This window comes from Gracilibacillus alcaliphilus (genome assembly GCF_016909015.1).
Taxonomy (GTDB): domain Bacteria; phylum Bacillota; class Bacilli; order Bacillales; family Amphibacillaceae; genus Gracilibacillus; species Gracilibacillus alcaliphilus.
Window position 1 is genome coordinate 1 of the sequence record NZ_JAFBFA010000036.1, and the last position, 55,677, is coordinate 55,677.

43 protein-coding genes are annotated in these 55,677 nt (G+C 40.0%); 6 read left to right on the plus strand and 37 right to left on the minus strand.

Features of this window, described 5'->3' with window-relative positions; all coding sequences use genetic code 11:
• The 9 genes from JOD18_RS19850 to JOD18_RS19890 all read right to left on the minus strand — a co-directional run.
• On the minus strand, window positions 1-228 hold a 228-nt coding region (locus JOD18_RS19850), incomplete at its 3' end, for a hypothetical protein (protein ID WP_204670867.1).
• 97 nt (window positions 229-325) lie between these two features.
• Entirely contained in the window at window positions 326-1,576 is a 1,251-nt protein-coding gene (locus JOD18_RS19855) for an SMI1/KNR4 family protein (protein ID WP_204670868.1), read from the minus strand.
• 397 nt (window positions 1,577-1,973) lie between these two features.
• Entirely contained in the window at window positions 1,974-3,992 is a 2,019-nt protein-coding gene (locus JOD18_RS19860; RefSeq protein ID WP_204670869.1) for a putative bifunctional diguanylate cyclase/phosphodiesterase, read from the minus strand.
• A gap of 300 nt (window positions 3,993-4,292) precedes the next feature.
• Window positions 4,293-6,032, minus strand: a complete 1,740-nt coding sequence (gene uidA / locus JOD18_RS19865; RefSeq protein ID WP_204670870.1) for a beta-glucuronidase — start codon at window positions 6,030-6,032, stop codon at window positions 4,293-4,295.
• A 378-nt stretch (window positions 6,033-6,410) separates the two neighbouring features.
• Window positions 6,411-9,926: a DNRLRE domain-containing protein gene (locus JOD18_RS19870; RefSeq protein ID WP_204670871.1), complete on the minus strand. Its 3,516-nt coding sequence runs from the start codon at window positions 9,924-9,926 to the stop codon at window positions 6,411-6,413.
• Window positions 9,927-10,178: 252 nt separating this feature from the next.
• Window positions 10,179-11,906: a sensor histidine kinase gene (locus JOD18_RS19875; RefSeq protein WP_204670872.1), complete on the minus strand. Its 1,728-nt coding sequence runs from the start codon at window positions 11,904-11,906 to the stop codon at window positions 10,179-10,181.
• A gap of 130 nt (window positions 11,907-12,036) precedes the next feature.
• A complete protein-coding gene (locus tag JOD18_RS19880; protein ID WP_204670873.1) occupies window positions 12,037-13,356 on the minus strand; it encodes an ABC transporter substrate-binding protein in 1,320 nt (439 codons plus the stop codon).
• A gap of 186 nt (window positions 13,357-13,542) precedes the next feature.
• The gene (locus JOD18_RS19885; RefSeq protein ID WP_239588253.1) at window positions 13,543-14,373 is read right to left on the minus strand and encodes a carbohydrate ABC transporter permease; all 831 of its coding nucleotides are present in this window, start codon (window positions 14,371-14,373) and stop codon (window positions 13,543-13,545) included.
• A 15-nt stretch (window positions 14,374-14,388) separates the two neighbouring features.
• The gene (locus JOD18_RS19890) at window positions 14,389-15,318 is read right to left on the minus strand and encodes a carbohydrate ABC transporter permease (RefSeq protein ID WP_239588254.1); all 930 of its coding nucleotides are present in this window, start codon (window positions 15,316-15,318) and stop codon (window positions 14,389-14,391) included.
• A gap of 285 nt (window positions 15,319-15,603) precedes the next feature.
• Between JOD18_RS19890 and JOD18_RS19895 the strand changes: the two genes are divergently transcribed.
• Window positions 15,604-16,272, plus strand: a complete 669-nt coding sequence (locus JOD18_RS19895; RefSeq protein WP_204670875.1) for a YesL family protein — start codon at window positions 15,604-15,606, stop codon at window positions 16,270-16,272.
• Window positions 16,273-16,393: 121 nt separating this feature from the next.
• Here JOD18_RS19895 and JOD18_RS19900 read toward each other — a convergent pair whose 3' ends face one another.
• From JOD18_RS19900 to JOD18_RS19950, 11 genes are all read right to left on the minus strand, one after another.
• Window positions 16,394-17,968, minus strand: coding sequence for a response regulator (locus JOD18_RS19900; protein WP_204670876.1), 1,575 nt, complete (start codon window positions 17,966-17,968; stop codon window positions 16,394-16,396).
• Window positions 17,969-18,792: 824 nt separating this feature from the next.
• Window positions 18,793-20,163 (minus strand): extracellular solute-binding protein, encoded by a 1,371-nt coding sequence (locus tag JOD18_RS19905; protein ID WP_239588255.1) that lies wholly within the window; start codon window positions 20,161-20,163, stop codon window positions 18,793-18,795.
• A 177-nt stretch (window positions 20,164-20,340) separates the two neighbouring features.
• Entirely contained in the window at window positions 20,341-21,720 is a 1,380-nt protein-coding gene (locus tag JOD18_RS19910) for an extracellular solute-binding protein (RefSeq protein WP_204670878.1), read from the minus strand.
• Between the two features lie 58 nt (window positions 21,721-21,778).
• The gene (locus JOD18_RS19915) at window positions 21,779-22,621 is read right to left on the minus strand and encodes a carbohydrate ABC transporter permease (protein WP_204670879.1); all 843 of its coding nucleotides are present in this window, start codon (window positions 22,619-22,621) and stop codon (window positions 21,779-21,781) included.
• A gap of 15 nt (window positions 22,622-22,636) precedes the next feature.
• Window positions 22,637-23,590: a carbohydrate ABC transporter permease gene (locus JOD18_RS19920; RefSeq protein ID WP_239588256.1), complete on the minus strand. Its 954-nt coding sequence runs from the start codon at window positions 23,588-23,590 to the stop codon at window positions 22,637-22,639.
• 47 nt (window positions 23,591-23,637) lie between these two features.
• Window positions 23,638-24,516 carry an AraC family transcriptional regulator gene (locus JOD18_RS24880; protein ID WP_204670880.1) on the minus strand — a complete coding sequence of 293 codons (879 nt, stop codon included), beginning with the start codon at window positions 24,514-24,516 and terminating at the stop codon, window positions 23,638-23,640.
• 30 nt (window positions 24,517-24,546) lie between these two features.
• On the minus strand, window positions 24,547-25,320 hold the full coding sequence (locus JOD18_RS19930) for a sugar phosphate isomerase/epimerase family protein (protein WP_204670881.1): 774 nt from the start codon (window positions 25,318-25,320) through the stop codon (window positions 24,547-24,549).
• Window positions 25,321-25,799: 479 nt separating this feature from the next.
• Window positions 25,800-26,678: an AraC family transcriptional regulator gene (locus JOD18_RS19935; protein ID WP_204670882.1), complete on the minus strand. Its 879-nt coding sequence runs from the start codon at window positions 26,676-26,678 to the stop codon at window positions 25,800-25,802.
• 465 nt (window positions 26,679-27,143) lie between these two features.
• On the minus strand, window positions 27,144-28,217 hold the full coding sequence (locus JOD18_RS19940; RefSeq protein WP_204670883.1) for a Gfo/Idh/MocA family protein: 1,074 nt from the start codon (window positions 28,215-28,217) through the stop codon (window positions 27,144-27,146).
• Window positions 28,214-29,245 (minus strand): Gfo/Idh/MocA family protein, encoded by a 1,032-nt coding sequence (locus JOD18_RS19945; RefSeq protein WP_204670884.1) that lies wholly within the window; start codon window positions 29,243-29,245, stop codon window positions 28,214-28,216. Before JOD18_RS19945 ends, JOD18_RS19940 begins: the two co-directional genes overlap by 4 nt.
• 109 nt (window positions 29,246-29,354) lie before the next feature.
• A complete protein-coding gene (locus JOD18_RS19950; protein WP_204670885.1) occupies window positions 29,355-30,230 on the minus strand; it encodes an AraC family transcriptional regulator in 876 nt (291 codons plus the stop codon).
• A 458-nt stretch (window positions 30,231-30,688) separates the two neighbouring features.
• On the opposite strand from JOD18_RS19950, the gene JOD18_RS19955 reads away from it, so the two are divergent.
• Entirely contained in the window at window positions 30,689-32,083 is a 1,395-nt protein-coding gene (locus JOD18_RS19955) for a processed acidic surface protein (protein WP_204670886.1), read from the plus strand.
• 80 nt (window positions 32,084-32,163) lie between these two features.
• Window positions 32,164-32,646 (plus strand): NUDIX hydrolase, encoded by a 483-nt coding sequence (locus JOD18_RS19960; protein ID WP_204670887.1) that lies wholly within the window; start codon window positions 32,164-32,166, stop codon window positions 32,644-32,646.
• A gap of 57 nt (window positions 32,647-32,703) precedes the next feature.
• Here JOD18_RS19960 and JOD18_RS19965 read toward each other — a convergent pair whose 3' ends face one another.
• From JOD18_RS19965 to JOD18_RS19985, 5 genes are all read right to left on the minus strand, one after another.
• Complete coding sequence (locus tag JOD18_RS19965; RefSeq protein ID WP_204670888.1) at window positions 32,704-33,489, minus strand: HAD-IIA family hydrolase; 786 nt, start codon at window positions 33,487-33,489, stop codon at window positions 32,704-32,706.
• 403 nt (window positions 33,490-33,892) lie between these two features.
• Window positions 33,893-34,615, minus strand: a complete 723-nt coding sequence (locus JOD18_RS19970; RefSeq protein WP_204670889.1) for a glycerophosphodiester phosphodiesterase family protein — start codon at window positions 34,613-34,615, stop codon at window positions 33,893-33,895.
• A gap of 177 nt (window positions 34,616-34,792) precedes the next feature.
• The gene (locus JOD18_RS19975; protein WP_204670890.1) at window positions 34,793-36,403 is read right to left on the minus strand and encodes an extracellular solute-binding protein; all 1,611 of its coding nucleotides are present in this window, start codon (window positions 36,401-36,403) and stop codon (window positions 34,793-34,795) included.
• 21 nt (window positions 36,404-36,424) lie between these two features.
• The gene (locus JOD18_RS19980; RefSeq protein ID WP_204670891.1) at window positions 36,425-37,309 is read right to left on the minus strand and encodes a carbohydrate ABC transporter permease; all 885 of its coding nucleotides are present in this window, start codon (window positions 37,307-37,309) and stop codon (window positions 36,425-36,427) included.
• Window positions 37,310-37,330: 21 nt separating this feature from the next.
• Complete coding sequence (locus tag JOD18_RS19985) at window positions 37,331-38,242, minus strand: ABC transporter permease (RefSeq protein ID WP_239588258.1); 912 nt, start codon at window positions 38,240-38,242, stop codon at window positions 37,331-37,333.
• 1,295 nt (window positions 38,243-39,537) lie between these two features.
• On the opposite strand from JOD18_RS19985, the gene JOD18_RS19990 reads away from it, so the two are divergent.
• The gene (locus tag JOD18_RS19990) at window positions 39,538-40,104 is read left to right on the plus strand and encodes a glycerol-3-phosphate responsive antiterminator (RefSeq protein ID WP_204670892.1); all 567 of its coding nucleotides are present in this window, start codon (window positions 39,538-39,540) and stop codon (window positions 40,102-40,104) included.
• 153 nt (window positions 40,105-40,257) lie between these two features.
• Here JOD18_RS19990 and JOD18_RS19995 read toward each other — a convergent pair whose 3' ends face one another.
• The 12 genes from JOD18_RS19995 to JOD18_RS20050 all read right to left on the minus strand — a co-directional run bounded on the left by JOD18_RS19995 (window position 40,258) and on the right by JOD18_RS20050 (window position 52,553).
• The gene (locus JOD18_RS19995) at window positions 40,258-40,989 is read right to left on the minus strand and encodes a glycerophosphodiester phosphodiesterase (RefSeq protein ID WP_204670893.1); all 732 of its coding nucleotides are present in this window, start codon (window positions 40,987-40,989) and stop codon (window positions 40,258-40,260) included.
• A gap of 663 nt (window positions 40,990-41,652) precedes the next feature.
• Window positions 41,653-42,936 (minus strand): ABC transporter substrate-binding protein, encoded by a 1,284-nt coding sequence (locus JOD18_RS20000; protein WP_204670894.1) that lies wholly within the window; start codon window positions 42,934-42,936, stop codon window positions 41,653-41,655.
• A 140-nt stretch (window positions 42,937-43,076) separates the two neighbouring features.
• Complete coding sequence (locus JOD18_RS20005; RefSeq protein WP_239588259.1) at window positions 43,077-43,883, minus strand: carbohydrate ABC transporter permease; 807 nt, start codon at window positions 43,881-43,883, stop codon at window positions 43,077-43,079.
• Window positions 43,883-44,776 carry a carbohydrate ABC transporter permease gene (locus JOD18_RS20010; protein ID WP_204670896.1) on the minus strand — a complete coding sequence of 298 codons (894 nt, stop codon included), beginning with the start codon at window positions 44,774-44,776 and terminating at the stop codon, window positions 43,883-43,885. The genes JOD18_RS20005 and JOD18_RS20010 overlap by 1 nt, the downstream gene beginning before the upstream one ends.
• Window positions 44,777-44,858: 82 nt before the next feature.
• Entirely contained in the window at window positions 44,859-45,725 is an 867-nt protein-coding gene (locus tag JOD18_RS20015) for a fumarylacetoacetate hydrolase family protein (protein ID WP_204670897.1), read from the minus strand.
• Between the two features lie 17 nt (window positions 45,726-45,742).
• A complete protein-coding gene (locus tag JOD18_RS20020) occupies window positions 45,743-46,501 on the minus strand; it encodes an SDR family NAD(P)-dependent oxidoreductase (protein WP_204670898.1) in 759 nt (252 codons plus the stop codon).
• Between the two features lie 15 nt (window positions 46,502-46,516).
• Window positions 46,517-47,689, minus strand: coding sequence for a M20 family metallopeptidase (locus JOD18_RS20025; RefSeq protein ID WP_204670899.1), 1,173 nt, complete (start codon window positions 47,687-47,689; stop codon window positions 46,517-46,519).
• A gap of 16 nt (window positions 47,690-47,705) precedes the next feature.
• Window positions 47,706-48,803 (minus strand): Gfo/Idh/MocA family protein, encoded by a 1,098-nt coding sequence (locus JOD18_RS20030; RefSeq protein ID WP_204670900.1) that lies wholly within the window; start codon window positions 48,801-48,803, stop codon window positions 47,706-47,708.
• Window positions 48,804-48,824: 21 nt separating this feature from the next.
• The gene (locus tag JOD18_RS20035; RefSeq protein WP_204670901.1) at window positions 48,825-49,985 is read right to left on the minus strand and encodes a mandelate racemase/muconate lactonizing enzyme family protein; all 1,161 of its coding nucleotides are present in this window, start codon (window positions 49,983-49,985) and stop codon (window positions 48,825-48,827) included.
• 13 nt (window positions 49,986-49,998) lie between these two features.
• A complete protein-coding gene (locus JOD18_RS20040) occupies window positions 49,999-51,291 on the minus strand; it encodes an aspartate aminotransferase family protein (RefSeq protein WP_204670902.1) in 1,293 nt (430 codons plus the stop codon).
• A gap of 27 nt (window positions 51,292-51,318) precedes the next feature.
• Entirely contained in the window at window positions 51,319-52,080 is a 762-nt protein-coding gene (locus JOD18_RS20045; RefSeq protein WP_204670903.1) for an IclR family transcriptional regulator, read from the minus strand.
• A gap of 122 nt (window positions 52,081-52,202) precedes the next feature.
• Complete coding sequence (locus JOD18_RS20050; protein ID WP_204670904.1) at window positions 52,203-52,553, minus strand: hypothetical protein; 351 nt, start codon at window positions 52,551-52,553, stop codon at window positions 52,203-52,205.
• Window positions 52,554-53,098: 545 nt separating this feature from the next.
• Between JOD18_RS20050 and JOD18_RS20055 the strand changes: the two genes are divergently transcribed.
• On the plus strand, window positions 53,099-53,755 hold the full coding sequence (locus tag JOD18_RS20055) for a PhoU domain-containing protein (RefSeq protein ID WP_204670905.1): 657 nt from the start codon (window positions 53,099-53,101) through the stop codon (window positions 53,753-53,755).
• Between the two features lie 18 nt (window positions 53,756-53,773).
• Window positions 53,774-55,375 carry a Na/Pi cotransporter family protein gene (locus tag JOD18_RS20060; protein WP_204670906.1) on the plus strand — a complete coding sequence of 534 codons (1,602 nt, stop codon included), beginning with the start codon at window positions 53,774-53,776 and terminating at the stop codon, window positions 55,373-55,375.
• Window positions 55,376-55,677 lie beyond the last annotated feature (302 nt).

Below are 55,677 nucleotides of genomic sequence, written 5' to 3' on the forward strand. Positions count from 1 at the left end.
GATTGCTCTTTTTTTGTCTGTCAGACCGCTGATGACGGACAGCTCTGAGGGGATTGCTCTTTTTTTGTCTGTCAGACCGCTGATGACGGACAGCTCTGAGGGGATTGCTCTTTTTTTGTCTGTCAGACCGCTGATGACGGACAGCTTTTGGGACTTGCTAGTTTTTTGTCCGTCATCTGTTCTTATGGACTCTGGAGCCGCTTTTCCTCTTCTTTTGTCCGTTATCATTGAAATCTTGGCATTCCTTCTCTTCCTATCACACATATTACGAAAGACCGGGCACCCGTGCCCGGTCTGTTGCCAGTAGCCATAGTAATTTCACTATCTATAACCCTCTAATCAAATATTTTCCCCAGTTTCGCATAGCTGACATGTCACCCGCTTCTGCAGCACGTTCCAGCCAATACTCTCCCTCATCGATATTCTGCTCAAGTTCTTCGCCTTTGAGTAAAAACAAGCCCAGTGACCGCATAGCTACAGATTCATTATAGTCTTCAGCCGCTTGGCGCAGCCATTTCTCCCCTTCTGCTACGTTTTTCTGCAAACTATCCCCCTTGATCAGACGATAGCCCAATATCCTTGTCGCTATCGGATCTCGAAGATGAACGGCTTGACGCAGCCACTGCTCACCTGCCTCTGCGTTCTGAGGCAGATCCTCGCCGTCCAGCAATCGAATAGCCAACTCAACAATTGCCCACAGATCATTCTTCTCTGCGGAACGGTGCAGCCATTTCTCTCCCTCACTGATATCTCGCTCCACACCTGTACCGGTCAGAAACTGAAAAGCTAACTCATTCATCGAACCAGTGTCACCCATTTCAGCCGCCTTTTTCAGCCATTTCAGACCTTCTTGCGTTTTATCAAATTCTCTCTTTTTCTGGAGGTCAATAACTTCCGTCTGCTGTACTTCCAGCGAAGTGGTTTCCTCATCTAGCTGTTCTTCCAGTGAAATGGTCTCTTCGTTTATCGGAAAATATTGCTTGGCAGAATCAAAGATAATCTCTTCATCCTGGCCGACATACCATGTTAAATCATTCTCATCATACTCTTTTGGGATAACTGTATAATCCATTGTTTTCAATTGCCGAACCATAAACTGAAGCAGTGCTGTTGTATTGACGGCAATGACATACTTCACATCAATATCCCGGCCGAATCGGATAATTTGACCATTTACGCCTTCTGTATCTGGGTCAAAATCTAAACCAATATTATTACCGCCATAATCTTTACTAATAGGAAGCCAATTTCGATTAATATACATTGTTTTTACCCAGCCAGGCGGATCTGATTCGGTCTCTAATAAGTTGGCATACTCCTCCTCTAAGTCTTTCCATATTTTCCATTCATTCATCATTTCATCGAGCGAAAGGAAGGGCTGCCCAAAAAACAGACCTGGACCAGATTCTTTCTCCCCATTAAAAGTGAGGTATAATTCCCTTAAATCATCAGGGAAAGTAATCTGTATGGTTTCCTCTACCTGTTTGATTTCCTCTTCTGTCGCAGGAGGATTTAAAAAGTCAGGAAATACTTTCGACAACTCTACCTTTAATTCATCTAAAATGGAATGCAACATTCTATTAGCCCCTTTGTCGATAAAGTAAGACTTCCATCAGCGGGGTTCTCAGCCCCATTACTGCTTTGCGAAACTTATCAGGGTGCCCGTTGTTCCCCAAACCTGTCTTCTTAAGCCTAGAGGCGGGACTTACGGACGGTTATCACCGGGATAAAGTAACGCCTCCACCAGCGGACTTGGATTTCCACTGAGGATTTATCAGGCTGCTGATCCATCAGTGCCTGAAACATGATGTTAACGCCTGAATAGTTCCAAGGCTTTATCCTAAATTTGCTTATACTTATAGGATTATTTTATAATACATCTGGCATTTTTACTACAAAAAAGCAGATACAGCCTTAATAATAAAAAGAGGTTGTATCTGCTTCTTATGGGACACTATTTATGTAAAATACTATTACATATAAAACAAACACCTCTTCGTCTGAAGCATATGTTCCATGCTTTCTACCCTTACTGGCTTACTGAAGTAATATCCCTGCACCTCATCAATTTCCAACTGCATTAATGCTTCTAGTTCTTCTTTCTCCTCTACGCCTTCTGCTACCACAGTCATATCCAGACTTTTCCCTAGTTGAACCACAGTGGAGGCAATTTCTTTCTCACTGGATTGTGTTGAAATACCTCTAATAAGAGAACGATCGATTTTCAAAATATCGACTTTGAATTTTCGCAAATAGGCTAAAGATGAATAACCCGTTCCAAAGTCATCTAATGCTACATTAATGCCTTTAGCCCTTAATTTCTCTAATACTTCCCGCACGTTTTTTTCATTTTCAATCAACAATGTTTCAGTTATCTCCACCTGAATCCAAGCTGGGGCAATTTCGAACTCTTGTAAAATATGAAAAAAATGATCTACAAAATGGGCCTGCATAAATTGACTGGCAGATAAATTAACTGAAACCGGAATAGGGTCATAACCTTGAGATCGCCACGCATTGATTTGCTGACAGACCGAGCGAATCACCCATGTTCCGATCGTATTAATCATCCCTGCTTCTTCCGCAATCGGAATAAACTCTGACGGCGGAACGCTTCCAAACTCAGGGTGCTCCCAGCGTATCAACGCTTCAAAGCTTTTGATAGACAAGTTTATTGGGCAGATACGCGGTTGATACACCAGATAGAATTGATCCTCGGTTAATGCCTTGCTCAAATCGTTCTGAATCTGAAAAATCCGCTCATTTAACGCATTCATATCAATGTTAAACATCTGATAGTCATTCTTTTGTTCATTTTTCACACGATACATAGCGATATCTGCATTCTTCATTATTGCTTGCGGATTGGTTCCTGCTTCTGGATAAGTGGCGATTCCAATACTGCCTGTAATATTCAACTCATAATCCTCAATATAGAAAGGCAGTTTAAATCCTTCAATGATTCCTTCAGCAAACTGCTGCATATCTTTATCCTGCGTAATTCGATCGATAAGAATAGCGAACTCATCCCCGCTAAAGCGCGCCACTTTCCCTTTATCTCCTACTAGCTTCCGGAATCTTTCCCCCACTTCGATCAATAGCTTGTCCCCAATGAAATGGCCCAATGTATCATTAATATATTTGAAACTATCGAGATCAATGAACATAATGCCAAATTGGCTCTTATTTGCCTTGGCAGAGATACTGGCCTCTTTTAAATAATTATCAAACATGCGCCGGTTGGCTAGGCCAGTGAGGTGATCATAGTAAGCCATATAGCGGATCTGTTCTTCATTTTTCTTCTTTTCTGTAATATCAAAGCGTATCGATAAATATTGATAAGGCTTACCATTCTCGTCCTTGAAAGGAACAATCGTTGTATCTACCCAATAATACGTGCCGTCCTTCTTTCGATTGCGAATTTCCGCCTTCCATACCTTTCCAGAGGCAATGGTCCGCCATAGATCTTTAAAAAACTCCCGAGAATGATACAAAGAGTTAATCAATCGATGTGTCTGGCCAATAAGCTCCTCTTCTCGATAACCTGATATTTCGCAAAATTGGTCATTTACATATGTAATCTTACCGCGCCGATCCGTGATAGCCACAATAGCAGCCTGATCCAACGCATACTTCATATCGGCTAATTCCTTGAGTGATTTAGTCAGCTGTTCTCCTTTTTGTCTCACATCTGTAATGCACCCAATAATTTTACTTCCTTCTTCATCTGCATGAAATCGATGCCCATACACATCAAGAATAATTACTTCATTTTGTTTGTTATGAACTAATGTTGTAGAGTGAACATCGCTTTTCTTTCCTTGTACCAATTCTGAAAATAATTTCGCAATACCCTCATCCATCCACTCTATTAATACATCATAATAGTGCAGGCCTTTATAGGGATTAACTTCCAAGTCTAGTATTTCCAAGCAGTTTTGATTATTGTAATAAATATGCTCATTAGCAATAACGAAAATACCCTGCTTCAATTGATCACCCCCTGATTTGATGTCTGCTTATCCATTCGATTATACCATATATTTGTACTAACCACTTGCCAAACAAGGGAAAAAGCACCTAGATAACTTGCAGTCAATTTCACTACAAGCGCCTGTTCAAAAAGGGCGCTAAACTGAACCATCTCCAGTTAAATTCGCAGCCTCTATTACAATACTGATATTAAAACAGCCTGTATATTGAAAGTGCAAGTCAACGCAGCAATTCGCCGTGTCATTTTTATTGTTTTTTTAAACAAATCTCTATCACTATCTTACTTGAAAATTCCGCCTCTATCCGTCATGTTTATTCCAAGCTGACTTTATATAATGTGCCGCTAATTTAGGCTGCCTGTCCCTTGTAAAGAGCCCTTTTCGATTCACGATCACTCTGGAAGGGGTTTGGCTTGTTTTGAAGTCAGCAAAGGCCCAAATATGGGCACCAATCGTATACGGTTTATTGGCGATAATTTGATATTGACGCAAGACCATTTGTGCTTGATATTCCTCTGAGAACTGTTCCGGCGGATCTGTATGCAGGCCTGCCACTGCATCGGCCCCAAACTCCGTTATCATAATCGGCTTTTGAAAAACTTCAAAACAGCGATCTAACTTCTTACTCAGCATATCGCAGCCTTCATCCAAACGTCCGGCCTGCTCATACCAGCCATAGTATCGATTTAAGCTAATAAAATCAAAATATTGTAAAACCTGATCTTCCTCAATATCTACGCAGTTGACTGCCGTAATTAACCGTGAAGGATCTAGCGCCTTTGCATGATCATACAACTCTTTATAGAAAGGACCGGCCTCCGCTACAAAGGTATCACCCTCATTGGCCAAACTCCAAGCAATAATGGATGGGTGCTGTCTGTCTCTCACGATCATCTCTTGTATGACCTTCTTTGCCTGTCTTCGGATTCTATCATTCTGGTAATGGCTTCTTACAAAACCGACAAAAGGAGTCTCACCTATGACCAGCATCCCCTGCCGGTCTGCATATTGCAAAAATTCCTCACTATAGGGATAATGCGACGTGCGGAAGGAATTGGCTCCTGTCCATTTTAATAAATTCATATCCTTTGCAATGACAGCATGGTTCATCCCTTTACCTAGCACAGGAAAATCTTCATGAAGACCAAAACCATTCAGGAATAACGGCTGACTATTCAAATAGAGCTGTTCACCTATCAACTCTACTTCTCGTATCCCTATATCTAACCGATAACTGTCCACACATGTTTCTTTCTTAAGCAATTCAACTTGCAGACTATATAAAAAAGGGTCCTCTAACCCCCATAACCGCGGTTGTTCTATCGTTAACTGTCCTTTCACAATCCCCTCATCATCTGCAACGCCCTGATCTGCAATCCCTTCAGCTAATTGCACGTGAACAGAACCAGCAAAAGCCTGATTAAGCTGGACTTGATAGGTCAGGACAGCCTCTTTTTCACGTACATCTGTCTGTACCTGGATTCCTTTTATGTAAGTGTGGGCTGTAGAATATAAATAAACCGGGCGATTAATCCCTCCATAGGGGAAAAAATCATAATAATTATTCGGATATTGGCCTTTAAAACCGATAATCTGTTCATCTTCTACATCACCTGGCGGCAAACGGTCTGACTTGATCCGCGCATCTACCGAGACGATAATCGTATTCTTCTGACCGCACTTCACATACTGAGATATCTCAAACTCAAATGGTAAATGAGCTCCCTCATGTGAACCAATATATTGGCCATTCACCCAAACCTTGCTTATATAATTGGCTGCCCCGACTCGGAGCCAGACAAGTTCTGACTGATAACTAGCTGGAATTTCCACACTCGTCTCATACCATCCCGTCTCAAAAAAATACATTAAATCTTGAAATTGTTCATTCCAGCTTGCCGGGACAGCAATTTCCCTCTCTCTTGGAATACCATATTGCCATTGCTGCTCTTCTCCATTATTATCTTTATCGACTGCAAAATACCAAAAACCGTTTAATTCTGTTAACATCCGTTGTCCATTCAATTGTGGATACAGCATGTAATACATCCCTCCAGCATATTTCTTATTTTCTCTATTGTATCTAGTACATTGCCAAGTTCTCTTGTTTCATTTTGGGCAAATTGTGAACAATTTTTACTTCCTGCACTGCACAAAAACAAGAGGCCTGCACTTTTACGCAAGCCCCATCCTTCTTGTCTTCATATGTTTAAGAAAAACCAAGAAGAGCATTTGGTCCTTTTCCTTTTAGCCAAGATAGATGTCCGCTGCGAGAAGCCACAGCGGCGGCCTTGCTCTTCTTAATTCTAGAGAGGTTATTTCTAAAAGAGCTAATAATAGCTAGCATTGGATATACTTTCTTACTAAAAAGACAGCAGTGAAGCGGGCAAAGCCTTCACTGCTGACCGTACAGCCTGATCACTGCTTATTTTTACCGTTATTAACCAAAACTTTTACAGTGGCCTTTTTATTTCCATCTTCTGTTGTAACGGTAATGGTAGCAGCTCCTGGGTGATGCGTTTGAATAGTTCCATCGGCAGCAACGGTTGCCACTTCTTCCTTATCACTTGACCAGGTAACTTTTTGATTCGTAGCATTCTCCGGTAAAACGGTTGCCTGCAATTGGTAAGAGCTATTGTTCCCCAGCTTGACCTTATCTTCCTCTAATTCCACCCCTGTTACAGCAATCATTTCAGCAAGTTGCAATGCTCCAATGGTAGGATGCTCTGGATCGATTGGATTACCTACCATATCTGTTTCACCCATACCATCAATAACTGTCCCGCTATTAACAGCTGGTGAATCAGGGTGTAATTGGAATGCCTCCATATTTTGCTTCCAAACTTCTTCATCCCATTCATCCATCTGTGTATATTCAATTTCGGCATTCGCAAACATTGGATCTTCTTGAATTAGTCCTGGATATGGATTAGGACTGCCTGGGAGATCCAACAGCTCTGCCGGATAAATAAGATTATGAGACATATTCGTTCCATCAAATGATTGGCCTTGCTGTGAATAGTTTTGTAAATTCCCTTCTACATAGAGAAGATTATTCTTGAAGAACATATTGCTTATATCATTGTCTTTAACCAAATATTGCGTATCAATTTCTTCACCAATATATATCGTATTATTGTAAATCTGTGTACGGTTATTCATTACGTAAAATATCTCAGTTCCCTGTCCATCATTATAGCTGACATTATGACGGAAGACATTATTCTCTCCCGCACTTTTCATGGTTAATAAAAAGCCGCCGCGGTTGTTTCGGCTGTAATTGTACTGAAACACACTATTCTTCGTGCCAATATCAAAGTCAAACGCCTCGCCATCATTATAACCAAATACCCCATCAGATACTTCATTGTATTGGATGACAGCATTATTAGCTTCATATAACCATACCCCTGCATAGTTACGGTTGTTGTTATTACTGCTGTGGCGGCGCACAATATTCTTCTCTACTAATCCGCCTGATTCTACCTCTGCCAACACGATACCGTCTCCAAAGGTGTCCTCAATGAGGTTCTTACGGAAGACCACATCATAGTTGCGGATGGCATTGGTATCTGAACCATTGCGATATGTTTTCGTTCTCAATCCTTCGATTGCTACATGATGAATATGGGAGTTCTCCACCGAAATATCTTTGAATCCTGATTCTATATTTGTCACATTCCCCTTTTCATCACGAGTATCTGCCAGAAAGATAACCCCGCCAGAAAGCTTAAATGCATCAGCACCAGAATTCACATCATGGACATGGACATTATCAATATGCACATCTTCGACATAACCGTCTCCACCTGCTATTACAATAATCCCAGCCCGGCTGGCATTTATTATTTCTTCCCCTTCATTGGTCACTTCCAAATTATTGATGCGCCAATGAGACAGGTTGTACAGATGCACGGCCCCTTCAGAAAAGATGCTGCCTGTATCCAAATTGGAAATACCTTCCCCTTCTATCTTAGGCTTTTCTGCTGCATCACCATAAGCATCTAGTGTAATCGGCTCGTCTTCTGTACCAGACCCATGCGGTCGTAATTGCCCTTGCCACACACTGCCTCTTTTTAACAAAATAGTAGAGCCTGGCTGAAATTGTACGGTATTCAATTTCTCTAGTGACTGCCATGCCGTTTCTTCGGTTAGGCCATCACTGGAATCATCGCCTGCTTGACTGTCAATATAGTAAACAGCGGATGCCGCCTGTTCTAATCTTGTAACCTTATAAGTACTTGTAGTCTGATTTCCTTCTTGGTCAGTGGCGGTAATCTCAATTACATTCTCGCCTAATTGCAGCGGCAGATCATAGAGACTGTCTTCCTTTGCTGTGACCTCATTGCCGTTAACGAATACCTCGGTATCGACTGTTATCGACTCATTGATACTACCGGCAGCAATTGTAACATTTTCGATCGTACCTGTTGTATATACCTTGCCATCCTCTAAGCCTTCCACCTCTAATTGCGGAGCCGGGAGACCCTCTACTAATTGCAGCTGAACAGCCTTATCTTCATCTTGTTCTTTACTCGTCATGAAGACACCTTTTTGATCATGGCCATTCTCGATCGTTAAAACAAAATGGATTCTTTCCATATCTTCAGCGTTTTGTAGTTGTTCGTTAATAAATGACGTAATATCTAACTCGCCATATGTGTCCGATTTGGAGCGGTCATATTCTGCATCCGCTACCTTTTGACCTCGTTCCGGCGCATTATTCCATGTTAATGTCCCTTCATCAAATTCATCTACCTGATAAATCGACACCACCTCTGAAGTACGATCCGTCCCCATTAATTCATCGATATAAAATTGAATCGCAGCCTCTTTTACATACGGTGCATCATATTCCGACAGATCAAAAGATAAATATGTTTCGCGCTGATTAGTTGGTGCACTTGCTGCCTTCTTTACATCTAATCTCTTCGCATTATGATTTTCATCAGGAGACCGTAAATCGGTATACGTATCAGCAATCACTGGGAAGGCAGTAACCGCTTCTAATGTAACCTGATATTGCTGCACCTCAGACTGATTGCCAGCAGCGTCCTCCGCACTGATCTCAATTACATTTTTTCCTTGCTCTAAGTGGATCGTGTTTGTCCCATTTTTGGCACCTTCTACTGCTTCACCATTGACTGTCAAATGGACAGCCGGCTCTTCATCATGGTTATCCTGTGCCTGTATCTCGATATCTAGCCCTGGATTAGTTACCGTAGCACCATCCTCTATTCCCGTTACACTTATCGTCGGAGGCAAGGTATCTTGATATTCTCCTTGAAAAAATTGCAAATACGGTGTATATGCTCCGCTGTCTTGATAAGCCGAATAGAACCTTATACCCCCTTGATCATCTTCTTCCTCGACTCGAATGGCGATACCAAAATCTTTATCGTCGGCTTCCTCTAGATGTTCCTTGATAGCTGTCACATCGATTTCTACCCATTGTGAAGCATCTGATTCTGTAAAAGTCTGCTCCCCGATTACTTCAGCATTATCCAATAAGCTGTTTGTATTATTCCATGTCCAATTCTCTTCACTTAAATCAGACTTATCTGTTAGTAAGACTTGAACGGTATCTTCTTTGCCTGATCCCGTATGTTCGTGTAAAAATAACGTCAGCTTAACCGCTGCTGTGTCTTCCCAATTAATATTATCGGGTATCTCGAACTCTAAGTGACTTCGTCTGCTATAACTTTCATCACCAGCTGTCTTTGCCTCTAAAATTTCTCTTGGAATTGTCGATGAACCTGTTGCTGCAGACAGATCAGCATAGCTTCCGCCTCTAACCGTTGCCCCGTATAAAGCATTTGCTTTCAAAACAGATGAATCCTGAGGAGCAGCCTCTGCCTCTCGATACGTAAAACTAAATAATATAGCAGCTAACATACTGCATATAACCAGTTTCTGTTTGACTGTCTTCACCATATATAGCTATTTTTTCGTTACAGCTTGTAACACGCCCTCCACCATACATAACTTAACAAATCCACCCCCTACCATTGAAACCGCATACAAAATGTTTTTCTGCGGTACATAAATAGCTACCAAAGTGACAGTACACAAGCACTTTGGTAAGTTGGTTTTATTATAACACCGCTTTCAATGAAACAAGACCTATCTTCCAGGATGGTCAAAAGATTACACAGGTTCGTAAAAAACTCACACACATCTAATCAGTTAGGCATGTGTCAAAAGTTCAGCATTGTTGGAAATAATAAACACAAAGGTTGTTCCGCCCCATTTGTTTGTTTCTATATCTATGGTTACATTCTGGTATGTTAGTTTTAGTCTATGATAAACATTCTTCACACCAATATGATCTGCAAGATTATCATGATGATGAATAGTATACAGTACTTCTTCCCGCTTTGATTCATCCATACCTGCACCATTATCGATCACTTTGATTAAAATATCTTCTTCCTGCTTCTTGATATTTACTTCAATGACCGGTGAATCTGGCAGATCGGAAAAACCGTGAATAATAGCATTTTCAACAATTGGCTGCAGCAGTAATCTTGGTACCTTAAAGGAACACAAATCATCATCCATATTTGTTCTTAATTCAATTTGCAGATCGCTTCTCAATTTCATAATTTCAATATAATCATATAGTAACCGGCATTCTTCTTTGACAGTTGTGAGTTCCTCCGCACGCATATTTGCCCTTAATAAGCGCGTTAAAGACTCGATCTTCTTACTATGTACCTCATCATCTTCTAGCAATAAACTGCATTTAATAGAATTTAGTGTATTAATCAAAAAATGCGGCCTGATTTGTGCGAATAATGCACGCAACTCCAGCTTCCGTTTCTCTGCCTCTTCCTGCTTCACCTTGTCTAGTAAATCATTAATCTGATTTAACATATGGTTAAAGGCTCGCCCTAATAAACCAATCTCATCCTTCGTCTCTACTGGAAAACGGACTTGCAGATTGCCTTCACCAAACTCTTCTACTGTACTTTTCAGCCGACGTAAAGGACGGTAAATCGTACTACCAATATAAAAGGAAATAATTAAAAAAATAAGTACACAAACGGCGATTAAGATCGCATAAAAGGAAAAAGTAGAGGTAATCTCTTTCATAATATCCCCTGCAGGCACATAATAAACCAGTTCCCAATCCGTCGATGGCAGTGCAGCACGGCTGACTAAAAGGTCATTATCCTGTGTTAAATCATCAAAACGCGCGGAACGAATAAGCGTTTGTTTCTCTTTGTCCAACAATTGAAAAGCGCCTGTTTCTACATCCTGAAATAATTGTTCAAAATAACTTTCTGGTATGCCTAGGAACAATATCCCCATCATTTCATTACTGACAAAATCCTTATATGATCTCACTGCATAAATCTCAGCAGCATGGTCATTGATATCGTGCAAATCCAGCTCCGAAGCACGCAAAAAATACAATCGATTCGGATTTTTTTGCTCCATCCAGTGTTGGTCGACAATTGTTCTTAAGCTTGACTCTAGCTCTTGATGGGATAAAACATTGTTATTCCCTCTAATAATTAGGTTTTCACTGTTCATAAAGAATGACTCTGCATTGACGCTGGAAACACCTGAAAAAGTAATACTTAAATACTCAGCTATTTCGCGGTAGTCTTGATAAACATCATAGGAAGAAATAGATGTACTAGCTGCAAAATTCTTCATACGATCTAATATGTCGGTTTGCGACCTGCCGTACAGATTAGTCGTGTCAATCATCTCATCCACCATATCATTCATATCAGAGGCCATCATATTCACTACATTTTGGTGTGTATTTTCGACCTTCTCAATTACTAAGTTTCTGATTAAAATAAACGACACCACGGATGCAATAATTAATGGAATAATAATGAAAATAATCATCGTAGATTGGATTTTTTTATAAAACGATGAATAAAACAGGCTTTTCATGATCCAATCACTCCTTATCTTTATCCCGTGTTAAGACCCAGCACACTGATAGCAGTCTCGCTTTATCATTATATCATGTCTGGAAACTGTATAGAGGCAGCCATGCTGGCCGCCTCTATTTACTAATTATTTATTGATTTCGGTCAATAATATCATTGGCTTGTTGTACCATTGCTTCCTGTGCTTCACTTGAATCAATACCATCTAAGATATACTGACTAAAGCCATCTTCCAGCACACTCTTTAATTCATTAGAATACGCTGTCGAATAGGCTGGATCATAAGGAATAAAGATATTATCATCATAAACAGTAGCTGCTAGAGTGTCTTGATCAATAAGGTCGGCATTATCACCAATCATCGTATCGATTACTTCACCTTGATCCACGTGTCTTGAACCAGGGAAATCAGAAATCACTTCTACTTGCTCTGCCATATACTTCGCAAACTTATAAGATTCTTCTTTATGTTCAGAAGATTCACCTACCGCAAGATAGTGTCCACCCATATACATAGAACCGATTTCTACATCTTCTGAAGATCTAGGAATTGGTGCAAATACCGTTTGGAAATCGTGCGGATAACTTTCTTTGTCTTTAATCATATCGATAATGAAAGAACCGATTGGAAGCATGGCTGCTTCCTCATTGAAGAATTCCGTAGCATAATGCGTTTCAGCAGCAATGACATCTTGGAACTTCCGTACAGAACCTTCCTCTTCCATTTCACGTCGTAAGTCAAAGAAATCTGCAAAAACTGGATGATCAAAAACTGGTTCTTCACTATCTGTTAAATATGGATGTGGCAATTCAGCGTAAGCAGGAAAGTTAGCAAATTCACCCCATGTATGGAAATAAGCTCCATACTGATCATCTGTTGTTAATTGTGCTGCATACTCTTGGAAATCATCCCAAGTCCATCCCCATTCAGGTACGTCTAAACCTGCTGCATCTAACGCATCTTTATTAATAGCGACAAACCAAGGCTGTGATAAATCTTGAATACCAAAAGTCTGTCCATCATATTGCGGAGCTACATAATATTCTTCTGTCGGATCAATCGAATCCGCTTCCATAAAATCATCTAATGGCGCTAACACTCCGCGGGCAGCACGCTCAAGCAGGAAGTCTACATGAGAAAAGGCAACCACATCAATAGAATCACCAGTTCCTACTTTAATATCTAGCTGCTGATAAAATTCTAATGAATCATTACTTGATACTAATGTCTCATAGTTCACCTTAATATCTGGGTTTTCTGCTTCAAAATTCTCGATAATCTCGGCCACAATTCTTTCCTTCTCATCACCTTCCCAAGTGTAATAGTTAATAGTAACCGATCCATCGTCATCTCCGCCAGCCTCGTTACTGGCGTCATTATTGCCACAAGCAGCTAACATCAATACCAAACTCACTAAAAATAAACTAAACATGCCTTTTTTCCAACTCATTTGAACCCCTCCTGTATTTTTTATTTATTATAAGTGCTAACCATCTGGGGAAAATCACCACAGATGGAAGTCTCACTTTATCACGGTGACAAGCGTTCGTAATCCCTCTGCTTTGTATACTTTATCATAAACAAACTACTCCAGAAAAACTGTGTCTGATTTTGGGCATTGTGTGAACTATTTACACTACCCCTTCACACCGCCTACTGTAATACCATCAATTACATGACGCTGCAGGATCAAAAAGACAACGATAAGCGGCAAAATCGCGGATACTGCTGCCATCATGGTGGTCGCATAACTTGTACCAAACTCACTTGATAATAGCTGCATCCCTACAGTTATGGTATACAACTGTTCACTTGTCAAAAAGATAAGCGGATTCTGATAATCATTCCATGTCCAAATAAATTTTAAAATACCTGCTGTGGCAATAATAGGTTTCACCATTGGCAACATGATCTTCCAGTAAATACGGAAATATCCTGCTCCATCCATTTTGGCTGCCTCGATATATTCATCACTAATCCCTGCCATAAATTGACGCATAAGGAATGTCAGCGGAATCGAAAAGGCCATCATCATTACTAAAGCTGTATGTGTATCATAGAGCCCTATCCAATTAATCAGGATAAATCTCGGCACTAATGTTGATTCGGTTGGCACAAGAAAGAAGGCTAACAGAACAATAAACAGCACGTTCCTCAGTGGAAAATGTAATTTAGAGAAAGAATAGGCTGCCATCGAACTAATGATAATGGTTAACAAGGTGGTAATGACTGCAATTTTTAACGAATTCCAATAGAATAAATCAAACGGGATATCTTCCAGCCAAACCTTTGAGAAATTATTAAAGAAATTCCATTCTCTAGGAATCCATTCAATAGGATATGTCATCACATCTTGCTCCACCTTTGCTGATGAGGAGAGCATCCATAACAAGGGAGAGATAAATAAGAAGGCTAACATACCCATGATGATCGTTCCAATTACTTTTGAAGTTTTTAATTTTTCCATCATAAATCCCTCCTGTTAAAATTGCTGCTTCTGTGATTTTGCTGTCACGATCGTGATGGCAGCTACAATCAGGAATAATATCCATGATAAGGCGGAAGCATAACCCATTCTGAAATTTTGGAAACCTTCTTCATAAATATAATAAACCAGTACATTCGTTGCATTATTAGGCCCGCCCTGTGTTAAGAAAGCAATTACATCAAATACTTTGAATGAATTAACAATCGACGTAATCAATAAGAAGAAAGTAGTTGGCCCTAGCTGCGGGACGGTGATATAGAGAAATTGTTTAAACTTACCCGCCCCATCTATTTGAGCCGATTCATATAATTCTTTAGAGATTCCTGTGATTCCAGCGATATAAATAACGACATTATAACCGACCACTTGCCACACCGATATAATGATAATCCCCCATAAGGCCGTATCCGTACTGCCAAACCATCCAGGCGGATTTTCGATACCGATCGACATCAAGAAATTATTGACTACCCCTAATGATGGATGGAACAATACAGCGAATACAGATGCAACGGCTACCATTGTAGAAATATAAGGGATAAAAAAAGCGATTTTAAAGAAATCCCTAAAATAAACGGCAGACGAGATCGCAATTGCAATCAACAATGCCAGTATAATACTGGCTGGCACATAAACCGCTGAAAAGATCAGGTTATTCTTTAATGTTAGGAAAAAGGCAGGATCTTGAAATAGATACCGATAATTTTCCAGACCAATAAAATTAATAGATTGTAGACCACTGACTAAATCCCAATCGGTAAAACTCAGATACAAAGAGAAGAATAAAGGGAAAATCCCTAATAAGAAAACACCAATAAATTCTGGTACTAAGAATAAATAACCACTAATGGATTCCTTGATTTTATTATTCCAAAGACTAGGTTTCTTTTTTGTCTTATAATTAGAAACTGCTTTTTCGCTCAAGATGTACTCACCTCACATTTGATTTTGATATATTCCTAATGTAATAGAAATACCTCCATATACCCATTAAGAATTTATACATCTCTGTGTATTATTTTTACCTCGTGTATCCGCTTCCTATTTTTCATCTAAAGAAGGTAATAATTAGACACACGTTTGTAAAAATAGTATACGAAGACTAGTATCCAAGTGATTTATACTAAAGGTGCGTGTTCAAAAAGTTCGGTAAAAAGTGACTTTCTTGAACAATCTCTAAAGGGAAATAACCAGAAGAGGGGGAACCTTATGCTATCAAACGGGCCTTTTAAATTGTTATATTTGATTTGTGAATGGATCATGATCCTTGTCTATATTAATGTTCTGTGGGTTATATTCACTCTTCTCGGCGGGGTTGTCTTTGGCGTGTATCCAGCCACATTGGCCACCTTTGCGGTTGTGAAGAAATGGTTAAAATCAGAAGATGATGCAGCTGTTTTTACAACGTTTTTCCAATCTTATAAAAATAACTTTATACGTGCCAATATAGTTGGCCTTGTACTAACATTGACTGGTGTGCTAATTGCGGTTAATTTCCACCTTGTCCATTTTGAAAATGAGATCATTCATTTTTTCTTTTTAATGATCCTGTTTATGATTACTTGCTTTTATATGATGGTATGGCTATATATCTTTCCATTAATGATAGACTATCAATTAAGTCTAAAAAATTACTTTTCACAAGCAATTTTAGTCGGCATTGCCACCCCATTCCGTACTATGATGATGGTCGCCTTTCTATTCGGGACAGCCTATATATTCTTTCTGCTCTCAACCTTGTTAGTGTTGTTTGGCGTCAGTTCCACCTGTCTCGCTCTTGCCTATCTTACAGATCAGTCACTGAAGAAAATAGCTGGCAAAGCAGCTACATCCAGCAAAGCCGTTTTATTATCAGCAAAACAAGGCGCACATAACTAAAAAAGAACCGGAGACAGCTTTACGAAACTGTCTTCGGTTCTTTGCTTTTTGTTTCCGTTATGTTATTCTGGCCCAGCTATCCATAGCTAAGGAGAATACTCGATTGCTCTACTTAACCATGTTATACAAAGGTTGCTTGCGTTTTATATTCACCTGGACTGTACCCTGTATGTTTCTTAAAAATTTTAGAGAAATACGTTCGGTCAGAGAAGCCTAACTCACTTGCCACATCTTCAATCGTCTTATCTTCTAACAGCATATTCTGTGCCAAATCTATTTTATATTTTTGAATATAGTCGGTAAAATTCTGCCCTGATAACTTCTTAAAATAACGCGAAAAATAACTTGGATTCAAATATAAGTGTTTTGCCATATCAGCAGAGGTTAAATTTTTGGATAAATGCTGTACAATATATTGTTCAATTTCCTGTAACTGCAGCTTATTGTTAGATGTTTGCTTTCTAGACTGTGCATAAAATATGATACTTGCAGATAACAGCTGCAGAAGATCCGTTATCTTAGCAGCCCGTGTCATATAATATTTAAAATCTTCTAGTTTTCCTGCATGCTGTTGGTCCACTTCCATCCTAGCCAAGCAAAGCTCTGCCAGTTCGATCACTTTCTTCGGATGTATCTGATAATCCATTGATACCCTGTACAGCTCCTCTAATAGCCGCTTAAGTTGTGATAAATCCATCACTTTAAACGCTTTCATAATTTTCATTTCAATCGGCTGTAACAGCTGTCGCGAATCAATACTCCAATTCACCGCTTCGAAGGCAGCCCTTGCTTCATTAGAATAAAAGGTCTGGTTTGGTTGATCACGTAATGCTAAGATACCTGCTTGCATCTCCTCCTTCTCCATTCGATAAGGATGATAGATAGTACAGATAGATATCCTTAAAATTTCCTTTACCTTTTCTTCCACGGTCAGCATATAAGTTTGGAATTGCTGCAAATGTTTTTGCGATAGAGAATAACGAAAATTCAAAAACAGATAGATATCACGCTCATGATCCATAATCGGTGTAATCCCCTGAAAACCCTTCGCTATTTCTTCGGCTATATTGTAAATACCATACTTAATAATTGGAATATCTTTGACAGCATAATATTCGGCAACTTTTGCGTAATTTAGCAAAACCCGTCCGATAAAAAAATGAGGAAATTCCCATTTGATTCCCAGTTTACTTCCTTCTTTCATCACATGCTCCACCTGCTTACTGTCCATCAATTGCTCTAAGAAATTCTGCCGAAGCACATATTTATTTTTATGAAATGTTTCCTTAAATGACTGTAAATCATATTGGTTCTGAGATTGGCGGAGATGCTGAAGTGATTTCTGAATGCTTGTCATTAATTGTTCTTTATCTAACTCATCTTTTAGTAAATAATCATCTGCACTCATTTCCATAGCCCTTCTCGCATAATCAAAACTTTCATGACAAGTTAAGAAGATAATTCGTATATCCGGCTTGATTTGCTTCAATTTCTCTGATAATTCAAGCCCATCAAGCTGGGGCAGGCCAATATCAGATAAAACGATGTCCGGTAATGTCTGTTCAAACCGGTCAAGCGCTTTCATAGAAGAGTATTCTGCACTGCAAACCTCCACTTCAAGATTAATGTCTCTAACTAACTTTTCCAAATATCTTAACATTGGTACGTCATCATCAATTAGCATTATTCTATACATGTTATCCTCCCTCCGCTTGACAATCGTATTCGCTGTGTCTAAAAATGTGTTCATATACTACCATTATAAATCTTCCTACATTTGACGTTAAGTAATCTTTTTTTCTTCTTGTGCACTATTTTTACTTTTTAAAAATATTTTGATCAATAGGCAGTGATGGGAGACTTTCATTTCCTCTGTGTTGAATAGACACTATATCAAATTCTAAACTTTCTCTAGAAAAATTCAACTAAGCCATTTCATCGAAACCGTCTTTCATGGCTGCATTCCTTGAGGACAAAGTTCTTTTCTTGAAAGTTATAATTTATGCTTCTCTACAATGTGGGGCAGTTGCACAATTAGATAACTGATTGTGCAACTGCTTTTTTCTGCTTGTATACGAACACAAACAGCTTGACTGAGCATATATTATCCATTGAAAATTTAGAAATGGAAGCTTGATGGTGATATTGTCCATTTTTCTTCATCGAATGCTTCCATCAGAAGTAATTAAATAAGCGGTTTTAGGGAGTAGCCAGTTATGATACTATTTCTTGCATGAAGTGTGGAACTATTTCCTAGCGCAGGCCAATCGCGAAGACTACTATGGGAACAGAGCGAGCCTCAGCTAACTTGAAAAGCGAAGGGCTGTTGGAGCGAATCTTTGCACGCTTATTCAGTCAAAATAATGATAAAGCAATAAGGGAGAGCTGATCACGCAATAATAAATAAGGTGTAGGTGCATGTTTATGCGTGTGAAAGGTGAGTATAAATCAAACGGAATCATCTAACATACAAAAAAGCTGTCGCAAAATGCAACATTTATATTTTGCGACAGCCCCTTCCTAATTCCTATTTTCCAGCCATTCCGTACTTTCCTGTTGTGCCTTATCCAATGCTTCTTCGGCTGATCTTGATCCTGTTAAGGCAGCCTCTACTTCAGATGTTAAGATATAGCGCGGCTGTGAGGCACCCCATGGATAACGCGGTGTCCAAGGTGTACTCATTGCTTCCAGCATAGGATCCAATAAGTGTTCTACTTCTGCATAGCTGTCCCATTCTGAAGCAGCCTTAATAACAGGCATGGACCCCAAATTCTCGTAAACATATTGCTGTGCAAAATCACTTGTCGCAAATTTCAGCCATTCCCAGGCCAAGTCTTTATGGTCACTGTCTGCCGAAATGGCAATTGGGCTTCCCGCTAACATACCACCTAATCCTTCGTCATTTTTAAATTCTTGTGCAATACCAATTTTATCATCAATTCCCTGAACCATTGCAGCCTTTACGATTTCACCTGGGCTTTGGTGCAGCATAATGGCGATATCATTTTCTTCTGTTAACCAGCGCTCATTTCCTTGGTTACTCGTAATACCTGAAGGTGCATATTCCTGTACGTCTAATAACCATTCCAACCCGGTGATCATTTCTGGGCTGTTGAACTCAAATTCGATCTCATCCCACGCAAATCCTGTTCCCCATCTGCCATTTTGCCCCTCTGCCAAATTGATTAACGGGAAGGCAGAATTAAAGTCGCCGCGGAACCAAACACCATAATTTTGTTTACCGGTAACTGGGTTCTCTCCTGTCATTTGCTCCGCCTTTTCCATTACTTCTTCCATTGTCGGATGATCAGATAGATACTCAACACCCCAGTCATCAAATATTTGCTTATCATAGGCAATAAAACGAGCATCTCCTTGAAATGGCAAACCATATGTCTGTAATTCATCAGAATCTGGTCCTAATACTTGCCAGCCTTCGATCTGATTATCAATAAATACTTCTGGATCAAACTCAGGATCTTCATCAATATATGACTGTAATGGTTCCAGCACACCTTGAGGAGCAAAATCAGCAATACCTGGCATTTGATAGACATCTGCCTCACCAGAGGTGATCATTGCCTGGGTTTTTTCGGTATACCCTTCCCATGGCATCGTGATAAATTGAACAGTTGCCCCTGGATGCTGGTTCTCAAATTCCTCTTTCAGCACATATAACCCTTCGGTTGTCTCGCCTGTAATTGGATCTGTTGCATCTTCCATATCAAAGTCTCCAATTAAATGAACACGCAGTGTTTGGCCAGCCCATTCACTGTCAGTGTTCTGATTATCCCCTGCATCGCTGTTCCCATCTGTGTTGCTGCAGCCTGCTATCGCTATTCCCATCACCAACAGAAACAATAGTGTTCGAAAGGTTTGCTTTGAAAACATTGTTTTTCCCCCATTCATTTTTGGTTCTCTATGTATCTCATACGGTGTTCGTTATAACTCTGCGCCTTGGCTTTAATAATTGCTTTATTAGCCGCTATTTACAAAGAGAAAACCTTACACACGGCCTTGTGATATAAAAAGAGGGCAATTTATTGATTGCCCTCTTTTTTTGTCTCGTTAATTCCTATTCTCTAACCAGTCTGTACTTTCTTGTTGTGCCTTGTCTAGTGCATCTTCAGCTGAACGGGAACCAGTTAAAGCGGCCTCTACTTCAGATGTCAGTATAAAACGCGGTTGTGAGGCACCCCATGGATAACGCGGTGTCCAAGGTGTACTCATTGCTTCCATGGTTGGATCCATTAAGTGCTGTACTTCTTGGTAGCTGTCCCACTCAGAAGCAGCCTTGATAGCAGGCATAGCATTTACATTCTCAAAAACATATTGCTGGACAAAATCACTGGTGGCAAATTTCAGCCACTCCCATGCCAACTCTTTATGGTCACTGTCTGCTGCAATCGTAATCGGGCTTCCAGCTAACAAACCACCAATTCCATCATCATTCTTAAATTCTTGTACAATTCCAATTCGATCATCGATACCTTGTGCACGGGATGTCATAATAATATCCCCAGGACCTTGGTTAAGCATAATAGCAATATCGTTATCCTCTGTTAACCACTTCTCACTGCCCTGATTACTTGTTAACCCTGATGGTGCATATTCTTGCATTTCTAATAACCACTCTAATCCCTCAATCATCTCAGGGCTGTTAAATTCAAATTCCATTTCATCCCAAGCAAATCCAGTACCCCACTGCCCATTCTGACCTTCTGCTACATTAATTAAGGTAAAAGCTGAAGACCAGTCACCACGGAACCAGATACCATAATTCTGTTCGCCCGTTACCGGGTTTTCCCCTGTCATTTGTTTGGCCTTCTCCATCACTTCTTCCATCGTTGGATAATCAGATAATGGCTCTACGCCCCACTCCTCGAATAATTGTTTATCATAGGCAATAAAACGGGCATCACCTAAGAACGGCAAACCATATGTCTGTAGTTCATCAGAATCAGGCCCCAACACTTGCCAGCCTTCGATTTGATTATCAATAAACCGATCCGGATCAAATTCTGGATCTTCATCAATAAACGGCTGTAACGGCTCAATTACACCTTGAGGAGCGAAGTCAGCAATACCTGGCATTTGATAGACATCTGCTTCACCAGAAGTGATCATCGCTTGGGTCTTTTCTGTATAACCTTCCCACGGCATCGTGATAAATTGGACGGTTGCACCTGGATACAGCCGTTCAAATTCATCTTTTACGACATGCAGTCCTTCTGTTTTTTCTCCAGTGATCGGATCGGTTGAGTCTTCCATGTCAAAGTCACCAATCAAATGGACACGCAGTGTTTGACCTTCCCATTCGCCGCTCTCATCCGGCTCTAAACCGCTGTCTCCAGAAGTGTCCTCATCACCTGAGTTACTACAACCTGCAATGATGACACCCATGACTAAAAGAAACAATAACGTCAGAAATGATTTTTTTGCAAACATGGTATTACCCCCAATTTTTTTATTATGGTAAAGCCAGTAAATCTAGTAAAAGCCGTTATCACTCCCCTTTCACGCCGCTTAATGCGATACTTTGAATAATATATCTTTGTAAGAAAAGATATAGGACTACTATAGGCAGGACACTTACCGTTGCTAAAGCCATCGTTAAACCACCCAGACTTGTACCGTTTTCTAGAGAGAAACTGGCTAGATACAGCGGCACTGTATGCAAATCTTGATTATTTAAGACAACCAATGGCCACATAAAGTCATTCCAGCTCCAAATAAAGGATAAAATCACCATGGTAGCGGCAATAGGGCCAGCCAATGGGAAATAGACTTGGAAAAAGATTCTAAATTCACCTGCACCATCAATTTGCGCCGCTTCACGAAGTGTATCAGGAAGCTGGTCAAAGAATTGCTTCGACAAGAAGATTAATAAACCAGAGATAACTGATGGCAGAATTAAAGGCCAGAATGTATTCAATAAGCCGATTTTGTTAAATAAGGTATACAAAGGGATTAGTCTTGGCTCCATTGGAATCATCAATGTACAAAGGACAACAATGAACAAGAGGCGCTTAAACTTAAAATCACCCTTAGAAAAGGCATAACCTGCAAATAATGAGGCCCCGACCTGAAGGACAACCGAGCTGATTGTTACAATAGCAGAGTTAATATACGCGCTAATCAACCTCCCATTCTCCAGAACCAGACCATAATTAAAGATGGATACCTCCTCTGGAATCAATCTCGGCGGAAATGGCATCGTGATGTTTGCCGTCCGGTCAAATCCAACACTGACCATCCAGATAAAAGGCATCATCAATACGATTCCACACAGAAATAAGGCTGAAAACGATACAATATTATTCGTTCTTCTCATTGTTTTATCACTCATTATGCTCCTCCTCTCTTACAGCTTCATTTTCGAAATTTTCAAATTAAAGAATGTAAAAATAAGTATGATCACAAACATGATATAGGTTGCTGCCGAGGCAATTCCAAACTCAAAGCCTGTAAAACCCCGTTCATAGATAAATGCTCCCATCGTTTGAATCGATCTTGCCGGACTTCCGCTTGGGCCGCCTAAGACATAAATCTCGTTAAAACGCTGCAAGCTTCCAATCCAACCGGTAATCAACAAGAATGCAAACGTACCGCTCATATTGGGAATGGTGATAAATAACCATTGCTGGATTGAGCTTGCTCCGTCGATTCGTGCGGCTTCATACATTTCTGGAGAAATAGCTTGTAAATTAGCCAAGCAAATAATAACGACAAAGCCAATCCAGTGCCATACAGACAGTAAGATAACCCCCCACTTGGATGTAGTTGGATCTGAAAACCAAGTTGAAGTCGGCAAACCTAATGCATCTAATGCATAATTGGCAACCCCCATCTCTGGGTGCAGTACGAATTGGAATATCATTGCTGCTGCCACAATCGACGTTACATTAGGAAGAAAGTAAACTACCTTAAAGAAATTCTGCCCGAACCGAACCGAGTTAATTAATGAAGCAAAGATAAAACCAAGCGGAATCGTAATCAGAATCTGAAAGATCCCGATAAAGAACGTATTCCAGACAGTATTCCAGAAAGTTGCCGATGTTAATACATATTGAAAGTTACGCAGCCCAATAAACGTTTCCACCGTACCGTTTGACTGGTAGAAACTCAGTCGAAAGGACTCCACGATGGGATAGACCATAAACAATAGAATGCCTAGAAAACTTGGTAAGAGAAATAAATACCACGTAAAGGTAGATCTTCGTTTTTTACTCTTTATTGTGTCTACGTCTGCGTTAGCAGCCATGCTGGACGACATTTGTACAGCCCCCCCTGATGTTGCTTGTTTCTTTTTTACCAATTTGTTCCCCTCCTTATATTGACAACGTTTTCAACATTATCAATAACCTATTTGGATAATTTTAAGTTTCTATATTCGGTTGGACTGACATGAAAATGGTTTCTAAACTTCCTGCTGAAATGGGAAGAACTTTCAAAGCCAGACTCCATGGCAATATCAAGCATCGATTTATTGGGATACATCTCTAACAAGTACTTCGTCCGTACCAACCTTCGATTCATTAAATATTGCATAATCGTCATGCCTGTAGTATCTTTGAAGATTCTCGACATATAATACTTGCTCAGATGAAGATTTTCGGCCATCTCATCTAAGGTAATATTGCGCTGATAATTCTGGTCAATCCAGGCAATCAAGCGGTTGACATGATTGTTCTTCTCGTTATTGGCCATTGGAATCTGGATGAACTCCTTGTTGCTAATCTCATAGATGATAAATAATAACTCCAGTAAGTGATTGGCAATCTGGCCCTCTAAGAGTCGTTTTTCCAGATCTGATGCAGTTAAATCTGCCAGATATACCTTCTTTAAATGCAATGTCTTGAAAATGGTAATCATTTGATCAAGTGACTTCTGATCAATCCCCCGATATAAGAAATTGGTTAACTTCTCAAACGGATCTAAGAGCATCGGTACGTTTAACTGCTTAATAATCGGATGAATCCACTCTGCCGAGAATTCTACTACCGTACGGATATAAGGCACACCCCGCTGCGGATGCGGACCATGCAGAGAAGAACCATTCATAATAATGAGGTCATTCCTCTCCAATTCAATCACATGGTCATCAATTAAATATTTACAGTCTCCTTCATGGAAAAAATAAATTTCATAGTGTGAATGTGAATGGGTATAAAAATTATGAGTATAGAGATCGACAGAAGTGTTTTTATAAAAGACATTAATATTCTCTGCTTGCTCGTTCACAGCACTTCTCCCCTTTTTCTAATGATTTCATCATCGCTCCATCCCATTAAAAATGGTATCTAAAAACCGCTTCACTTGGAAAGCTTCCACTTCAAACTGCTGCCATTCGCATTCCACCGAGATTCGCCAGGTATATTCAGCTTTATCTAACTGCTGTTTGAACTCCTGATACGGATAAGTCCCTGTACCAGGGGCATGTCTCCCGCTGTCAGCCACATGAATATGCCGAAGCCGCGGAGCAGCCTCTGTTATATGTGTCAGTGACTCCTTTTCCTTTTGCATATGATAGAAATCGGCCAGTACCTGAATAGCTGGGCTATCTACTTGTTCTGCTACCGTAACCGCCTCCAAAACAGTATTGATTAGATTACTTTCCTCTCGATTTAAAGGCTCAATTACAATGGTCAACCCTAGTGGCTCCGCATAACCAGCTACACGTTTTAAAAAGGCAATGATTTGCTGTTCCGCTGCTTGTTTAGAGAAACCCTCTGGAAACGAGCGGGCTCCTCCGCTGCCAAAAACAATGGTATCGGCACCTATCGCTTTGACACGTGGCAGCATTTCTTTTAGATAACGATCTATTTGCTGGTCATCTACATTTAATCCGGTTAGTTTCAATGTACTTGGCAAAAAGATATTGCATACTTCAATTGGTAAAGGACTTGACCGATATTTTGCTATGATTTGATTCACTTCTTCTTCACTGTCCCCTAGAAGGGATGTCACCGGAACCTCTAAAAAATCAAACCCTGCTTCGCGTAATCGTGCTGCTTCTTCTATACTTGCGCAACAACCAATTTTCATCTTATTCCCCCTTACCTCATATGTTACCTGTAACAATTCTTAAACTTGTGAGCAATACAAATCAAAAATGTAATCGCTTTATCGAATCTGTAATACTGCTATTTTAACAACAGTTATTGGTTCCCTCTCGCACCTCCTTGCTTTGGATTTGACTGAAATTGCTGTGATGTACGATTATTTGCTCAGACTTATGCTTGTTGCACCTCCTGCCTATAGCTTTTGCAGTTTACTATGATTGCACTGGTTTTTATCAGTAAGTATTGGAATTTGGCTCATTTTGTAAAATACTCACTTATTTTCAATTTAACCCAGCCTCGACATAAATCTTATGATACTGATGACAAAATTACTATCTGTGTTCAAAACCAAAAGAAGAACTGAAGTTTAATGACCGCCAAAAAGCTATGGTACAACAACACGTTTTTCCCCACAAAAAAAACTGTCTTAGAAATATTTCTTCCAAGACAGTTCTCTTTCACTTATTTAGATAACTTTAAACTTCGATACTCGGTCGGGCTGATATGATAATGATCCTTAAACTTTCTGCTGAAATGGGAAGGGCTCTCAAACCCTGACTCCATAGCAATATCAACCATTGATTTATCAGGATACATTTCCAGCAAATACTTCGTGCGCACTAACCTTCGATTTATTAAATACTGCATAATTGTCTTGCCCGTAATATCCTTAAAAATTCTAGACATATAATACTTGCTAAGATGCAAATTGTCTGCCATCTCATCTAAGGTAATATTACGCTGATAATTCTGATCAATCCATGTAATCAAACGATTAACATGGTTATTCTTTTCATTATTGGCGAGCGGGATTTTGATTAGCTCCTTATTACTAATCTCATAAATCATAAATAATAATGCGACAAAATGATTAATAATCTGTCCCTCTAACAGGTCCTTCTCTAAATCAGACAGGGTTAAATCAGCCAGATACATCTTTTTCAAATGTAACGCCTCCAAAGCAGCGTTTATTTTATCCAATGTTTGCTGATCTACCCCTCGGTATAAGGAATTGGTCAACTTCTCAAAAGGATCTAAAAGCATCGGAACTTTTAACTGCTTGATAATTGGCCGGATCCATTCTGCTGAGAATTCTACCACACTGCGGATATAAGGCGTCTCTTTCTGCAAATATGGGCCATGTAAGGATGTTCCATTCATAATAATTAGATCATTATTCTCCAGCCTAATCACATCATCATCAATCAAGTATTTACAGTTCCCTTTATGAAAATAATAGATTTCATAATGCGAATGGGAATGCGTGTGCAAATGCTGAGTACCGTGATCAATAGAAGTATTTTTATAAAAGACATTAATATTATTTATATAATGATTCATAGCTTGATCCCCTCCTTCCACTGGATGGAATAATTGGCAGTGCAATCTGCCAATATCTATAACTGTCGTTTAATCCTGCTCATACCAGAAGCCAAATTATCCACCACTATGAATTCTCCTTGCCTTTCCCCTTCTATCCATTGATCATTGATCAAGATTTGCCGATGATCCATCGCCAGCTTAGGGATATATAATTTAGCCGAGAATCTCTATACCTATAGACAATATCATATTACTGATTAACGATAAAGTGTGATTGTTCTTAGCAAAGCTGATGAATGCTTGCTGGAGCCAGCGTAATATTATACTGGCCACTCAAGATCATTTACCGGTCACTCGCTACTTCTTTATGGCCACTCACTTCTGTTGTATTACGGCAAGTCGCGGTTCAGTGCCTGCTCGCTCATGTTTACGACATAAAAACCCCTAGAAGCCTCTGCCTGCTTCTAGGGTTTCGTTCTTCTACTACTCTACTTTTACTGCTTTATCTTGGGCAATCAGGCATAGCTCTGCTGCTTTAAAGGTATGGTCTTGTGTCATCGCATTCTCTGTACGGTGGATACAGTCTTTGATCAACTCACCGAAGAATGGAAAACCAACTTTTCCCTGTAAGTTGAAATGCTGCTCTCCATTTTCATTCACTAGATACAGCTGGTTGCCGCCCTTATCTGTAGCAAGGTCGACATATTTACGGATTTCGATAAAACCTTCTGTTCCTGTAATAAAGGTTCTGCCATCTCCCCATGTACTCAATCCATCTGGCGTAAACCAATCAACCCGGAAGAATTGTGTTGCACCGTTTGCTCCCACCAACGTGGCATCACCGTAATCCTCCAATTCCGGATAATCTGGGTTGTTATAGTTAGCCACCTTACTATGAGCTACTTCCGCTTCGGCATTTCCTGTAAAAAATAGAAATTGTTCAATTTGATGACTGCCAATATCGGCCAAAATCCCGCCATATTTCTCTTTTTCAAAAAACCAATCCGGCCTGCCTGGGGCATTCAAGCGGTGCGGGCCGAATCCTGTCACCTGCAAAACACGTCCGATCGCACCTTGTTCTATTAATTGGCCTGCGAACACAGCACTTTCTACATGCAATCTCTCACTGTAATATACCATATACTTCTGACCAGTTTCTGCCACTACCTTCTTTGTTTCTTCTAATTGCTCCAGTGTAGTGAACGGCGTCTTATCCGTAAAATAGTCTTTCCCTGCCTTCATTACACGATTTCCCAGTGCACTGCGTTTAGAAGGAATCGCTGCAGCTGCTACTAACTGGACTTCTTGATCATTAAGGATCTCTTCCAGTGAACTTGCTTGTTTAGCTTGTGGAAAGGCCTCTAAAAAGGCATCCACTTTCGCCTGATCTGGGTCATACACCCATTTCAATGTTGCGCCTGCTTCTACTAACCCATTACATTGTCCATAAATATGTCCATGATCCAAGGCCGCTGCCGCAAAGATAAATTCTCCTTCTTTTACCACTGGATTTGGTTTACCTTTTGGTGCGTAATTCATACCATCTTGTTTACTCATTTTTCAACACTCTCCTTTTGAAATTGGTTATTAAATGGGATTGTTTGTTTTGTTCGTGATGATTCATAGATTCGATCAATCATTTCCATTGATACTTCTGCCTCTTTGGCATGAATATAATGATCACCATTTTCTAATAACTGTTGATAGAAGTTGGTAATTAATTTAGCATGACTAGCCCCATAATAGAATTTGGAACCGGGCAGCTTTTGATCCTCTATGACCTTTTCCTTCTTATTCCCCTCTTGAGCAATGGTTAAGATACTATCTTTAATGGTGAGCTTAGCTTTCTCCAATGTAACCTGAAATTCCACCGAAGAATTTTGGGCATTGGCATTGGTAGCAAAGAACAGTCCCGTCGCCCCGTTTTGGAATTGAATATAGGCACTGGCTGTATCTTCAATATCATAACCGTTATCTAACAATTGATCGACAGAACCGCGGATAGCCTTGATTTCCCCGCCAATAAACTGCAGTAAATCCAGTGTATGAATGGATTGATTAATCATCACACCACCGCCAGCCGTTGCCATCGCACTGCGCCAAGGTTTGATTTCATAGTAAGCCTTTGGGCGATGCCATGTAACTAAGCCCTTTAACCCTGTTATCTTGCCATATGCTCCACTCTGGACCATCGCTCGTAGCTCTTGCACGGTTTCATTGAGACGGTTTTGCAAGCTGACGCAAATTTTTACGTCTGGGTGGTTTTCCTCCAATTCTACAATGGCTCTGCTATCTGCCAAATTATCGGCCAGTGGTTTTTCTAATAAAACATGGACCCCCTGCTCTACTGCTGCCTTAACTGCTGGATAATGCAAATGATGCGGCAGACAGATATGAACACAATCGAGGTCTTCCTCTTCCAGCATCATCTGGTAATCCTGATAAAATGGAACCCCTTTTACTGCTTCACGCAACCCCTCATCTATATCGCAAGCGGCAGTCAATTCTGCCTGTTCATACCCCTTAATAACTGGCAGATGTATCTTAGATATATCACCAAGCCCTATAATTCCAATTCGCAGCATATACGCTAACCCCTTTCTACTATAGTAAGGATTTCTTATTTCTCATAAAAAGTAATAATTTCTGCAATGAAGTTTCACTTATCAGGACGTGTTTAAGGTAAAAATCTCCTCATTTCGGCTTATGACGATCCATAAGGTGATAAATCGCAAGCCGCTCCTGACGATATTGTCTGGCTGTCATACCTACACTGTTCTTGAAAAAGCGACTAAAGTGGGAGGCGCTTTCAAAACCGCATGCATCAGCGATTTGCTGGATCGGTTTGGCCGCCTCTGCTTCTAGTAAGTATTTGACTTGCTGCAGTCTTACTGCCATTACATACTCCATAACGGTATAACCTGTCATTTCTTTAAATACATGTGATACATAAAACTTACTGACATTTAAGGCATCGGCAATGATTTGAATCGATAACTTCTGATGGAAATGTTTCTGGATAAAGGTTGCGATATTCTCGGCGTGTTGTGCCTTCTCGTATTTATCGACAGCCTTTTTATGTGATTCTTGTTTCCCCAGCCGATTGACCACCAGCAATATCTGTGCAATTAACAGTTTGAGTTCCCATTCCTTTTCATAGACAGACATGGACTCGTTTGCATACACCTTTGCCATGGCTTGAAACAAGGATTCCACTCGTTGAATCATCTCCGTCTGATTGGATCGAAACAGGCAATGATGCAATTGACTAAACACATCTAATAAAGACTCAGCACCTATCGTCTTTAACAAAGGGCGGATCATATCTGGTGAAAAGTGGATATGACTTCTAATATAGGAACTGTCACTTGGCACATTTGGCTTATGTAAGGCTAAACCATCCATTAACAGAATATCTCCTGGCTGCAAATCATAAATTTGATTATGGATGAGATATCGGCACGTCCCTTCATGGAAAAAATATATTTCATACTCCTGATGTGAATGTGCCTTCGCCTCTCCTAGATGGCCCTGCAATCGATAACTTATTAATAAGAGCTTCTTCTGCATGCCTCTCACCTGCATTCTTCCAAAATAGAATATGGCTCCCATCTTCTATCTAGGATAGAGATTCTAAACTTTCTCTAATACCATTATTTTATGGTATATGTTTAGATAATAACATGGCTAATATTGTTCTATTTTACGGTTTATTTGCCTGAGAGTGTTCTTTGAAAAAGGAAGAAAAACATGTAAATGTATTCTGGATATTTTCACATCGCCACTAGGTGAAAAGGAATACCTTTTTTCTATATTTTGTAGATTTCGCTAAAAAAAGATTGCCAACTTCCTAGTTCAATTATATAATCTTCTCATTGGGCTTGTTATTTTATCACGTGTTCTTCCTCCTATTAAACTCCTAGACAGATAAGGCAGAGAGAGAAAAGAACGGATGTTGACACGCTGACAAGTTGCATTTCCAGTCGTGAAAAGATAGAAGCCTCATTTTATTGAAAAGAGGAGAAGAGATGAGAAAAGCGGCAGTTATATTAATAGCATTGATACTATTTATTGCTGTTTTACCGAGTGCGGTCAGTGCTCAGCCAAGCAACGCAGAATTGACAAACTACCTGAACAAGGTAAGCAAGGAAAGAGGTTTTACGGTCACACAAGCAGATCTTGAACGTTCCCTTAACCTCTATGATGCTACACTTGATGAATTTAACATAGAAGACTTGGAATATTTCTTAGGAGATGTCATCCAAGCAGACGGAAGTAATTTGATATCGTTATATCAAGACTATCAGCTGAAAAAAGCAGATGTAGAAACCCTTTTAAAGAAAAATGGGCAAACCATTGATGAATTTATCTTTGTGGATAACCTTTACTTCACTATTGATGATCTTAGAGAGCGTGAGCCAGATTTTGATCAAAAACTGGAGAGTTATCTGGAACAAGTCAGTCAAACTAGAGGGTTCACCGTTACAAATGAGCAGATTGCGTCTTCCCTTTCTTTATATGACGCTTCATTAGATGATTTCAAAACAGTCACAGAGCTGTCTGACTTTTTGAATGAAGTGATCAAGGCGGATTTAAGCAACCTTCCAGATTACTTTGCTATGTCCTTAGAAGATATTTTGCAAATTATGGAGGAAAATAACTTAGATATAAATGATTATATCTTCTTGGATGACCTTGCCAATGATTTAGACGGCTTCATCTATTGGGAAGATGATTTTATTGACTTAGCATTTTTCATGGAACAATATGACTTAACCGAGGAGGAACTGATCCGCTTAGAAGAGCACATCCTGAGTATCCCTGATATTACTAGTGATGAAACCATCGAACGTATCTTGGATTTATCATATCGGTTGATGGATTTTGCAGATTTTGAGACAGTAACCGAACTGGCTCCAGCTCAAGTAGCAGAGTTGCTCTCCATCTACAAAGAATTCATCTCTATTTTTGAATTGAAGACAGAATTCATGCTTGTGCGTGATGGAGCAGAAGAACCTCTCTCACTAGAAGACTTACTTTCTTTAACAGAGCTTGTTAATGCCAGCTTAAAAGTGAACATCTATAATCTACAAGGAGATTTTCTTGCAGATCTTATTATTACTGGAGAAATGGTTGATTCTGATGCCCTTCACGAAACAGGAGGATCATTGAATGAAGTCATATCTCCTATCTCACATACTATTACCTCTGTGGAAAAAGAGGTCATTACTGCTCCAACCGTGATTGAGAGGGAAAAAACAGAAAAAGAAACCCCTGCTATAGAGGCAGCCATCACAGAGACAGAAAATAGATTACCTGATACGGCAACTAATTATGCCAATTACGCCCTTATCGGTCTTATACTTCTGTTGGCAGGCGGAGGCGTACTATTCCTAGCCAGACGACAGAAAGATACTGCGTAAATACACACAACAGAAAGCCTGTTCCATTCCCGGGACTGGCTTTTTGGCTTTGTATATATTATGTAAGGAGAGGATAACAAATGGGGTATATAATGGAATTAAGAAAGTTAGTAGGCACGCGTCCGCTTATCATGGTTGGAGCTTGTGTCATATTAATAAACGATCATAAAGAGATACTGTTGCAACTGCGCCAGGATAATAATTGCTGGGGATTGGCCGGAGGTTCATTAGAGTTAGATGAAAACTTAGAACAAACGGCTAAACGAGAGTTATTCGAAGAAACTGGATTAACTGCAAATCAATTAACATTATTCAATGTCTATTCCGGTGAGGATTTTTACTATAAATATCCTCACGGAGATGAAGTGTATAATGTAATATCTGCCTATCTATGCCGTAATTATACAGGTGTATTAAAAAAGGAAGCAAAGGAAGTTCAAGAATTAAAGTTTTTTAAGCTTAAACAACTCCCTTCAAACATTAATCCGCCTGACTTGCCCATATTACATGATTATATAAGAAATACTGATGAAGCCACACCTCACTTGGATGGACGTAGGTAGTTATAACAAGGATAGATGTGCAGCTATATGTTATCGTTCATCTATCCTTGTTTCCAACTAGTTGTTCCAATTCAAAATATCGCGAACACTTTCCATAACATAGGTAGGTTTTGGATGGGAGGCAGTGAGCATGGAAGGTTTCGTTATTCCGGTTAATACAAGAATCGTGTGTAAGCCGTTATCAATACCCATTTGGATATCTGTTTCCAACCTGTCACCAACGATATAACAATTTTCTGGCGCTAGTCCTAGCACTTCATGAACTACATATTGCGCTGCAAAACGAGACGGTTTGCCAACCACATAATCAATTGGTTGTCCTGTGGCACCTTCTATTGCACCTACAATGGCTCCGCTGTCTGGAACTTGTCCATCCCCTTCTGGACAAGTTCGGTCAGAATTGGTTGCCAGAATTTGAGCCCCATTGGTGTACCAGGCTTGATACGCTTTGTTTAATTTCTCATAATTAAATTGCCGATCCCAGCTGAGCAGCACAAAGTTTGCCTTATGCGGATCTTCTGTAATAGGAATCTTTTCCTGTCTTAATTCATCCAGTAAGGGTTTTTCACCAACGACCAATACCGCCTCCCTATCTCTAAGTCTCTTTCGCAAATAGTGAGCAGCTATACTGCCGGAGCTGATAATTTCATGACATTTTGTCTCTATTCCCATATGAGTTAATTTTTTTACATAATCGCTTCTTGTAGAAATGGGCTTGTTGGTTAAAAAAATAACTTTGTCTCCATTATTCCTTAAATATTGAATAGTTTCCTTAGCCCCTTCAACAGGCCTGTCTCCTACATAAATAGTGCCATCTAAATCAAAAATAAATCCTCTATTCACGTTGAATGTTATCTCCTTCGATTGTGTGCTCAAAAATGCCAAGAAGTTCAGTATGACAAAGCTGACACCACATCATATTGCTGGACTTGTAAACAATCCCTTCTATCTCACTGTCTTATCATCCTCCCAGTAAAAAGACAAATCTCTACAGATAGGATGTTGGTCCAGTTCTGCTACGAAAACAAGCTATTTAAGAGTCATCAACCTGCACCTTTTTTGACCCTCAAATAGCTTTGGCACCTTTCCTCTTCTGTCCTTTCTCTTTACTTCTATCCTGTTGCAATCAGCCCCATCCACTTCAAGGTCTTGCGGGATGTCACAACAGTCTAAGTGGAGGCTAACCCCTGATAAATCTCGCTGTCTATCAGTGTAAGGACGTGCGAACCCCTTCACTGATGGCTATCTAGCCGACTAATTGTTGAAATAAAAGTGGTTTGTTTGTGATTAATCCGTCCACACCTTGCTCCAAGTATTTTCTGCCCAATTCCTTATCGTTAACAGTGTATGGGTAAACCTTCACCTTATGTTTGCGGGCCTTCTCTATCATCTCATCCGTAACATAGAAATAATTTGGATGGATGCTGTAGGTCTTCACTCCGCTATTTTTCAGATAATCAAACACATGCAGCAAATTCATATGAAGGATAAAACCTATCCGAATCGTCTCATCTAATATGGCAACCCTCTTTAAACAATGGTGATCAAATGAAGAGATGAGGATACGATCTTGCATATCATATTTATCAATCAGATCAACCAATACCTTCTCTATACCCGGCTGCATAACTGGACCGTTTTTTATTTCAATATTAATATCTACATCCTTGTCTTTTAACAACTTTAACGTTTCCTCCACTGTTGGAATTTTCTCTCCAACAAATTCTGAATCATACCAAGCCCCAAAATCATATTGCTTCAGTTCTGCCAAACTTGATTGATGGATGGCCGCTGTACCATTACTGGTTCTTTTGATCGTAGGGTCATGGCAAATAACGGGAACCTGATCTTTTGTTAAACGAACATCCAATTCAATTCCGGTTGCCCCAGACTCCACAGCCTTTTGAAAGGCGGCTAATGTATTCTCTGGGGCATACCCAGATGCCCCGCGGTGTGCAATAATCTCCACGAAAATCCTCCTCTAAAGCATTTATTTCACTCCATCATAAGCAAACTTACTCTTTCTAAACTATGTTACAATAAACACCGCTTAGCCACCTTATATCTATAGAGACCCAGCCACAGGCAGGAAATACCCTGGACCAAAATATCAGTTACCTGTTTCCAGCGATGTTACTAGGCCATGCTAGCTTTCTTGATAACGTTCGTGTGCTGCTGCCTCAATTTGCATATATTCTTCTAATCCCATTTGATTGATTTGATCCACAAAATCATCCCATTCACTAAATGGTCTGGATCCATTAATAAATAACTCTTCCTGCTCTGTTACAAATGTCTTCAAATCCCCTCCCGGTCCTTGCATAAACGCCAACTCTTCTTCTGTATAGTTAAAGCCATTCCAAATTTCTTCAGGGACATTTGGTCTTGCCTTCTCTCCTGCTTCAATCGCATTTGGCAGTGATTCAGATCCTTTGAAATATTGTTCCTGCACATATCCTGGGTAACTTCCGCCCATCCATGTGACATACGGAGTTAATGCCTCATCCATTGTTAGTCCATCTGGATTGTTGGTAATCTCTTCGACATATTCGTATCCGCCATCCTCTGTCACTTCATATGTTTCTCCTTCCACTCCCATGAACTGGAATGTCGCACCTTCTTCACTGAAGAAATAATCAATCCATCTTAAGGTTGCTTCTGGATGTTCATTTGCACTGGTAATAGCAAAGGCACCTACATGAATTAATGGCGTCTTTACCTGACTGTATACTTGATCACCATGTGGTCCTTCCAATGCACCTAGTCCGATAAAATCTTGCTGATTCATTACAGTAATTGGGTTAGGAGAGATGTTAGCTCCAAGAATATCTTGGGCACCTTTGGCATTTAGTGTCACATCGTCCATCGTGAAAATCTCTGGATCAATGAGTCCATCTGCATACAGGTCATGAATATATTCCAGCATTTCTTGATATTTTGGTTCAGTTGGCATAAACCTTAACTCATTCGTTTCTGGGTCCACATCCACAAACTTATTACCGACCCCTCTCGTACCGAATCCCCAAGCACCTTTCAACATATCGCGAATCTCACCAATACTAGCGGCACTAAATGGGATCTCGTCATTCTCGCCATTACCATTTAGATCTGTTTCTTGGACAGCTTGTAAATATTCGGTAAATTCATCTATGGTTGTTGGTTCTTCCATGCCTAACTCCTCTAACCATTTCTCATTTACCCATAAAGGTTTTCCAATCAGCATCGGCAGAAAATCTGGATTATAATAAGATGGAATGGAATAGATATGTCCGTCCGGCATGGTCAGCCCTTTTCGTGCATCAGGATGTTGCTCCAGAAAAGCTTGAATATTAGGAGCATACTCTTCAATCAGATCATCCAAAGGAATAAATACTCCTTGCTGACTGTACGATACAATATCTGCGGAAGGGATCCTGGCTGAATAAAAGACATCTGGATATTCCCCGCTTGCTAAGGTCAGATTTCGCTTCTCTGTCAATGTGCTAAATGGTACCTCATCAAAGTTGACATTAATACCTGTTTGTTCAGCGTATGTCTCGAAAACTAATGTTTCTTCATAGTTATCCAAATTGGGCTCGTACTTTCCGGTAAAGAATTCTAATTCAATAGGTTCTTCCACAATCGGAAAACCTTCCTTATTTACATTTTCCCTTGACTCCTCTGACCCTGCTTCCCCGGCTGAATCATCATTCTGACAGGCAGCCAAGATAATTACCCCTATAATAGAAACCAACAGTATAACCAACTTTTTCCTCATTTTTTCATTCCTCCTTTATATTTATCCTTTCAATGAACCAATCATGACACCCTTAATAAAATATTTTTGCAGGAAGGGATAGACAATCAACATAGGTAAACTGGCAATCAGCACCACGGCGTATTTCAATCCTTCCACTCGTAAGATGTGTTGTGCCACTCCATCTGTTCCCGATGTTGACATAGCGGTCATGTCATCTTGTATCAACATCTGCCTTAAAAACAACTGCAGCGGAAATTTCCCTGAATCTTGCAGGTAAATCAACGCATCAAAATAGGAATTCCAATGACCTACCCCATAGAACAGCGCCATTACAGCAATGATCGGAGTAGATAAAGGTAAGACAATCTTCCACAAAAAGTGCAGGTTGGTAGAACCATCAATCGCTGCTGCTTCACGTATTTCCTCGGGAATCCCCTGAAAAAAGGTCCGCATAATAATCACGTTATATACAGATACAGCTCCAGGTATCGTTACAGCCCAGATCGTATCTACCATTCCTAAATCTCTTACAAGCAGGTAGGTAGGGATCATACCCCCGCTAAAAAACATCGTGAAGATAATAAACGCCGTAATTACACCGCGGCCATAGAAATCACTTCTTGATAATGGATAAGCAATCATGATCGACAGTGTTAGATTAATCAATGTCCCTAATACCGTATAGAAAATGGTATTGCGGTAACCCATCCATATATCAGAATTTTTAAATGCCAACACGTACGAATCCAAAGTTAAATCCTTCGGAAACAGCCATAATTCTCCCAGCAGCATCTTTTCCGGATTACTGATAGACGAACTGACTACATAAACTAGTGGATAGATCATCAGACAAACGACTAAACATAATAGAGCATAGTTAATTACTGTAAATGTCACATCACCTTTACTCAATTTAGAAAACATGGACCTTTCTCACCTCACTTTTTACCATAGACTGACTTTATTCACTTTTCTGGCTATATAGTTCACAATGATCAAAATCGTAAAATTAATCACCGATTCGAACAGCCCGATCGCCGTGGAATAACTATATTGCGATCCCAGTATACCGGCACGATAGACATGGGTAGCTATGACATCAGAAGCTGCCATATTCAGATTATTTTGCATCAAGAATATCTTCTCGAAACCAACACCAAAGATACTTCCACATTGAAGAATCAGCATGATAATAATCGTTGGTTTAATGGCCGGTAAGTTGATATGCCATATTTGCTGCATCTTTGAAGCTCCATCAATCATGGCCGCCTCTTTCAGCTGCGGGTCAATACCGGCAAGGGCTGCTAAATAGATAATCGAACTCCAACCCATCGTCTGCCAGACCCCTGACAACACATATGTCGTCTTAAACCAACCTGGCTCTGTCATAAAGGCGATTGGCTCACCGCCAAAAGCTGCAATAATATTGTTCACTACACCAGTGACTGGCGACAGCAGCATAAAGAGCAAGGCCACCACTACTACAGTGGATAGAAAGTGTGGTGCATAGGTTACTGTTTGTACAATTTGTTTAAAGCGCTTGTTCTTCACCTCATTGATCATCAATGCTAAAATAATTGGAATGGGGAACCCAAGTGCCAGTTCATACAATCCAATAAGTAAGGTATTTCTAATTAGCCGCCAAAAATAGAAACTGTCAAAAAAGCGGATAAAATGCTCAAACCCTACCCATGGACTGCCGGTAATCCCTTCTACTGCCAGGAAGTTCTTAAATGCAATTTGAGCACCATACATTGGGTAATATTTAAAGATCAAAAAATATAAGATAACTGGTAAGATCAATAAATATAAATCCCAATTCTTACGTATGCTTTTTAAACGGGATTCCCGTTTCAACGCAGAACCGCTTTTGTCTTGCTTTGTGCTACCTAATATCTCATCCGCAGTCTCCTTAGGTTTCAATAGAATCACACCTTCCCCAACATTCACTTTTTACAAGAACTAGTTTTATCACAGTGCAGCTGTCTGTAAGACTCCTTCTTTGCGAGGCTTACTTTATGTGATTGATTATGAAATCTATTACTGTCAATATCATATGTCGCAATCCAAACCCGAGAAATGTCAAGGTAATTAATCATTGTTGCTACCACCTCATTCGCCCAATGAAAAAACACTGATTGATCGGATCCATTCCACAAACTGTCTCGTTCAACAACAAATGTACCATCAACAGATATTCTCCGTTTTATCAACTTCACATTCCACGTTGTTCCCTTGAACTTTCCTTTGACAAACAAGCAACAGCTAATCATTCCTCTGTTCACACGACATACAATTTTATCAACCCCCTTCTCATTTAACTGACAAACCATTTATTTTATAGAGCCTGTCCAAAAAATTTGATGTGTCACTTTTATTAGGCTTTTTGAACAGCCTCTTATATAAATTGAAACTCTGCACAGCGGGTTTTTCTTCACTCTCCGCTGGGCCTAACCGGGGTGTTAGCGTCCGTTATCGCTCACCTAAGCTATTCTGTTTTACTCCTTGTTTGCAGATAAGTGTTTTACAGACTTGTACTAGGGTGAAACAAACCACTTTCCCTAGTTTGTGCATGGTGATGATTCTTTTGTCCATTAAACGGTTATCTAGATATCTAGTTTAGAAAACCGCTATTAATCCCAAATAAAGTGACAGTAAATAAATTGTAAATAACTATTATTCCTTCCTACTGGAAATAATAGTTCCTAATAGCCCCCTTTTTTCGAGGCTATTAACATCTATTTTTTTACTTTTATTCCTAAAAATTCTAATAAAATAGAAAAAGAGAAGATAGGAAATTAGACACACCTTTTTTCTGAAAAGGTATATATCCAACTCTATCTTCTCTTAAGACTCTTAGAGTTATTTAATTGCTTACATTATAGCAAATGCCTTTGAAAATGCAAGTAGCTGTTTTACTTTTTACATTATGTTTACATTGTTCCTCACTTTATTCGGGCCAAATATCGTCATTTCAAAGCATATTTAACTATCACATTCAGATTGTGAAGGACGTACAACCTACTTCATTTTATTTGAAACGCAAATATGCTACGATAGTATTAATCACCATGTAAGTATCGATTCTTATTGTTGCGGCACACACACTATAAGGTCATACAACTAAATTTTTCGGAGGGGGAAGCGCTATCATGCATCAAATTACAGATATGGTCCAATCACAGGTTATTGCCTCTATAAAAAAACCAGAAGATATAGATAAAGCTATCCATTCACAAGCTAATATTACGTTCCTGCTGATTGGCGACTTAATGAGTACTGGAGACTACATTAAACGATTAAAGCAAGCCGGCAAGAAAATATTCCTGCACATGGATTTCATCGATGGATTGGCCAATTCACACAGTGCTTTACGATTTATTGCTGAGAAATGGAAGCCAGACGGTATTATTACCACAAAAAGTGGATTAATCAAAAGTGCACGCGAAGAGGGATTAATGACCATTCAGCGCATCTTTTTGATTGATCACAGCGGTCTGGACAAAGGGATTGAAATTGCCCACAAGTGCAATCCTGATGCGATTGAAGTTCTGCCAGGTATTATGCCTGTTATTATCGATAAGCTAACCCAAAAGACACACTTGCCTATTATTTCTGGCGGTTTAATCAGTACAAAACAAGACATCCTGCAAGGCCTCCGTGCTGGTGCGTTAGCTATTTCAACCGGAAATCCAAAGCTTTGGAACTTGGATTTGTAGGATGGAGATCAGGTCAGCTCAAATAAGAAGCTGACCCGCCCTCTCACCCTATCCCAACATAAACCACTCCCCAGCTAAGCTGCTGCCCCATTTTTTTGCACTCTAAAACAGGTACAAGCAAGTGCTCTGACGTATTATCAAACCTTCTGATTATTACAGCTTATTCTGACTGGAAATCGAGAAGATGTGGGGATTATCTGTAAATACCCCATCTACACCATAGCTTCGCAGCTGATCATATCGTTCCAAATCATTCACTGTAAAAGGAAATACCTTACAGCCAAGCTTATGACACTCCTCTATGATTTGTTGATCGGTCCAATCTTGGGAAGGGTGGACACTATATACTTCCAGACTGCTTTGTTTTACATGATCCCACAGTTGTGGAAGATGGTGAAGATATAACAGGCCAACTCTGATATTAGGCGCTATTCGCTGTACCTTTCTTAAAGAATTATGGTCAAAAGCTGAAATAATCGTCTGATCTTCAAGATTGTGGTTCTGCAAACGGTCGATCAGCATCGCTTCGATTCCCTGATGAACTTTTGCATGTTTAATCTCAATATTTAGGATAATATCTTCTGGTAACAATTCGAGTATTTCCTCTAAAGTAACAAAAGATGTTCCTTTAAATGCTTCAGAAAACGCTGAGCCTACATCCACCTGATAAATTTCTTCCATTGTATACTCCCTTATATTTTTCGTGAAATTAGGATTATACCTTTCCAATGTCCGGTCATGAACCACGACCAGCTGCTTATCTTTCGTCAGCTGGACATCCAATTCGATCGCTTTCGTCTTATGCTCCAGAGCCTTCTGAATAGAAGGTATCGTATTCTCCGGTGCCTCTGTTAATGAACCCATATGTGCAAAATTAAGAACCATGTTTGTTGCTCCTTCCTAGAAATAAATTAATTATAGAATACTTTTTAAACTTCTGTTATCTATTTATCATTTCTTAATGAACTAGCATCGTGGAGATCTAACATGTTAAGACTCTCTAACGTTGTAGAATCAAACCACAGCGGATGCCGATCGTTTCGACTCCTGTTGAAAAAGTGACAAGCGCTGAATAAAAACGTAGGGAATGGACGGTTATAACTGAGATAAAGGAATCCTCGGCAGACTAATATCGTAACGTCTGCACTAGTACGTCCTGTACGTCGAAAAGCGAAACGGCCAGCCGCAGCGGTGCCTTGCCTGATATATATCGAAACACCTTGTCGAGCTCAGCAAGTCGAATACAAATAAAAAAAGAAGCAGGCAAATTAGATATACCTTTCTCTAAAAGGTATATATCCAACTCCATCTTCTCTTTAGACTCTTAGAGTTATTTAATTTTCTATCATTATAGCAAACGCTTTCCAAATTGCAAGGATTAGCAGTAAATCTTTATAAAATATTTACATGAGCAGATTTGCCATCATGCCTTGTTTATGGATAGTTTATGCATAGAAAATACTGCTTATGCTATATTTCTTCCCCTTTATCAACAATTCCCTTCGTAAAAAGGGCTGCCCTGTGCTAGAGAGCAGCTGTAAAAATCAATTATTCTGTCAAAATATTGTTTACGCTAGTTTCTGCTTCCTCCAACACACTGCTAATATCTTCACCTTGCACCAGTTTCTCAAAGGCCTGGGCAATTTGCTCATCAATATCCAGCTGTTCCAGTGACGGACCGGCAGTTGCTGGAGATGGATCTGTATTAATTAAAGCGTCATATGCTATTCGAAACTGTTCATGTTCTTCATATGTTTCCTTTAGAGGAGAAATATCGACAGCAGCAGTTGTAACAGGTACATATCCTGTGGAAGCGGACCATTCTGATTGCACCTCAGGGCTGACCATATATTTGATAAACTTCCAGCCGGCATCTATTTCTTCTTCTGTCGAATTACTGGAAAGCCACAGCTGTGAACCTACTTGATTGACACCTGCCCATTCTTCTCCATCAGGAACCGGCATCGGTGCTGTAGCAAATTCAAAGTCCAGCGTTTCTAACCAAATACCTGTTACAGCAGAAGAGTCTAAATACATGGCTAATTCACCAGATGAAAAAGCTAACTGTGTATTAGACCAAGTCCGGCCATAATTCCCAAAATTCCCAGCCTGATTCATATCATCAATCCATGCAAAAATTTCCTCTCCAACAGGTGAATTTAAGAAAGTCTGGGTAGGCGCTTCTCCTAAACGGCCATTATCATTATCGTATACCAGTTCATTTTGTACGGCAAAAAGATTATAAATGAACGATGTATTAATCGGAATGGAAAATCCTTTTATCGGATCATTGGTTAATTCTGAGGCTGCTGCTTGCACCTCGCTAAATGTGGTAGGGGGCGATGCAGGATCTAATCCAGCCTCTTCAAACATTTCTACATTATAAAACAGCAAAGACACAAAGACATTAAACGGCATGCCATTTAACTTTCCATCTAAAGAATGGTTTTCCAGCACAGCTTCATTTAAATCCTCCTTCTGGAAGGCATCATCTTGCTCAATCATATCTTCAATAGGAACGATATAACCGCTTTGACTATAATAAGCATTATCTCCTCCTAGAAATACAGCTGGAGCAGAATCTGTATTTCCAACGGTTCGTAATTGCTGCTGAATATTATCCTGGAACGAAGGATTCACTTCCACCGTATCAGATTGTTCATTAAACGCATGAATCATACCTTCTAATGTTTGGGCATTATCCCCATCTAGGTTGTGCCAAAAATCGATCACTACCTTCCCGTCTTCTGTAGTGGATGTTTCCCCATTCTGGTTACTGCAAGCTGTCATGATCAGACCAGCTATAATCAAAACCCCTACTGTTTTTTTCATCATTAACATCCTTTCATTTGTGGTTATCATTGAAGAGATGGTTCCAAACCAACATGTCCTGACAGATACCACTACCTACGAAAATTCTAGTTAACCTCCTTTTTTGGTTCATTCATTTTTGGGCACGCACTTTAATCTGATTATCCCTTGATCGAGCCGGAAAGCAGGCCTCTTCTGATATATTTGAGGCCAAGGAATAGAATGATTAAAGTAGGAACCAGCGCGATAATCGCCCCTGCCATCACAATCGGCCAATTGGTCGAAGCTTGTGAACTGACAAGCATTTTCAGCCCTATCTGAATCGGACGTACATTATCATTACTCGTCATAATAAGCGGCCACAAATAACTGTTCCAAGAAGAGATAAACGCAAAAATACTCAAAGCTCCCAGTGTTGCTTTAGACAATGGCAGTGCAAATGATAAATAGTATCTAAAGTAAGAACACCCGTCCATTTGCGCTGCATCCCAAAGTTCCTTTGGCATTGTTAAGAAATGCTGCCTTAACAGAAACACGCCAAATGGTGTAACAATGGTTGGTACAATCAATGATTGATACGTATCGAGCCAGCCTAAGTTAATCATGGTGACATGGTTAGGTACAATTGTTGACTCAAATGGAATTAACATCGTACTTAACAGCAAAATAAACAAGACATTCTTTCCCTTAAAGGGGATAAACACAAAGGCATATGCGGCTAAACTGCAAAGGATAATTTGCCCTATCATGACAGATGTAGCAATCAAGAAACTGTTAGCTAAGAATTGCAGAAGTGGGATCCGATTTGCTGCTTCTTGATAAGCATCTAACGACAGACTGGATGGCAGAATGGCCGCATTATTTATATCACTAGCAGACATAAAACTTACGGAAAAGGCATAAAGTATAGGTGCAAACATGAAAAATGCACTAATAGTCAGCAAAATGTACAAAATCATTTTTTTCATCACTGATAATGCACTCTCCTTTCGCCGACCTTAAATTGAATGAGGGTGACAAACAATGTAATCAGAAACAGCACTACTGCTTGTGCGCTAGCAAAACCATAGTTCCCATACATGAAAGACTCCCTGTAAATAGAATATACAATTAAGTTAGTTGCCTCACTCGGCCCCCCTTCCGTCAAAATATGGATCTGACCAAAGGATTGAAAAGCATTAATAAAATTTATAATCGTGACAAAGAATAACACGGGACTTAGTAAAGGAAGGGTTATTTTAAACAGCTTGGTCCAGTAACCTGCCCCATCTACTGTTGAGCTTTCATATAAATCTACTGAAATATTTTGCAAACCGCCTAGTAATAAAATAAAATTCAGGCTTAGTCCCATCCATACGGTCGCTAATGCAACAGAGAACAAAGCCCAGTCAGGGGAAGTCAGCCATTGTATATTCGGTATTCCAAAAAAGCCTAGCACATTATTGATTGTTCCTAATGTGGGATGAAAAAAGAACAACAGAATGGCAGAACTAGCAGCTCCAGAAATGCCTAGCTGAGATGAAAAGATCATTTGGAAGAATCTCGATCCTTTCAGTTTTTCATTTGCAATAACTGCTAAAAAAAGGGATAGAATAATGGTTATTGGCACGGTATACAGAACAAATTGGAAAGAAACTTTAATACTGTTTAAAAAGGAGGATGAATCGAATAAAGCTAGATAATGTTTCAAACCTACAAATTCATCCACTATTCCTCCGTCCAATACGTCAGAAAAACTAAACTGAAATGTCTTCCATATTGGATAAAACAGAAACACACTCAAAATAACGAAAGTTGGAAGCAGGTACAGGATTCCCATACCGAATAACTTTACTTCTTTGGTAAATTTCTTCTTATTCATCGTCTCACCCCCAATAGATAAGCACAGAAAGTCAGATTCATCCCATAAAAACGGTCGCTAACATTAGATTGATTACAACAAACTATTTAATGAAGGTATTGGATAACTTTCCAAGACGTTCAATCTCTACGATCATTTCGTCGCCCGGCTGCAGCCATTTCCTGCCTGAAGCAGTATTTCCTAACACGACTCCTTCAGGGGTACCGGTTAGGATAACATCCCCTGGAAGCAGCGTCATATGCTGCGAAATATAGCTAATTATTTCTTTGCAGTTAAAGATCATATCTTTTGTATTAGAATGTTGCCGCAACTCGCCATTTACATAACAGCTGATTTCCAGCTGATCTGGATTATCTATTTCGTCTTTTGTTACCAGATACGGCCCTAATGGACAAAAACCATCCAAGCTTTTTCCAAGCAGCCACTGACCTGTTTTCATTTGCAGATCTCGTGCCGATAAGTCATTCGCACAACAATAACCAAATACATAATCCAGTGCTTCCAATTGATCCACTTCTTTCGCCTCTTTCCCAATCACAATCGCCAACTCTGCTTCATAATCAACCTGATCTGATACAACAGGGAAATCAATATCCTCGTTATGGCCAGTTAAAGCATTATTATATTTATTGAACAAGATAGGTGAAGTGGGAATCTCTTTATTGGCTTCTTCCGCATGTTTCTGATAGTTTAATCCTACACAAATAATCTTCTCTGGATTGGCTATGCATGAAGCAAACCTTACTTGATCCTCATTTACGGCCTCTATATATCCCTCTTCCGCACGTTCTTGCAGCTGAGCAATTTCTTTTAAAGCAGGATCTCCACTTTGGATAATATCGAGTACAGCATGAATGGCCGGTATTTCTTTTGTGACATTGATCATTCCTTTTGCGGTTTGCAGTCCTACTTCATTTCCTTTATCGGTTTTTATAGTCAACAACTTCATTTTTTATCCTCCTCTTATTAAAATTCACTTGCATTTGCTAAATGTCCGCCATCTATCACCAGCGTGGTACCCGTTATATAGGAAGCGTCATCAGAGGCTAGAAAATAAACACCATTTGCTACTTCCTGACAAGTTCCCATCCGTTTCATAGGTGTATGCCGTGTCACGTCATCAATCTGCTCTTGCTGCTTCAATGATTGATCTAATGGCGTATCGATAAAACCGGGTGCTACAGCATTGACACGAATGCCATGTGCTGCTAATTCCACGGCCATTGATTGTGTAAGCATATGAACACCTGCTTTTGATGTATTATAATGACTCAATTTTCCGCTGCCTGCTAATCCATTTTTTGAGGTAATATTAACAATCGAACCTCGCTGCTGATGCTGCAGCATTTTCTTAGCTACCAGCTGACTTATTACAAATGTACCTCTAAGGTTCACATTCATGATTTGATCCCAGTTGGCTAAATCGATATCAAGAAAATCCTCGCGTCTTGCTAAACCAGCATTGTTAATTAATACGTCAATTTTCCCCATTTCCTCCCAAATAGACTGAACCGCTGTTTTCACTTGCGCTTCATCTGTTATATCACACACTCTGGCAATAGCAAGTTGGCTGTTTAGTGGCTGTTCTGCGATTGTCTGTCGTAACAAATCTTTATCTTTATCCAGAAAAACAACATCTGCCTGCTTCTGGAGGAAACGTTCTGCAATAGCCTTGCCAATTCCTCTGGCAGCCCCGGTAACCAGTACTGTTTTACCCTCCATCATCTGCCTTATCCTCCTCTATAGCTTTAACCCTGTATATTCTTTTAAAAGCTGCAGATAAATATGAATTGTTTTCTCTAATTCATCAATTCTTACATACTCTACCTTATTATGAGCCCTTGATTGATCTGGACCGTAACAGACAGTCGGAATGTCCATTTCGTTCACGAAAATACTTGCATCAGTAACTAATTGCTTGCCCGCCAATGGAATATCGATATGTCGGATCTTTTTTACCGACCTTCTTAAGGCTGCTACAATCTCTTCGTCTGGCTCGATTCGATAACCATCCCTGACCTTTTTCATATCAAGGGATATATCAGCACCTGTCTTACGGGATACTTGTTGCAGGACATCTGTTAATTCCTTGTATACCTCTTGATAGGACTCCTCTGGCCCATACCTTCTCACACCTTCGATACATGCCTTGTTGGGCATTTGATTATAAAACTCTCCGCTGTGGACACTCCCTATAAAATAAGATGGATTTCCTACTCCTTCCACTGGTGTACATAACAGTCGATGATTCGCTTGTTCGATACGCTTAATTACCTCTGCCAACACAGAAATCGGATGAACCGTACCTGCCGGTGTAAAAAGCTGGTGGCTTGGCTCTCCTTCCCGCTCAATGGTAATAGTGAAAGTAGCCGATCCCAGTTGGGCGATGGTACAATCATAGGTCGCACCTTCCATCACTACTGCTGCATCTGCTTTTACTTTTCCACTCTTTGACAGCGCAGATAAATCTTCTCCTCTGCCATTTGGGCTTTCATGCATACTATTGGCAATGATGATTATTTCACCATCAAAATCTAGCTTAGATGAAGAAATAAGTCTGATTACCTCTAACATACAGGCCAGTGAACCCTTCATATCACAAGTCCCTCTTCCATAAATCTTACCGTTTTCGACAAAAGGTGCTTCATGACCTAAAGTCACTACATCCATATGGCCGTTAAAAATAATTGTTTTTCCCTTAGATGGGTTTGGATTGCTATATCTTGCAATTAAAGTAGGATTACTTGGTATTAGCTCGTATTTCTGCACATCCTGACATCCTGCCTCTTCAAGCAACTGTTGATACAGGACAGCAATCTGTTGTGTATTACCTGCCGTATCCTGTATTTCCGAGAGCCTAACGGTGTCATTAATCACTCGATCAAGATTGATTTTTGGGAAATTTGTCTTCATATTACCTCCTCCATATTTACCATTTGTGTACATCTGGAACCGTGACAGGCACCCCGCCGTGTGCAATCGATGCTTGTGACATAATTCCTGGCAAAGTGAATTCCAAGGAACGATAAATATCTATTGGTACAGGTCTCCCCTCTCTGATACACCTAACAAAGTCCTTCACCATAAAATAGTCAGCGCCCCAATGATGGGAGGTTTTCGCTGCCTCCGGAAAATCAATCAGCTCCTTTGGGAGAAAGGCCTTATAGAAATTGGCTAAGGGTAACCACTCTTCACTAGAAGCAGCATAATCTTTTAACCAAACGCGGTGCTCCCCACCTGGAACTCTCGGGGCTTCATAACAGCCCTTGGTCCCCTGCAGCGTATAATATCCCATGTTATGCGGCCTGTTGGATATCGTATCCAGTCTAATATTAATCAGTCCGCCGCTTTCCGTTCGGCATAACATGATCGTACTGTCATCGTTTTTATAGGCTGGTACGGTGTGTGATCCGGAACCAAGACAATTAACAGAGATTACTCGAGAATCAAACCAATTGATAATAGGTCCCAGACTATGCGTGCCATATATCGCTCCTCGTTTAGATGCTATCTCTTCCAGCCGCCAAGTAGGTTCACCTGCCGCCGTCGAATAAAGATCTACTACATTATGCAGGTATTCCCCTTCCGCATAATACAGTTCACCAAATAAACCAGCCTTCACCATGTTGCGAACAGCGATATTTTCCCTAATATAACAATAGTTCTCTGCCATCATATACTGTGCTTTACTTTTCCTAGCTGCTTCCAATAAGATCATACAATCATACAATTTAGTAGCTGCTGTTACTTCTGACAAAACATGAATATTCCGCTCAAGTGCTGCCACAGCTTGCTCGACATGCAGCTGGATGGGAGAAGCAATAACCACTGCATCAATATCACTATCCAGTAAGTCTTGATAATCTGTCAGCGCCTTGACTGCTTTATACTTGGAACAGAATGCTTGCAGCACTTCTTGATTAGGATCCATAACTGCAATCACATCAGCTCCATCCACTTTTGTAAAATCTTCATAAAAATGTCTTCCCCTGTTTAAACCAGCAATGCCTATTCTTAAGTTACCCATATACGCTTCTCTCCCTATGCTCTAGTATCCCGTTTCTTTAACGGCCTGCCGCTTCTCCCAACCTTCTGAAAAAAGGGGTAAAAAGTTATTATGCTGATAAGGATGCTGCTTCACTATCTCCAGATTCAATTCCGTTCCCCAGCCAGGGCGGTCACTCACTGTAATATAGCCATTCTCCACTTGGACGGGATGTGTCAGCAATTGCTTGGTCCAATCACTATTAAAGTCATCAAAAATTTCATGCAAATAAAAATTAGGTGTAGCACTATTCAAATGAGCACATACCAGCGAACATAATGGACCTTGTGCACTATGAGGAGCAATCACTCCATTATTTGCATGTGCCATCGCTGCTACTTGCTTGGCCGCTGTCAATCCTAAATATTGCGGCTCTAACTGAATAATATCTACTGCATGATGAGCCAGCAATTCTGAAAATTGTTCACGGCAGTAATAATCCTCTCCACAAGCGATCGGCACAGGGCTGCGTTTGGCTACTTCCACCATCGCAGATATTTTTTGTGGCGGGACAGGCGCCTCAAACCAAGATGGATGATATGGTTTCATTGCCTCAGCAAACTGCAAAGCCGTCTGTACCGTAAAGCGGTTATGTCCTTCAATCAGAATATCCACCTCGTTACCCACTGCTTCCCTAACGGCAGCAATATTTTCAATAGCATGATTAAATGAGGTGCGATCGACTGTGCGCCACGCAGCTCCAAAAGGATCAAATTTCAATGCTGTATACCCTTTTTTGATTACCTTTGTTGCATTCTTATAAAAATTATCCGGTGTACTGTCCGTACGATACCAGCCATTGGCATAAGCCCGTAACTTGTGGTGGCATTTCCCTCCCAGCAGTTTATACACCGGTAATCCAAGCGCCTTTCCTTTAATATCCCAGCAGGCATACTCGATACCAGCGAGAGCTGCTCCCTGTACCTGTCCCCCATCAGAATAATAATCTCGAAATAAACGCAGTGATATATCCTCTACATCAAAAGGATCTCTGCCAATAACCAATCTTTTTAATTCATGGACAGCAGCTTCCGTTGTTTTGGCAAACCCGTTTAGCGTTGCTTCACCAAGGCCTGTTACCCCTTCATCTGTTTCCACCTGTGTAAACACCCAGTTTTTCCAGTCGTTACCATCTATATATGTCTTGACATCGGTAATTTTCATCTAACAATCCTCCTTATTTACTATGCAGATCGAAAAGAACGCTTTCAATTATATCAAGGGTCTGATCGACTAATTCATCCGTATGGCTGTAACTAATATGATTGCGTTTAAGATTCATAGGCATTTTAAAAATACCTTTTTCAATAAGTTTTTTCCGGTAGGCCACATACAGTTCTCCGTTATTGTTCTGCAAATCATCATAATTCTTAGGCAGTTCACTCATAAAATACGTAGTCCATACCGAACCAAAGCCCGCCACAACCGCCTCTATTCCTAGTCGTTGATGAATTTCCTCAATACCGTTGCGCATTTTCTTACCTAAACAAAAAATATGTTGATGAACCGGCTCCTTCTCCAACATTTCAATCGTAGCAATCGAAGCTGCGGTACCAACTGCATGACCATTATAGGTGCCGGCAAACCATACATCCCCGCCAGGCTGCGTGTTATACCGAGACATATACTGCTTCTTACCTGCCACTGCGGCCATCGGATAACCATTGGCCATCGCTTTCCCCAAAGTAGTAAGATCAGGTGTGACACCGCTCACCTTTTGATAGCCACCTATATGATGTCTAAATCCTGTAATCACTTCATCAAAAATAAGTAATGCACCATGCTGATCACAAAGATTTCTTAATCCCTGTAAAAACCCCTCCTCTGGTAATACACAGCCAATATTATGCGGGATAGGCTCTACAATAATCGCCGCAACTTCATCCGCATTTCCTCTCAGTATTCTCTCGACATCTTCTAAGTTATTAAACTGACAAACTAGTGTATGATCGATAGATGACTCTAACATGCCGGCAGAACCTGGATCTCTCTTTCCAACCTTATCCCAGTCACTCAGCATATTACGTGCAACATAATCATGCCAGCCATGGTAGCACCCTTGAAACTTGATCAGCTTCTGTCTCTCTGTCACGGCACGCGCCAGCCGGATAGCGTGATATGTTGCCTCTGAACCAGAGTTGCAAAACAAGACTTGTTCCGCAGACGGGACATGCTTACAGATCTTTTTACTTAATGTAATTTCTAAATCCGTTGTGCCGACACCGAATAGGTCTGTACGCTCGATAGCTTCGATAACCTGTTGATTGACATAAGGGTGATTATGCCCCAAAATCATCGGGCCAAATGCTGCTTGATAATCAATATATTGCTTATCATCAGCATCAATGATATACGGCCCTTTCGCCTCTTTGAAAATTAAATGAGGAGCGACATTTCTAATAGATGTATGCACTCCACCCGGAGTATAGACATTTGCCTCTGCATACATTAGCTCATTCTTGCTTGTCATGATAAAACCTCCTTGTTATGGCAGCTTTTACACTGAACCTAAATTTCTGGAAATAGCCTTAGCCGTCGCTTGCACCTGACGAATTAAATCCTCACTGACATCAAACTGTAATCTTGATGTATGATTAGCAATACTCACTGCACCTATAACGCTTTCATCTTTGTGGCTAAAAATAGGTGCTCCAATACATCGGACTCCCAGCTCCCCTTCTTCATCTTCTAAGGCATAGCCGGCTTTTTTAATCTCTTTCAGTGCTTGTTTAAACATATTTATATCTGTCACTGTTTTATCAGTATGCCGTGGAAGCCCTTCAGCAGATAATATCTCATCCACTTTTTCCTCATCCATATAGGCAGCTATCGCTTTGCCTAAACTAGTAATATGAAAGTCTGACTTTAACCCCGGAAAGGTAGAAAACTTGATAAAAGTATCTGGTTCCTCCTTCGCTACATAGAGCACCTTCCCTTCGTCTAATACACCTAAATGAACCGTGCACCCTGTGCACTCCATTAATTCCTCCATATATGGCTTCGCCACGGAAGCCAAATCTATTTTGGACATGTAAGACATGCCAAGTTCATATAGTTTGACACCAATTTCGTATTCGCCTTGCTTATTCTTTTTGACCATATCATATGATTCCAGTACGTTAAGTATGGTAAAAACAGTGGCTTTGGATAATTCCAGATGCTTATGAATTTCTGTTACCGTGGTTTTATGATTGCGAGTGGCAATCATCGATAAAATGGCGATAGCTTTTTCTAATGCTGGAACACTATATTTTTTCATTTTCTTATACTTCCTTCCTTTAACCTGTAGAGTGAGACTGTCATCAGGGTGTTAGCAGCCGTTATTCCTGTGCAGACGGGTATTTTACGGATGGTTTACAGCCTGATACGTATTGTCACAGACTATCCAGGCTCTATTAATTCGTGAGTACATCGGGTTGGACAAACAAAGGTGGTTTGTGGAATGTGGTCATGTATTGCTGGGTTCATCTGATGTAAGAAGGAGATAAAAATAATATCATTATTTTCAACTGGATTAGAGGATATAAGAGGCGGAAAATTACGTTCTAAAAACTGCATCTCTTCGATATAATTGGATAGATAGGGGTCAAAATAGCAAACGATACCTCGCGATTTTAAGACAAGACTAGACTGCCCTAAATGCCAAACAGCTACTGCAGCGTCAGCTATCAAGGTACCATTCATCTGTGCCAATAATGCTTCTTCCGACAGATCTACATGGCTTTTTCTCATGCTTCTTCCACCTCTTTTTTTGTTCAGTATACGGAATTAGATTTTGTATACTGAATTATAAGTGAATATATTTTCTTTGTCAACAGTCATATTAATTTTTATCGTGAATGCTTTAAATGACATAAGATGTTTGTATGTCTGTCTTGTGTAAAGATAGAATTCATCTTTGACAACGCTTTCTTAATGTGTTTTAATATTAGATAATTTAACACTTGGATGGAGAAGCAGAGATCCACATAAGCTCCCCCCTGTACATAATGAGACAGGGGTGTGTTTGAGGGGTCTTTTTGTCTTGTATTAATTTCGCCCCTGACACATATATCTCTTTACCAAGAGCCAAATAAAGTGAAACTTCGTTCAGTGGGGTTTCGACACATAGGATATGCTAATGCAGACGTCGGGGTTTGGTACGTTTTTTCTCCCACTGAACGTTAGTTGAACCAATCGGGCTGCTGGATCTCCTACTTAGAAATAATGTGCTCCCTTATTTCTTGAAGCAGGAGTCTTACAGCCAGTTACACTGCGATAAATAGGAGGTTGACTGCATGCTTGTCCGGAGGAATTACCATGATCAAAGACGTAAACAAATCAAAGAAGAAGTGTTAGAAATTTTAGCTAACATCAATCAGATGATGCAAATGTTTGATAATTTCCTGCTTCATCCCACCGCAGAAAACAAAAATATTATTCTTGAAAACGAAGATTTTATTGATAAACACGAGAAAAAAACAGAAAAGTATATTATTGAAATTATTTCTTTAGAACAGTTGGATACAACAGAAATCAAATGGCTGTTTTCTATGGGGCGCATCATTCGTGAATTAGAACGGGCGGGTGATCAATTGGCAAATATTGTCACCATTAGTGACATGATTGATACGGTCGAGTTTCGCCCATTAGTTCGTGAGTTTTTTCACTATGAACAGGAGATGATCAACTGGCTGATTATCGGGATTAATGATGATAAAGAAGATAAACTGGAAGCCGTCATACATCATGATGAACATGTCAATGAATTGAACAAGGAAACCTATCAACACATGGCTAAATTAATTAAGAAGAAAGCTAATTTTACTGAAAACCAGCTTAAAATGGTAATAATCAGCCGTTTTTTAGAACGAATGGGAGATCATTTGGTGAACGCAGCCAGGGCGTATAAAGAGACGGTTTTCTTTTACAATGGGGCTGGTACAAAAAAATAGTTAGGAAGAGGAATAGATATGTTAGTTAGTTTGTTAGGTTTTTTTGGCGGATTAGGAATTTTTCTATACGGCACCCACCTGCTGAGTAATGGCCTGCAAAAGGTTGGAGCTGCTAAGATGCGTAAATCTTTAGCTGTTATTACCAATACACGCTGGAAAGGCCTCTTGAGCGGCATCGCTGCCACCTTTTTCTTACAAAGCAGTACGGTTACCAATATTCTTGTCGTTAGTCTTGTCAGCGGTTCATTGATCACACTGGCACAAGCCTTTGGGATCGTGCTGGGGTCAGCTATTGGCACTACCCTCACGGTACAAATTCTAACATTCGATGTGGCACAGTATTCGACAGTTTTCATTTTTTTGGGTGCTGTTTTTCTGATATTTATTCATCGACAGCTCTGGAAGATGATAGGCCACATCATGCTGAGTATCGGCTTTATCTTTTTTGGAATTGGACTGATCACTTCTTCGTTAGAACCATTAAGTGACCATGAAGTGGTATTGCATTTCCTAGCTGAGCTTTCTGAGAATCCGTTATTATTTATGTTAGTCAGCACGGGACTGACTGCCTTGCTGCATAGCAGTGCGGCAATGATTATGATTGGCATTGCCTTTGTCACATCAGATATTCTCACCTTGCAGGCTGTACTGCCATTAGTACTTGGGGCTAACTTAGGTGCAACACTGCCGGTCGTTCTTTCTGGCCTGTCTTCAAAGTTAGAGGGTAAGAAACTAGCACTCTTTTATTTTTTCTTTAAAGGTATCGGTGTAGTACTAGTGATGTCGCTTTTACTAATCTACAGCAAATGGGTTAGTCTGTTACCTGGAAGCCCAGAGCGGCAGATTGCCCATTTCCACACCTTATTCAACATAGGTATTGCTCTATTATTTTTCCCTTTTCTGCCATGGATTGCGCAATTATTCAAAAAAGTGTTCCCAGCACCCAAAACAACAGAGGCCGCCTTTCAAGTACAGCTGGATGACAATTTGTTAAATATCCCGGAAGAAGCCTTACTCAATGGCAGGCAGGAGATTCTTCGCTTGGCTGATTTTGTGCGCTGGAAAATGATTAAACAATTAGCCGCTTATATCAAAGGTACCATCACTAAGCGTGAACTTCAGCAGGCAGAACAGATGATTGACAGCTCCTATATTCAGATTCAGCAGTATTTGTTAAAACTCGGCCAGCGCGATCTCACTAATAAACAATCTAATGAAGAAGTGAAACTGCTGAACATTCTGAATGATCTCGAGCATATTGGCGACATTGTGATGCGTTTTATCGGCAAAACCGAGAAAGTAAGTGAAAAAAATATCTCTCTGGACGCAGAGGAACAGAAACAGCTGGATGAATTATTAGTGTTTATTGAACAATCTTATACAGATTCTTTGACGGCGTTTAAAGAGGAGAGCCGTCAGCTGGCGCGCAGTAATATTCAAAACCAAGCAGCTATCAGCCAATTGGAGAAGGATATTAAATTCGATCATTTTAATAACTTGATTAATAAAAGAGAGCACAATCCAGATATCAGTGCCGTTTATCTCGATATGATCAATCAACTGATGCAAATTTATCACCATAACCAGAATATCTCCCGGACGGTGTTAGGTTTGATTTAGAAGAGGCACATGCTATGCTGGCTTCCTTTTTTCGGAGGACAAAAAAGTCTTTAAATTCAAGTTTAAATATTTAGCACTTTTTCTATTTCGTTCAGATGTTGATAAGCTTAAAGACATTAATGATAAACCTATTAGATAGAGGATTCATATCTATGCTTGATGACGGACATTTGCCAGGGATGTTGCGATTTTCTGTCCGTCACTTCCCTGTGCGTGCATCTGTCAAGTAGACAATCCTATTTGTCCGTCAATTTTTCTTTCTTGCCATGAGGATACCTATGCCGTTTATCCGCCATCCTTGT

Coding starts and splice junctions, on each gene's coding strand:
- JOD18_RS19960 (WP_204670887.1), top strand. CDS start 32,164: ATGGGGTATATAATGGAATTAAGAAAGTTAGTAGGCACGCGTCCGCTT.
- JOD18_RS19880 (WP_204670873.1), bottom strand. CDS start 13,356: ATGAGTTGGAAAAAAGGCATGTTTAGTTTATTTTTAGTGAGTTTGGTA.
- JOD18_RS19980 (WP_204670891.1), bottom strand. CDS start 37,309: ATGTTTTCTAAATTGAGTAAAGGTGATGTGACATTTACAGTAATTAAC.
- JOD18_RS19940 (WP_204670883.1), bottom strand. CDS start 28,217: ATGAGTAAACAAGATGGTATGAATTACGCACCAAAAGGTAAACCAAAT.
- JOD18_RS19955 (WP_204670886.1), top strand. CDS start 30,689: ATGAGAAAAGCGGCAGTTATATTAATAGCATTGATACTATTTATTGCT.
- JOD18_RS20000 (WP_204670894.1), bottom strand. CDS start 42,936: ATGAAAAAAACAGTAGGGGTTTTGATTATAGCTGGTCTGATCATGACA.
- JOD18_RS19975 (WP_204670890.1), bottom strand. CDS start 36,403: ATGAGGAAAAAGTTGGTTATACTGTTGGTTTCTATTATAGGGGTAATT.
- JOD18_RS20030 (WP_204670900.1), bottom strand. CDS start 48,803: ATGGGTAACTTAAGAATAGGCATTGCTGGTTTAAACAGGGGAAGACAT.
- JOD18_RS19895 (WP_204670875.1), top strand. CDS start 15,604: ATGCTATCAAACGGGCCTTTTAAATTGTTATATTTGATTTGTGAATGG.
- JOD18_RS20050 (WP_204670904.1), bottom strand. CDS start 52,553: ATGAGAAAAAGCCATGTAGATCTGTCGGAAGAAGCATTATTGGCACAG.
- JOD18_RS20040 (WP_204670902.1), bottom strand. CDS start 51,291: ATGACAAGCAAGAATGAGCTAATGTATGCAGAGGCAAATGTCTATACT.
- JOD18_RS20005 (WP_239588259.1), bottom strand. CDS start 43,883: ATGAAAAAAATGATTTTGTACATTTTGCTGACTATTAGTGCATTTTTC.
- JOD18_RS19905 (WP_239588255.1), bottom strand. CDS start 20,163: ATGTTTTCAAAGCAAACCTTTCGAACACTATTGTTTCTGTTGGTGATG.
- uidA (WP_204670870.1), bottom strand. CDS start 6,032: ATGCTGTATCCACAATTGAATGGACAACGGATGTTAACAGAATTAAAC.
- JOD18_RS19885 (WP_239588253.1), bottom strand. CDS start 14,373: ATGGAAAAATTAAAAACTTCAAAAGTAATTGGAACGATCATCATGGGT.
- JOD18_RS20020 (WP_204670898.1), bottom strand. CDS start 46,501: ATGATGGAGGGTAAAACAGTACTGGTTACCGGGGCTGCCAGAGGAATT.
- JOD18_RS19930 (WP_204670881.1), bottom strand. CDS start 25,320: ATGAAAATTGGTTGTTGCGCAAGTATAGAAGAAGCAGCACGATTACGC.
- JOD18_RS19870 (WP_204670871.1), bottom strand. CDS start 9,926: ATGGTGAAGACAGTCAAACAGAAACTGGTTATATGCAGTATGTTAGCT.
- JOD18_RS19935 (WP_204670882.1), bottom strand. CDS start 26,678: ATGAATCATTATATAAATAATATTAATGTCTTTTATAAAAATACTTCT.
- JOD18_RS19910 (WP_204670878.1), bottom strand. CDS start 21,720: ATGTTTGCAAAAAAATCATTTCTGACGTTATTGTTTCTTTTAGTCATG.
- JOD18_RS20060 (WP_204670906.1), top strand. CDS start 53,774: ATGTTAGTTAGTTTGTTAGGTTTTTTTGGCGGATTAGGAATTTTTCTA.
- JOD18_RS19990 (WP_204670892.1), top strand. CDS start 39,538: ATGCATCAAATTACAGATATGGTCCAATCACAGGTTATTGCCTCTATA.
- JOD18_RS19875 (WP_204670872.1), bottom strand. CDS start 11,906: ATGAAAAGCCTGTTTTATTCATCGTTTTATAAAAAAATCCAATCTACG.
- JOD18_RS20010 (WP_204670896.1), bottom strand. CDS start 44,776: ATGAATAAGAAGAAATTTACCAAAGAAGTAAAGTTATTCGGTATGGGA.
- JOD18_RS20045 (WP_204670903.1), bottom strand. CDS start 52,080: ATGAAAAAATATAGTGTTCCAGCATTAGAAAAAGCTATCGCCATTTTA.
- JOD18_RS19855 (WP_204670868.1), bottom strand. CDS start 1,576: ATGTTGCATTCCATTTTAGATGAATTAAAGGTAGAGTTGTCGAAAGTA.
- JOD18_RS20025 (WP_204670899.1), bottom strand. CDS start 47,689: ATGAAGACAAATTTCCCAAAAATCAATCTTGATCGAGTGATTAATGAC.
- JOD18_RS19915 (WP_204670879.1), bottom strand. CDS start 22,621: ATGAGTGATAAAACAATGAGAAGAACGAATAATATTGTATCGTTTTCA.
- JOD18_RS19950 (WP_204670885.1), bottom strand. CDS start 30,230: ATGCAGAAGAAGCTCTTATTAATAAGTTATCGATTGCAGGGCCATCTA.
- JOD18_RS19995 (WP_204670893.1), bottom strand. CDS start 40,989: ATGGTTCTTAATTTTGCACATATGGGTTCATTAACAGAGGCACCGGAG.
- JOD18_RS19900 (WP_204670876.1), bottom strand. CDS start 17,968: ATGTATAGAATAATGCTAATTGATGATGACGTACCAATGTTAAGATAT.
- JOD18_RS20055 (WP_204670905.1), top strand. CDS start 53,099: ATGCTTGTCCGGAGGAATTACCATGATCAAAGACGTAAACAAATCAAA.
- JOD18_RS19945 (WP_204670884.1), bottom strand. CDS start 29,245: ATGCTGCGAATTGGAATTATAGGGCTTGGTGATATATCTAAGATACAT.
- JOD18_RS20015 (WP_204670897.1), bottom strand. CDS start 45,725: ATGAAGTTGTTGACTATAAAAACCGATAAAGGAAATGAAGTAGGACTG.
- JOD18_RS20035 (WP_204670901.1), bottom strand. CDS start 49,985: ATGAAAATTACCGATGTCAAGACATATATAGATGGTAACGACTGGAAA.